Origin of the sequence: Nonomuraea salmonea (assembly GCF_042428605.1) — a bacterium.
Classification (GTDB): Bacteria; Actinomycetota; Actinomycetes; order Streptosporangiales; family Streptosporangiaceae; genus Nonomuraea; species Nonomuraea salmonea.
Genome location: NZ_JBHMCF010000042.1, coordinates 171,254 through 227,557 on the forward strand (window position 1 = coordinate 171,254; position 56,304 = coordinate 227,557).

A 56,304-nucleotide genomic window follows, 5' to 3' on the forward strand; every position below is an offset into this window, starting at 1 on the left:
CCGTGCATTCGGTATACAGTATGGAAAAACGAGGGTCAAGGAGTGTGCCTGTGACCGTTTTGTGGCATGGACCAGTGGTGGAAGCGATCTCATGGCCCGCCGCCCGGGCCCTCGCGGCGGGCGCGGCCTGCCCTTCGAAGCCTTCATCCGTGCCGCTGCGGGAGGCGCTCGGCTGCCGGCTGGCGGCGCCGCTGCGCGCGCTGGTGGCGGTGCCGGGCGTGGACGTCTCGGCGATGGACGGGTACGCCGTCGCGGGTTCCGGGCCCTGGCGGGTGGTGGCCCGGGTGCTGGCCGGGGGAGCGCCGTACGGGGGTGCGCTGCGGGCGGGCGAGGCCGTCGAGATCGCCACCGGCGCCCCGGTGCCGGCGGGCGCCGAGGCGGTCCTGCCGTACGAGCACGCGGACGGCGACGTGCCCAGGGGCGGCCCGGCCGGTGACCTGCACGCGGGCGGCGCGGGCGGCCCCCTCGGCGGGCCCGTGGGCGGGTCCGTGGGCGGGGTCGTGGGCGGGGTCGTCGGGGGCGTCGTCGTGCCCGGCAGGCACATCAGGCGCAGGGGCGAGGACATCGCCGAGGGCGCGGTCGTGCTGGGCGCGGGGACGGTGGTGACGCCGGTGACGCTCGGCCTGGCCGCCGCGCTCGGCCACGACGTGCTGGAGGTGCGTCCACGGCCGCGCGTCGCGGTGCTGGTGACCGGCGACGAGGTCGTGGACGCCGGCCTGCCCGCCCCAGGGCGGGTTCGCGACGCGATCGGCCCGTTCCTGCCCGGCCTCGTGGAGTGGGCGGGCGGCCGCGTCGCCACCACCACCCGCCTCCCCGACGGCCCTGCCGCGTTGCGCGCCGCCCTGGCCGGGTGGGCCGAGCATGGGGCCGGCGGGGGATGGCCGGCGGGCGCGGACGCGCCGAGCGGGTGGCCGGAGTGCCGCGAGGACGTGGTCGTGGTGTGCGGGGCGTCGTCGAAGGGGCCGGCCGATCATCTGCGGGCGGTGCTGGCGGAGCTGGGCGCCGACGTGCTGGTGGACGGGGTCGCCGTACGTCCAGGGCACCCCCAGGCGCTGGCCCGCCTGACGGACGGCAGGCTCGTGGTGGGCCTGCCGGGGAACCCGTTCGCGGCTCTGGCCGCCGCGCTGACGCTGCTCGCCCCGATCCTGCGCGAGCTGTCCGGCGTGCCCGCCGCGCGGGAGACGAGCGCGCTGTCGGGCGAGGTGCGCCCGCACCCGCGCGACACCCGCCTGGTGCCGGTCCGGCGGTCGGGTCGCGGCGCGGTCCCCGTGGGTCATGACCGGCCGGGATCGTTGTGGGGCGCGGCCCTGGCGGACGCGCTGGCAGTGGTGCCGCCGGGGTGGTCCGGTGAGCAGGTCGAGCTGATCGAATTGCCCTAGGGCCTGGACACGCCCTTCCGGAGAGAGTAACCATTGCGTTCATACGGTATGCAGTATGCGGAAGACAGCGAGCTCGTTCGCCAGGAAGGGTGCATGATGTCGGAAACGATCTCCGGTGGTCATCTCGTAGCCAAGGCACTCAAAGCCGAAGGCGTGGACGTGATCTACACGCTCTGCGGCGGCCACATCATCGATATCTACGACGGCTGCGTCGATGAGGGCATCGAGGTCATCGACGTACGCCACGAGCAGGTGGCCGCGCACGCCGCCGACGGTTACGCCCGCATCACCGGCAAGCCGGGCTGCGCGGTCGTCACCGCGGGGCCGGGCACGACCGACGCGGTGACCGGCGTGGCCAACGCCTTCCGCGCGGAGAGCCCGATGTTGCTCATCGGCGGCCAGGGTGCGCTGAGCCAGCACAAGATGGGCTCCTTGCAGGACCTCCCGCACGTCGACATGATGACCCCGATCACCAAGTTCGCGGCCACGGTGCCGAGCACCGAGCGGGTGGCCGACATCGTCTCCATGGCCTTCCGCGAGTGCTACCACGGCGCTCCGGGGCCGTCGTTCCTGGAGATCCCGCGCGACGTGCTCGACGCGAAGGTGCCGGTCGAGAAGGCGCGCATCCCCAAGGCCGGCCACTACCGCGCCTCCACCCGTCAGCAGGGCGACCCCGAGGCCATCGAGCAGCTGGCCGACCTGCTCGCCCACGCCGAGAAGCCGTGCATCCTGCTCGGCAGCCAGGTCTGGACCTGCCGGGCGACCGACGCGGCCATCGACTTCGTACGGACGCTGAACGTCCCCGCGTACATGAACGGCTCGGGCCGCGGCACGCTGCCGCCCGGCGACCCGCACCACTTCCAGCTCAGCCGCCGCTACGCCTTCACCGAGGCCGACCTGATCATCATCGTCGGCACCCCGTTCGACTTCCGCATGGGCTACGGCAAGCGCCTGTCGCCGACGGCCAAGGTCGTGCAGATCGACCTCGACTACCGCACGGTCGGCAAGAACCGCGACATCGACCTCGGCATCGTCGGCGACGCCGGGCTCGTCCTGTCCGCGGTGGCGCAGGCCGCGAGCGGCCGGGTGGACAACAGCGCGGCCCGCCGCAAGGAGTGGCTGGACGAGCTGCGCAACGTCGAGACCCAGGCGTACGAGAAGCGGCTGCCCCGCCAGCTGTCCGGCGCCCAGCCGATCGACCCCTACCGCCTGGTCCACGAGATCAACGAGTTCCTCACCGAGGACTCGATCTACATCGGCGACGGCGGCGACATCGTCACCTTCTCCGGCCAGGTCGTGCAGCCCAAGTCGCCGGGCCACTGGATGGACCCGGGCCCGCTCGGCACGCTCGGCGTCGGCATGGCCTTCGCGATGGCCGCCAAGCAGGCCCGCCGCGACAAGGAGGTGCTGTGCCTGTTCGGCGACGGCGCCTTCAGCCTCACCGGCTGGGACTTCGAGACCATGGTCCGCTTCGACCTGCCCTTCATCGGCGTCATCGGCAACAACTCCTCGATGAACCAGATCAGGTACGGCCAGGCCGCCAAGTACGGCCAGGACCGCGCCCGCGTCGGCAACACCCTCGGCGACATCCGCTACGGCGAGTTCGCCAAGCTGCTCGGCGGCTACGGCGAGGAGGTCCGCGACCCCGCCGAGATCCGGCCGGCGCTGGAGCGGGCCCGCGAGTCCGGCAAGCCCTCGCTGATCAACGTCTGGGTCGACCCAGAGGTGTACGCCCCAGGAACCATGAACCAGACCATGTACAAGTAGGGGAATCACGGTGCAGATGAAGGCTCTCGAAGGTGTCCGCGTCCTCGACATGACCCATGTCCAGTCCGGCCCGTCGGCCACCCAGCTGCTCGCGTGGCTGGGCGCCGACGTGGTCAAGCTGGAGGCCCCGGCCGGCGACATCACCCGGCAGCAGCTCCGCGACGTCCCCGGCGTCGACAGCCTGTACTTCACGATGCTCAACTGCAACAAGCGCAGCATCACCCTCAACATGAAGAGCGAGCGCGGCAAGGAGATCTTCACCGAGCTGGTGAAGAGCGCCGACATCCTGGTGGAGAACTTCGGTCCAGGAGCGGTGGACCGCATGGGCTTCTCCTGGGAGCGCCTGCAGGAGCTCAACCCCCGCCTCATCTACGCCTCGATCAAGGGCTTCGGCCAGGGCAGGTACGCCAAGTTCAAGGCGTACGAGGTGATCGCGCAGGCGATGGGCGGCTCGATGAGCACGACGGGCTTCGAGGAGGGCCCGCCGCTGGCCACCGGCGCCCAGATCGGCGACTCGGGCACCGGCATCCACGCGGTGGCCGGCATCCTGGCCGCCCTCTACCAGCGCACCCAGACCGGACGCGGCCAGCGCGTACAGGTGGCCATGCAGCACGCCGTGCTGAATCTGTGCCGCGTGAAGCTGCGTGACCAGCAGCGCCTGGCGCACGGGCCGCTGCGCGAGTACCCGAACAAGACGTTCGGCGACGAGGTGCCGCGCTCGGGCAACGCCAGCGGCGGCGGCCAGCCCGGCTGGGCGGTGCGCTGCGCGCCCGGCGGGCCGAACGACTACATCTACGTCATCGTCCAGCCGGTCGGCTGGAAGCCGATCACCGGCATCATCGGCCGTCCCGAGCTGGCCGACGACCCCGAGTGGGCGACGCCCGAGGCGCGGCTGCCGAAGCTGGACAAGATGTTCCAGCTCATCGAGGAGTGGACGATCCGCCACGACAAGTGGACGGTGCTCGACCGGCTCAACGCCGAGAACATCCCGTGCGGGCCGATCCTGTCCACCAAGGAGCTGGTGGAGGACGAGAGCCTGCGCGAGGAGGGCATCGTCGTCACCGTCGACCATCCGGAGCGCGGCGAGTTCGTGACGGTGGGCAGCCCGCTGCAGCTGTCCGACTCGCCGGTGGACGTCCGCACGCCGCCGCTGCTCGGCGAGCACAACCAGGAGATCTACCGCCAGATCGGCGTGAGCGCCGAGGAGCTGGCCGAACTCAAGACGAACGGAGTCATCTAGTGCCTGCCAGGGACGTCATCGACAAGGCGCTGGCCGAGGGGCGTACGGCCCTGACGGCTCCTGAGGGCCGTGAGCTGTGCCAGGCGTACGGCATCGCCACCCCCGGCGAGGGCCTCGCGAGCTCGGCCGACGAGGCCGCCCGGCTGGCCGGGGAGATCGGGTTCCCGGTCGTGCTGAAGATCGTCTCGCCCGACATCCTGCACAAGACGGACGCCGGCGGCGTGCTGGTCGGCCTGAAGAACGCCGACGAGGTACGCGAGGGCTACGCCACGATCCTGGCCAACGCCCGCGCCTACAACCCGGACGCCACGATCGACGGCATCCAGGTGCAGCAGCTCGTGGGCGGCGGCCACGAGGTCATCGTCGGCGCGGTCACCGACCCCACCTTCGGCAAGGTCGTGGCCTTCGGCCTCGGCGGCGTGCTCGTCGAAGTACTCAAGGACGTGACCTTCCGGCTTGCCCCGGTTTCGGGTGATGATGCGCTGAAGATGCTGGACGACATCAGAGCGGCGGATGTGCTCAAGGGCGCCCGCGGCGCGGAACCCGCCGACCGCCAGGCGCTGGCGTCGCTCATCGAACGCGTCGGCCGGCTGGTCACCGACCTCCCCGAGATCGTCGAGGTGGACCTCAACCCCGTCTTCGCCGACGCGAACGGCGCCGTGGCCGCCGACGTGCGGATCATCATCGGCCAGCCGGCCCCCGAGGTCGAGCGGCTGCCGCGCGAGGAGATCCTGCGGCAGATGAACCGCATCTTCAAGCCGCGCTCGGTCGCCGTCATCGGCGCCTCCGCCGAGACCGGCAAGATCGGCAACTCGGTCATGCGCAACCTCATCAACGGCGGCTACCAGGGGCAGATCTACCCGATCAACCCCAAGACCGACGAGATCATGGGGCTCAAGGCGTACAAGAGCGTCGGCGACGTGCCGGGCGAGGTGGACGTGGCCGTCTTCGCCATCCCGGCCAAGTTCGTGGCGCCGGCGCTGGAGGAGGTCGGCGCGAAGGGCGTGGCAGGCGCGGTGATGATCCCCTCGGGGTTCGCCGAGACCGGCAACGTCGAGGGCCAGAAGGAGATCGTCGAGATCGCCCGCAGGCACGGCGTGCGCATGCTCGGCCCCAACATCTACGGCTACTACTACACGCCCGAGAACCTCTGCGCGACCTTCTGCACACCGTACGACGTGCGCGGCAGCGTGGCGCTGACCTCGCAGAGCGGCGGCATCGGCATGGCCATCCTGGGCTTCAGCCGCACCACCAAGATGGGCGTGTCCGCCATCGTCGGCGTCGGCAACAAGGCCGACGTGGACGAGGACGACCTGCTGACCTTCTTCGAGCAGGACGACAACACCAAGGCCGTCGCCATGCACCTCGAAGACCTCAAGGACGGGCGCGGCTTCGTCGACGCCGCCCGCCGCGTGGTCAAGGAGAAGCCGGTCATCGTGCTCAAGGCCGGGCGCACCGCCATGGGCGCGCGGGCCGCCGGCTCCCACACCGGCGCGCTGGCCGGCGACGACAAGGTCTACGACGACATCCTGCGCCAGGCCGGCGTGGTGCGCGCCCCCGGGCTGAACGACATGCTGGAGTACGCCCGCGCGCTGCCGATCCTGCCCGCCCCCAAGGGCGAGAACGTCGTCATCATCACCGGCGCGGGCGGCTCCGGCGTGCTGCTGTCCGACGCCATCGTGGACGCCGGGCTGACCCTCATGGACATCCCCGACGACCTGGACGCGGCGTTCCGCGCCTACATCCCGCCGTTCGGAGCGGCGGGCAACCCCATCGACATCACCGGCGGCGAACCACCCTCGACCTACGAGAACACGGTCCGCCTCGGCCTGAGCGACGAGCGCATCCACGCGCTGGTCCTCGGCTACTGGCACACGATCGTGACGCCGCCGATGGTCTTCGCCGAGCTCATCGCCCGTGTGGTGGCCGAGGAGCGGGCGAAGGGCAACACCAAGCCGGTCGTGGCGTCACTGGCCGGCGACACCGAGGTTGAGGAGGCCAGCGAGTACCTGTTCGAGCACGGCGTGGTCGCGTACCCGTACACGACGGAAAAGCCCGTGGCGGTCCTCGGTGCGAAGTACCGCTGGGCCAGGGCAGCCGGGCTGCTGGGCTAAGAGCCGAGCCACAGCAGCACCAGGCGAGGGGGCAATTCGGGGCGCAGAGGAAGGCAACAACCCCCCAGGAGGTCCGTAGGTGGACACATCGAACACACCACCGGCGACGGCCACGCCGCCGGTCGAGGACGAACGAGTATGGAAAGCGGGCCGGCTCGAGCCGATGCCCATCAGGAAGCTCCCCGACGCGCCTCCCTCGGTGCACCTCATCGGGCCGACGGTGTTCCTCGTCGCGCTCGGCGTGGGCATGGGCGAGTCGTACATGTGGCCCCGGCTGGTGCTGCTGTTCGGGCCCGAGATCAGGTGGCTGTTCCTGATCGGCGTCACCCTGCAGGCCGTGGTGATGCTGGAGATGGCCCGCTACGCCATGGCCACGGGGGAGAGCATCTTCTCCGGCGCGGCCAGGGTCTTCAAGCCGCTGATGTGGTTCTTCTTCGTGGTGGCGATCGCCGTCTACATCTGGCCCGGCCACCTGTCCGCGGGCGCGGCGGCGTTCGAGGAGATCACCGGAATACCCTGGATGGTGACCGCGATCGCCGGGTTGATCCTCGTCGGCGTGGTCTTCACCCTGGCCAAGGTGATCTACAACCTGCTGGAGAACGTGCTCTCCCTGCTCATCGGGGCGCTCGTGCTCGGCACCGCCGTGGTCGCCGCCATGGTCGGCTCCTGGGGTGACGTGGTCACCACCATCAGCGGCATGTTCTCCTTCGGCTACCTGCCGGCGGAGGCCCTGTCGGCCGCCTGGTTCCCCGTCATCGTCGGCGCCTGCGCCTTCGCCGGTCCGTCGGGCATGCAGCAGATGTGGTACACGCTGCACCTGCGTGACTCCGGCGCCGGCATGGGCGTGCACCAGCCGAAGGTGGTCGGGCTGCGGCACGCCTCCTCCGAGGAGGAGCGGCCGACCCGCGGGTACATGTTCGACACCTCCGACCCGGCCGAGATGGCCAAGTGGAAGGGCTGGCGGCGCTGGGTCACCTTCGACGCGCTGCTGCTCTTCTGGGGCATCACCATGCTGGTCACCATCTCCTTCACGGTGATCGCCCAGTCCGCGGTGCGGATCGACCCCGCCGTGCGTACGGCGATTCAGGGCGACGACCGGGAGGTGGCGCTGACCGCGATGTCGAACGCCGTCTCCTCGGCGGGCAGTTCGGTGCTCGGGGTCGTGTTCCTCGGGTTCATCGCCCTGATCGGCCTCAACGCGACGCTGGGCCTGTTCGACTCGTTCTCGCGCGGCCAGGCCGACATGACCTACAACTTCATCCCCGGCGCGAAGAAGGTGGGCATGTCCCGCCTGTACGGCATCTTCCTCTGGGGCGTGATCCTCTTCGGCATCCTGATCCTGCTGTTCGGCCCGGCCGACGGTCCCAGCGGGATCCTGGACACGCTGGCGTTCCTGTCCACGTTCGCCATGGGCGCGTACTGCGTGACCCTGCTCCTGGTGAACAACCGCATGCTGCCCAAACCGATCAGGCCCAAGTGGTGGTCGAACGCCATCATCGGCTTCGGCGCGGTGTTCTACCTGGGCATGCTCTTCTACAGCCTGCTCGCCTACGGCGTGGTCGTGGGCTGATGATCGGACGGCACAGTTTCGAACTCGCCCTGCCAGGGGCGTCGATCGGAGCCGTCGCCGGTGCCATGGCCGGTGGGCTGACCCTGCTCGCGGGGCAGCCCACCGGGATGGCCGCGCTGTCGGCCCTGGCGCTCGCCGCACCGCTCGCCCTCTTCGGCGGCATGTACGGCGTGCTCCTCGGCCACGGCGTGTTCCGGCCGGGCACGTTCGGGCCCGTCGGCCTCTACTGGATGGCGGCCTTCCCCCTCTCGCGGCTGCTCCAGGAGAGCGTGGCCGGGATCGGCATGGCCGACGGGGTGCCGCTGTTCCTGGCGTACCAGGCGATGATCAGCCTCGGCTTCGCGATCGGGTTCCTGTGGATGCACGAGCGGCTCATGCCGCACTGGCTGGTGCGGGTGGCCGGCGGCAATCCCGTCGCCAGTGAGCTGTTGGAGCAGTACGTCCGCTATGCCCAGATGATGCAGACGAGGAAGGGAGCACGTAGGTGAATCTGCCCATGTGGATCTGGTTGGCCACGATAGGCGGCTTCTGTGTCGTGCTCGCTGTCGACTTCTACCTCGTCGCCCGCAACCCCCACGAACCTTCGTTCAAGGAGTGCGTGGGCTGGGTGAGCCTCTACGTCTGCCTGGCGATGGCCTTCGGGGTGGGCCTGCTCGTGCTGTCGGGCCCGGCGCACGGCGGGGAGTTCTTCGCCGGGTGGATCACCGAGTACTCGCTCAGCGTGGACAACCTCTTCGTCTTCCTGCTGATCATGAGCAGATTCCGGGTGCCGCGGGAGTACCGCCAGAAGGTGCTGCTCATCGGCATCGTGCTGGCGCTGCTCCTGCGGGGCGGCTTCATCGCGGCCGGCGCGGAGGCGGTGGCGCGCTTCGACTGGCTCTTCTACGTCTTCGGCGCCTTCCTCGTCTACACCGCGTGGAAGCTGATCGGGCACGAGGAGGACGACGCGGAGTTCTCCGAGAACATCGCGCTGCGCACGGTACGCCGGGTGCTCCCGACCACGGACACCTACCACGGCGCTCGCCTGACCGTGCATCACGGCCGCAGGATGGTCACCCCGATGCTGATCGTGATGGTCGCCATCGGGACCACCGATCTGCTGTTCGCGCTGGACTCCATCCCGGCCATCTTCGGGCTGACGAAGGAGCCCTACCTGGTCTTCACCGCCAACGCCTTCGCCCTCATGGGGCTGCGCCAGCTGTTCTTCCTGATCGGCGGGCTGCTGGACCGGCTGGTCTATCTCAGCAAGGGCCTGTCGGTGGTGCTGGCCTTCATCGGCGTCAAGCTGATCCTCGAGGCGCTGCACCACGACGGCGTGTCGTGGGCGCCGGAGATCCCGATCCTGGTGTCTCTCGGGGTCATCGTCGGCACGCTGGCCGTGACGACGGTGCTCAGCCTGATCAAGTCGGCACGCGACGCCAAGGCGGAGAAAGCCTCTGAGAAAGGCACCGAGAAGGCCACCGAGAAGGCCACTGAGAAGGCCACTGAGAAGGCCGCTGAGCAGGAGGGGGAGCCGGAGCCGGCGGCGGAGCGCTGAACGCGCGGGGGGAGGCTGCTGTTCGAGGGTGGCCGCCCCCCTGTCGCGGGTCTGGCTGCTGTGCGTCCTGCTCTACGGGCGGGGACTCTTGCGGACGTCGATGTCCTTGCTCCACTCGCGCAGGTGGCGGTCGGCGTCGTCCGCGGAGTAGTGCTTCTTCAGCGCCGCGCTCAGGCCGACGCCGATGGCTCGTCCGTCCGCCGCCTGGCCCAGCGGATCACCAAGGAGAAAGCGGAAGAACGCTTTCATGGTCGTGCACCTCCGTCCGGTGTGGCTCCATCCTCTACCCGAGGTGTTTCGGAGCATGTGGGCTTGTGTGAACGTCACGTCAACCCTGACTGTTCGCGCAGGCAGGAGGGCGTGACGGCATGACGCGGCCGCCCGGCCGACCCTGGAGGGGGATCGGCCGGCGTGCCGGTGAGGGGGGTCGGTCAGCCGGCCTGGCGGGTACGGCGGCGGCGTACCGGCTTGGGCGCGGGCTCGGCCGGCTCGTTCTCGCGCTGCTCCATGTAGGAGGCGCGGGTGTGCTCGGTGTGCTCGCGCATGATCTTGGCCGCGCGCCGCTCGTCGCCGGCCTCGATGGCGTCGATGAGGGCGGCGTGCTCGTCCCACGAGGCCATGCCGCGCTGGCGGGCGACCGGCGTGTGGTACCACCGCACCCGCCTGGCCACCTGGGCGGCCAGCTCGGCGAGCACCTTGTTGCCCGACAGGTCGGTCACCAGCGCGTGCAGCTCGGAGTTGGTGGCCACGGCGCCGTCGACGTCGTCGGACTGCACCGCGGCGATGCCGCGGGCGCACAGGGCGCGCAGCCGCTTGACGCCCTCCTCGCCGGCCTGCTTGGCGGCCAGGCGCGCGGACTCGGTCTCCAGCAGGGTGCGCACGGCGAGCAGCTGGTCGGCCTCCTCCACGGTCGGGACGTGCACGAACGCGCCCTGACCGGGAAAAAGATCGACCCAGCCCTCACCGCTGAGCTGCTGCAACGCCTCGCGGACCGGCTGCCTGGAGACGCCGAGCAGCTCGGCCAGCTCGCTCTCGACGAGGTGCTGGCCCGGCTTGAGCTGCCCGGAGACGATGAGCTCTTGGATAGCCTCGATGACGCTCTCGCGGAGCGTCGCGGGACGGGGGATCTTGGGGGCCGCCGTCTGACCGGCCTGATCCGACAGCAACATGGTCACGTCTCCAGGGCTGATTTTCGGTTTTTGGTCGACTGCCTACAGCATACCGTCCTGGGGTTCCGCTCGTCCGTGAGTCTCATCACAGTGCGTCACAGTGGGACGGTCACAGGGGGATGGTGGCGGGCAGCCCGGGGATGCGCAGGCGGGGGGTCGCCAGCGCGGGCAGCGCCGCCAGGGCGGCGGCGGCCAGCAGCGCGGCGCCAGGGGCGCTCAGCGCGACGAACGCCAGCCCGGCCGCCACCGCGCCGGCCACGGCCTTGGCGCTGTAGACCACCGCGTGGATCTCGGTGGCCCGCTCGGCGCCGAACAGCTCGCGGACGAGGCTGGCCAGCAGCGGGTAGAACGCGCCGCCGCCGAGCCCCGCCGCGACCGCGCCGAGCCACAGCAGCAGCGTGCCGCCGGGCCGCTCGTGGGCGTTCTGGACGGCGACCGCGAGCAGCACCTGGCCGAGCGCGAGCGCGCCGAACACGGCGGCCAGCACCCGCCGGCGGCCGTGCAGCTCCGACGCGCGCATGGCGACCGACCTGCCCGCGCCGTTCAGCGCGACGAGCAGGGCCACCGCGCCCCACGCGCCGGTGCCCGCGACCACGATCACGTCGAGCACCGACACCGCGCCCGCGCAGACCAGCATCAGCGCGAGCGCCGGCAGCGTGCGGGTGCGCAGCGCCTGCGCGATGCCGAACTGCTTGACCGCCTCCGGAGCCGTGCGCAGGCGGGAGGCGTCGAGCGCGTGGCTGCGCGGGTCCACGTCCAGCGGCCACCACAGCGCCGGGGACAGCCGCAGGTGCCGGGCGGCGGTGGCCAGCACGGCCGTCGCGACCGCGGCCATGATGAGGAACGCCGGTCCTGTCATGGCGGGGAACACGCCGGCCCACAGCAGCAGGGGGACGGCGCCGTAGCCGAAGGCGCCGGTGATGAGGCCGACGCGGGCGGCGGGGCGCTCGGGGTACCAGGAGGAGACGACCTCGCCGCAGACGCCGTACACCAGGCCCGCGCCGAGGCCGCCGAGCACGGCGTACCCGGCGAGCGCGGCGGGGGACAGCCCCGAGGTGAGTCCCGAGGTGAGCCCCGCGGTGGCCAGGCCGAGACCTGTGAGCGCGGCTCCGGCCGCCAGGCAGGTCCGCACGCCGAGGCGCCGGCGGCGTACGAGGTGGAGCGCGGGCAGCGCGCCCGCGGCCTGGCAGGCGATCCAGACGGCGAGCAGCGTCAGGCCGCCGGCCTGACCCGTGTGCAGGGCGGCGTAGCCGTACTGGAGCGGGCTGATCACCGCCATCGAGGCCAGGGCCAGCCGGAACATGCGGACGCGGTCTGCTGGGACGGGCCCGGGGAGGTACGAACGCCCCCGCCAGTCCTTTATTGCATTCTCCATACTGTATGGAATATCCAGAAGACAGGTGCCTGTCGAGACCCTAGACGAGGAATACTCCATACGGTATACCGTCTACAAAGGAGGCTCGAATGGACCTGTACGAGTACCAGGCGAAGGAGCTCTTCGGGCGTCACGGGATCCCGGTCCCCGCGGGCCGGGTCGCGGCCACCCCGGCCGAGGCCCGCGCGATCGCGGCCGAGCTGGACACGCCCGTTGTCATCAAGGCCCAGGTGAAGACCGGTGGACGCGGCAAGGCGGGCGGCATCAGACCGGCGGCGGGGCCGGCCGCGGCCCAGGCGGAGGCCGAGCGCGTGATCGGCATGGACATCAAGGGACACACGGCGCACCGGGTGCTGGTGGAGGCCGCGACCGTGCCGTTCGAGGAGTATTACGCGGCCTTCCTGGTGGACCGTGCCGAAGGGGCGTTCCTGGCCATGGTGTCGGCGCAGGGCGGCATGGAGATCGAGGAACTGGCGGCCCGCGACCCCGACGCCATCGTGAAACTGCCGATCGACCCGGCGACAGGGGTGGACGCCGACACCGCGCGGCAACTGGCGGCCAAGGCGGGCCTGCCCGAAGCGACCGCCGAGGTGCTGGAGCAGCTGTGGCACGTGCTGGTCGCGGAGGACGCCCTGCTCGTCGAGGTGAACCCGCTGATCTGCACCACCGACCAGCGCATCATGGCGCTCGACGGCAAGGTCACGCTCGACGACAACGCCGCCTTCCGGCACGACAGGGAGCGGTACGCCGAGCAGTCCGACAGCCTGGAGGCCCGCGCCAGGGCCAAGGGGCTCAACTACGTGAAGCTGGACGGCACGGTCGGCGTGATCGGCAACGGCGCGGGGCTCGTCATGAGCACCCTCGACGTGGTGGCGGGCGCCGGCGCGGACCCGGCCAACTTCCTCGACATCGGCGGCGGCGCCTCCGCCCAGGTCATGGCCGACGGACTGGAGATCATCCTGGCCGACCCCGACGTACGGTCGGTGCTGGTCAACGTCTTCGGCGGCATCACGGCCTGCGACGCGGTGGCCAACGGCATCGTCACCGCACTCGAACTCCTCGGCGAGCGCGGCCAGGGCAGGCCCATCGTCGTACGGCTGGACGGCAACAACGCCGAGGTGGGCCGGCGCATCCTCAGCGACGCCCGGCACCCGGCGGTCCGCCAGGTCTCCACCATGGACGGCGCCGCCGAGATGGCGGCCAGACTCGCGGCAGGTGCGTAAATGGCGATCTTTCTCACCAAGGACAGCCGGGTGCTCGTGCAGGGCATGACGGGCGCGGAGGGCCGCAGGCACACGGCCCGCATGCTCGCCGCGGGGACCGACGTGGTGGCCGGCGTGACCCCCGGCAAGGGCGGCAGCGCGGTGGACTTCGGCGAGCGGACGGTGCCGGTGTTCGGCTCGGTGGCCGAGGCCGTCGCCGAGACCGGGGCGGACGTGTCGGTCGTCTTCGTGCCGCCGCGCTTCACGGCCGGCGCCGTGGAGGAGGCGGTCGAGGCGGGCGTGCCGCTCTGCGTGGTCATCACCGAGGGCGTGCCGGTGCACGACGCGGTCCGGTTCCGTGCGCTGGCGCGCGGGCGTACCAGGATCATCGGGCCCAACTGCCCCGGGCTCATCAGCCCCGGGCAGTCGTCGGCCGGGATCATCCCCGCCGACATCACCTCCTCCGGCCGCATCGGGCTGGTCTCCAAGTCGGGCACGCTGACGTACCAGCTCATGTACGAGCTGCGCGACCTCGGCTTCTCCACCGCCGTCGGCATCGGCGGCGACCCGGTCGTCGGCACCACGCACATCGACTGCCTCCAGGCGTTCCAGGACGACCCCGGCACCGACGCCATCGTCATGATCGGCGAGATCGGCGGCGACGCCGAGGAGCGGGCCGCCGCCTACATCGCCGCCAACGTCACCAAGCCCGTCGTCGCGTACGTGGCCGGGTTCACCGCGCCCGAGGGCAAGACGATGGGGCACGCGGGCGCGATCGTGTCCGGGTCGTCGGGGACGGCGCAGGCCAAGAAGGAGGCGCTGGAGGCGGTCGGCGTACGGGTGGGGAAGACGCCGTCGGAGACGGCCCGCCTGCTGCGCTCGGCCCTGTCCAGGGCGGCCGCCTCGTGACCCGCGTTCCCGAAGGGCTGACCTTCGACGTCAACCTGTCGATCCTGTTCACCGGCCTGCCGCTGCTGGAGCGCCCGGCCGCGGCGGCCAAGGCCGGGTTCGACGCGGTCGAGCTGTGGTGGCCGTTCGGCGGGCCCGACCCCAGCGGGGCCGAGCTGGCCGCCCTGCGCCAAGCCGTCGAGGACGCGGGCGTGCGCCTGGTGGGACTCAACTTCGACGCCGGCGACATGGCGGCGGGCGAGCGCGGCCTGCTGGCCAGGCCGGACGGCTCGGCCCGCTTCCAGGTGAACATCGACGCCGCCGTCCGCCTGGCCGGCGAGCTGGGCTGCACGGTGCTCAACGCCTTGTACGGCAACGGCCCCGGCACCGACAGGGACCTGGCCGTGGTCAACCTGCGCAGGGCGGCCGACGCGGCGGCCGGGATCGGCGCGACCGTCGTCGTCGAAGCCCTCAACAGTCACGAGAACCCGCGCTACCCGATCACCTCGTCACAGGCCGCCTTCGAGCTCATCGAGCAGGTGGACCGGGCGAACGTGGCCTTCCTCGCCGACCTCTACCACCTGCACAGGATGGGCGAGGACGTGCTCGCGCTCATCGACCGGCACGCGGACCGGTTCGGGCACGTGCAGATCGCCGACGACCCCGGCAGGGGAGCGCCGGGCAGCGGGCGGATGCCGTACGGGGAGATCTTCGCGCGGCTGGCGGCGGCGGCGGGCTACCGCGGGCACGTCGGCCTGGAGTACCGGCACGAGGGGCCGGGCGCGTTCGACTGGAGGCGAGCATGAACATCGGCTTCATCGGCTTGGGGATCATGGGCAGCCCGATGGCGGCCAACCTCCTCAAGGCCGGATTCGCGGTGACCGGCTACGACGTCAGCGCCGAGCGCGTGCGGCGGCTGGCCGAGCTGGGCGGCAAGGGCGCGTCGGGCGTGGTGGACGCGGTGGCGGGCGCCGACGTCGTGGTCACCATGCTGCCCGACTCGCCGCAGGTGGAGGAGGTCGCGCCGCTCGTCGTCGAGTACGGCAAACCGAACCTGCTCTACGTCGACATGAGCACGATCAAGCCGGAGACCTCCCGCGAGGTGGCGAGGAAGGCGGCGGCCGTCGGCGTACGGGCGGTGGACGCCCCCGTCAGCGGCGGCGAGCGCGGCGCCGTGGACGGCACCCTGTCCATCATGGTCGGCGGCGCCCCCGAGGACGTGGAGGCGGCCAGACCGGTCCTGGAGCGCCTCGGCACGACCATCGTGCACGTGGGCCCGGCGGGGGCGGGACAGACCGTCAAGGCGGCCAACCAGCTCGTCGTGGGCGGCATCTACGGCCTCGTGTCCGAGGCGATCGTGCTGCTGGAGGCGTCGGGCGTCGATCCCGCGGCCGGGCTCGACGTGCTCGCGGGCGGCCTGGCCGGCTCGCGGATCCTCGACCTCAAGCGGCACACCATGGTCAAGCGGGAGTTCGCCCCCGGCTTCCGCATCGACCTGCACCACAAGGACATGGGCATCGCCCTCGCCGCGGCCCGCGCCGCCGGGGTCAGCCTGCCGCTCACCGGGCAGGTCGCCCAGCTCGTCGCGGCGGCCAGGGCCCAGGGGCACGGCTCGCTCGACCACTCCGCCCTGCTCAAGGTGATCGAAAGGCTGAACGCTGCTTGACATCTTCCCCTCGTGCACGAGGGGAATTCCCACGGTCGCCCGTGAGGCTTCCTGCTTCACCGCCGGTCGCCCCGTCCGAGAGGACTCTCGTTGAGGTCTTACACCAGCTCCACAGGCGTTTCAGCGCTCCGCGAGCCCGGCGGCGAGCACGCTTCACGATCTGCGCCACGCCTCACATGCTACCGAACGATCACCCAAAGGTCGCGCGTGTGTTCGATACGCCGTTTCACCTGACGGCGCATCGGCTGCCCCTGTCCTGCTCCGCAGGGGTCCGATTCTTCCCCGTCTGAAGGCGGGGGTTTCCACGGAGGTATCTGATGAAGCGAATGCCCTGCATGGAGGCCGTGGTCGCGGTGCTGGAGTCGGAGGGCGTGGACACGGTCTTCGGCATTCCCGGCGCGGCCATCCTGCCGCTGTACGCCGCGCTCCAGCACAGCTCGATCCGGCACGTCACCGTACGGCACGAGGAGGGCGGCACCCACGCGGCCGACGGCTGGGCGCGGGTGACCGGCAACGTCGGCGTCTGCATCGGCACGTCCGGCCCGGCCGGCACCAACATGATCACCGGGCTCTACACGGCGCTGGCCGACTCGATCCCGCTGATCTGCGTCACCGGCCAGGCGGTCAGCTCCAAGCTGCACCAGGAGGCGTTCCAGGCGGTCGACATCGTGGAGATCGCCAAGCCGGTGACCAAGTGGGCGGTGCAGCTCAAGGAGCCGGCGCAGGCGCCGTGGGTGTTCAGGGAGGCGTTCAGGATCGCCCGCTCGGGACGGCCCGGGCCCGTGCTCATCGACCTGCCGATCGACGTGCAGCGCGGCACCTGCCTGTACGACCGCGAGCTGGACGCGCCGCTGCCCGTCCCCGTGCCCGAGCCGCTGCCGCAGTCCGTGCGCGCGGCCATGGACCTCGTCGAGGGGGCCAGGCGGCCGATCATCCTGGCCGGCGGCGGCGTGATCATCGCCGAGGCGTGCGACGAGCTGCGCGCGCTGGCCGAGCACCTTCAGGTGCCGGTGCAGGTGACGCTCATGGGCAAGGGCGCATTCCCCGAGGACCACCCGCTGTTCGCCGGGATGGCCGGCATCCAGACACAGACGCGGTGGGGCAACGCCGCGTTCCTGGAGAGCGACCTGGTGCTGGCCGTCGGCGCCCGCTTCGGCGACCGGCACACCGGCGACCTCGACGTCTACCGGCGCGGGCGGAAGTTCGTGCACGTGGACATCGACCCGCTGCAGATCGGCCGGGTCTTCGAGCCCGATCTCGGCGTCGTCGGGCACGCCAGGCCGGTGCTCGCCGCGTTACGCGACGAGGCGCGCCGCCGCGGAGCGCCGCGCGAGCCGTCCGCGTGGGTGCGCAGGGTCGGCGAGCTGCGCGGCACCCTGACCCGCAGGGACGACTTCGACGAGGTGCCGATCAAGCCGCCCAGGGTGTTCAGGGAGATCAACGAGTACTTCCCGCGCGACACCACGTTCGTCACCGCGATCGGGCTCTACCAGATCTGGTCGGGCCAGTTCCAGACGACGTACCTGCCGCGCCGCTACCTGGTCTGCGGGCAGGCGGGGCCGCTCGGCTGGGAGGTGCCCGCCGCGATGGGCGTCAAGCTCGCCCATCCCGAGCGGCAGGTCGTGGCCGTGGTCGGCGACTACTCCTTCCAGTTCCTCATGGAGGAGGTGGCGGTGGCGGCGCAGTATCGGGTGCCGTTCGTCATCGTCATGATCAACAACGAGTACCTCGGGCTCATCAGGCAGGCGGAGCTGCCGTACGGGATGAACTACGCCGTCGATCTGCACTACGGGGAGGGCGGCATCGACCATGTCAAGGCGATGGAGGCGTTCGGCTGCCCGGCGCGCCGCGTGGAGCTGCCCGGCGACATCCGCGACGCACTGGCCTGGGCGAGCGCCGAGGCGGCGCGCGAGCGGCTGCCGGTGCTGGTGGAGGTGATGGTGGAACGCGAGGCGAACGCCGCCATGGGGCCCTCACTCGAAGCCATCAAGGAGTTCGAGCCGCTGCCCGAGCTCATCACCGCCGACTGGTCGGACTAGGGAGGGATGGACATGCGGCTCAAGCCGGGCACGTCGTGGCGGGAGGCGTACGAGCGGTGCTGCTCCGTCGCACCCGAGGCCTTCCACGACGACCGCGTGCTGAATCACTGGGGCGGCATCTGGCACCGCGACGGGCGGCCGGTGCCCGGCTTCTCGCCCCTCGACGGCACCGCCATCGCGGGGCTGCCCAGACTCGACAGGGCGGGCGCCGGCCGGGCGGTGGCGGGCGCGGTGGAGGAGCACCGGCGCTGGCGGCACACGCCGCTCGCCGAGCGCAAGGCCATGGTGTCGGCGGCCGTCGAGTCGATGGCCGCCCACCGCGACCTGCTCGCCCTGCTGCTGGTCTGGGAGATCGGCAAGCCGTGGAAGACGGCCTGCGCCGACGTGGACCGCTGCCTGGACGGCGTGCGCTGGTACGTCGAGGAGATCGACCGCATGGTGGACGGGCGCACCCCGCTGCCGGGCCCGGTCAGCAACATCGCGAGCTGGAACTACCCGATGAGCGTGCTCATGCACGCCATGCTCGTGCAGGCGCTGGCCGGCAACGCGGTGATCGCCAAGACGCCCACCGACGGCGGCCTGTGCTGCCTCACCCTGGCCTGCGCGCTGGCCGTGCGGGAGGGGCTGCCGTTCACGCTGGTCAGCGGAGGAGGGGCGGAGCTGTCGCCGGTGCTCGTCGGCTCCACGTCGCTGGGGTGCGTGTCGTTCGTCGGAGGCAGGGACGCCGGGGCGAAGGTGGCGACCTCGCTGGCCGGGCTCAGGGGTCTCGGCCGGCGGCACGTGCTGGAGCAGGAGGGGCTCAACTGCTGGGGCGTCTGGGAGTACGGCGACTGGGACCTGCTCACGAGGCAGATCCGCGCCTCCTTCGATTACGGCAAGCAGCGCTGCACCGCCTACCCGCGCTTCGTCGTGCAGCGCTCGCTCTTCCACGAGTTCCTGGCCGCCTACCTGGAGGCCGTGGGGTCGCTGCGCTTCGGCCATCCGCTGGCCGTGGCCGATGCCGACGACCCGCTGCCCGAGCTGGACTTCGGGCCGCTGATCAACGCCTCTAAGGCCAAGGAACTGGCCGACCAGGTGGACGAGGCGGTGGCCAGGGGAGGGGTGCCGGTGTATCGGGCGTCGCTCGACGACGGACATTTCCTGCCGGGGCAGGATATTTCGGCGTATTTCGCGCCGACGGCGCTGCTCAACCCGCCGCCCTCCTCACCGCTGCACCACGCCGAGCCGTTCGGCCCCGTGGACACGATGGTGCTGGTCGACACCGAGGCCGAGCTGCTGGCCGCGATGAACGCCAGCAACGGCGCCCTGGTCGCCACCCTGTCGTGCGAGGAGGAGGCGACGTTCCGGCGGCTGGCCCCCGAGGTGCGGGCCTTCAAGGTCGGTCACAACCGGCCGCGCTCGCGCGGGGACCGCGACGAGCTGTTCGGCGGGCTCGGCGCGTCGTGGCGCGGCGCGTTCGTCGGCGGCGAGCTGCTCGTCCGCGCCGCCACGAGCGGCCAGGACGGCGAGCGCCTGCCCGGCAACTTCCCCGGCTACACGCTGCTGCCAGGGGAGGGCTAGAAGGCGCCGAAGCGGGTCGCCGCCAGCAGGACGAGGAACGTCAGCATGGCGACCCGCAACAGCTTCCCGCTGGCGCCCAGCGACGGCCACGACAGGTAGGCCAGCCAGCCGATGAACGCGATCACCGGCAGCACCGCCAGGCCGCCCAGCGGGTTGGTCACCGCGAAGCCGGCCAGCAGCAGGAGCACCATCAGCGCCGGCGCCACCCACCGGGGCAGCTGGGTGAACATCCAGGCCATCGGCACCGCGCTGCGCCGCTCCACCGCCTCGCGCAGGCCGGTCGCACCCGGCGTGAAGAACTGCTCGCCCGGCGGGAGCGGGCGCTTGCCGCCGGTGACGTCGTCGCGCTTGTCCGCGCGCCTCTTCTCAGGGGCCACGCCGCGAAGCCTACGGGAGTTCGCGCGACTCGTGGGGCCCGCGCCTCTAGGCTGGTCGGGTGCTCGCCGTGATCCGATACACCGTTCCAGAGTCCCAGTCGCAGGACTTCGTCAAGCAGGGCCACACCATTCTCGACACCTTCGCACAGCAGCCGGGCTACCAGCGCGGCCGGCTGGCCCGCTCGGTCGACGAGCCCAACCTGTGGGCGCTGGTCACGGAATGGGAGGGCGCCGGCTTCTACCGCAGGGCGCTGTCGGCCGCCAAAATGGTGATGTATCCGCTGATGATCCTCATGCTCAACGAACCCAGCGCGTTCGAGGACGTCTACACCCAGGACGCCCATGACGCCCATGAGGCCCGTGACACCCCGGACGGGACGTAGCGATCAGACGCGCGCGAGGGCGGCCGACCGTGCCCTAAGCTGGGAGCTCATCGAAATTTCTTTCGCCGACCTCCAGCCGGAAAGAGAACCAACCAAAATGGCACGACGCACCGACGTCATGGACACCATCGTCAGCCTCGCCAAGCGCCGCGGGCTCGTCTACCCGTCGAGCGAGATCTACGGCGGACTGCGCGCGTCGTGGGACTACGGTCCACTGGGCGTCGAGCTGAAGAACAACGTCAAGCGGCAGTGGTGGCTGTCGATGGTCCAGTCCCGCGACGACGTGGTGGGCCTCGACTCCTCGGTCATCCTGGCGCCCGAGGTGTGGCGCGCGAGCGGCCACGTCGACACCTTCACCGACCCGCTGACCGAATGCCTGTCCTGCCACAAGCGCTTCCGCGCCGACCACCTCCTCGAGGCCTACGAGGAGAAGAACGGCAAGGAGCCCGAGGGCGGCCTGGCCGACATCACCTGCCCCAACTGCGGCAACAAGGGCACCTTCACCGAGCCCCGGCAGTTCAGCGGCCTGCTCAAGACCTTCCTCGGCCCGGTCGAGGACGAGTCGGGCCTGGCCTGGCTGCGGCCCGAGACCGCGCAGGGCATCTTCATCAACTACCTCAACGTGCAGCAGTCGGCGCGCAAGAAGATCCCGTTCGGCATCGGCCAGATCGGCAAGTCGTTCCGCAACGAGATCACGCCGGGCAACTTCATCTTCCGCACCCGCGAGTTCGAGCAGATGGAGATGGAGTTCTTCGTCAAGCCCGGCACCGACGAGGAGTGGCACCAATACTGGATCGACGAGCGCTTCCGCTGGTACTCCGATCTGGGCATCAACAAGGACAACCTGCGCCTCTACGAGCACCCGCAGGAGAAGCTGTCCCACTACTCCAAGCGCACGGTCGACGTCGAATACCGCTTCAACTTCACCGGCTCGGAGTGGGGTGAGCTGGAGGGCATCGCCAACCGCACCGACTTCGACCTGTCGGCCCACGCCAAGGCCTCCGGCGTCGACCTCAGCTTCTTCGAGCAGGACAGCGGCGAGCGCTACGTCCCCTACGTCATCGAGCCGGCGGCGGGTGTCGACCGCGCCACGCTGACGTTCCTGCTCGACGCCTACAGCGAGGACGAGGCGCCCAACGCCAAGGGTGTCATGGAGAAGCGCACGGTCATGCGGCTCGACCACCGGCTCGCGCCGGTCAAGGCCGCGGTGCTGCCGCTGTCGCGCAACGCCGACCTGTCGCCGAAGGCCCGCGACCTCGCCGCGCAGCTGCGCCGCCGCTGGAACGTCGAGTTCGACGACGCGGGCGCGATCGGCCGCCGCTACCGCCGCCAGGACGAGATCGGCACGCCGTTCTGCATCACGGTCGACTTCGACACCCTTGAGGACAACGCGGTGACGATCCGCGAGCGCGACTCGATGCGCCAGGAGCGCATCTCCATCGACGGGGTCGAGTCCTACCTGCGCCAGCACCTCAACGACTGATCCACGAGGTCTCGGAAGGGCCGCTCACCGTTCGGCGGGCGGCCCTTCGCGCTGTCCATGGGACTGCTGACCTGGGGTTTTCCACCGAAAAATCGTATAAAGGCGACGGTTACGCTGGTTTTCGCGGTGACTTGATGACATTCGTCCTAAGCCGATCACGGCCGATCCGAGGGACGAGGAATTCATGCGTACACCACGTTTCGCTCTTGTCTTGCTCGCCGCCGCCGCGCTGATGATGACGGGCGGCGCCGCGTTCGCCGACCCCGAACCGTCCGCCCTGGAACTGCGCGTCGTCGTGGACGACTGCCAGCGCGGAAGCGTGCAGCCATGACCGACCCCACACTCCTCGAACGCGCCCTGTTCGAGATCAAGCGCGTCATCGTCGGCCAGGACCACATGGTCGAGCGGCTGCTCGTCGCCGTCCTCGCCAAGGGACACTGCCTGCTCGAAGGTGTGCCGGGCATCGCCAAAACGCTGGCCGCCGAGACCACCGCCACGGTCGTCGGAGGCACGTTCGCGCGCATCCAGTTCACCCCCGACCTGGTGCCCGCCGACATCGTCGGCACCAGGATCTACCGGCCCTCCAGCGAGACCTTCGACGTCGAGCTCGGGCCCGTCATGGTCAACCTGCTGCTCGCCGACGAGATCAACCGGGCGCCCGCCAAGGTGCAGTCGGCGCTGCTGGAGATCATGGCCGAGCACCAGGTCAGCATCGGCGGCACCACGTACGAGGTGCCCCGGCCCTTCCTGGTGCTGGCCACCCAGAACCCCATCGAGTCCGAGGGCGTCTACCACCTGCCCGAGGCGCAGCGCGACCGCTTCCTCATGAAGATCGACGTGGACTATCCCAGCGAATCGGAGGAGCTGGCGATCGTCTACCGCATGAGCGTGGACCCGCCCGCGCCCCAGAGCGTCCTCGGCCCTGAGGAGGTCGTCGCGCTGCAGCGCAGGGCCCAGGAGGTCTTCGTGCACCACGCGGTCGCCGAGTACGCCGTCCGCCTCGTCTACGCCACCCGCGACCCCGACCGGTACGGCATCCCCGACGTGGGCCGGCACCTCGCCTTCGGCGCCAGCCCCAGGGCCACGCTCGGCCTGCTGGCCGCCGGCCGCGGGCTCGCCCTGCTGCGCGGGCGCGACTACGTGCTGCCCGAGGACGTACGCGACCTCGCGCACGACGTCATGGCCCACCGGCTCGTGCTCTCCTTCGACGCGCTGGCCGACGGGGTCATGCCCCGCCAGGTCGTGGACCGGGTGCTGGCCGCCGTGCCGCTGCCGGTCATCGCGCCCCAGCAGCGGACGGACGCCGCATGAAGCCGTACCTGATGGCCGAGCCCGCCCTGCGCAGACTCGAGCTGACGATCACGAGGAGACTCGATGGGCTGCTCCAAGGCGAGCATCTGGGACTGGTGCCCGGTCCTGGCAGCGAGCCGGCGGAGTCGCGGGCGTACCGGCCGGGCGACGACGTGCGGCGCATGGACTGGAACGTCACCGCGCGTACGAACGAGCCCCACGTCCGTGACCTGGTCGCGGACCGCGAGCTGGAGATCTGGGCGCTGCTCGACGCCACCGCCAGCATGGACTTCGGCACCGTCGCCATGGAGAAGCGCGAGCTCGCACTGTCGGCCCTGGCGGCGATCGGCTTCCTCACCCAGCGCACCGGCAACCGCATCGGCGTGCACCTTCTGCATGGCGGCGGGGTCAGGACGCTGCCCGCCAGGACGGGCAGGCCGCACCTGATGGCGCTGCTGCAGGCGGCGTTCGCGCTGCCGCGCACCCCGCCGGGCGTGGCCGAGCCGCTGCTCGGCGTCGCGGCCGAGCAACTCGGGCGGGTCACCAGGCGGCGCGGGCTGGTCGTCGTCGTGTCGGACTTCCTCGACACGCCGGCGACCTGGGAGCCGCCGCTGCGCCGCCTCACCGCCCGCCACCAGGTGCTGGCCGTGGAGGTGATCGACCCGCGCGAGCTGACCCTGCCGGACGTCGGCATCCTCACGCTGATCGACCCCGAGTCCGGGCGGCGGCGCGAGGTCGCCACCGGCAGCGCCCGGCTGCGCCGCAGGTACGCCGAGGCCGCGCTCGCGCAGCGGGACGCCGTCTCCGGTGCGCTGCGCCGGGCTGGGGCCGCGCATCTGCGGCTGCGTACCGACCGGGACTGGGTGCGCGACCTCGTCCAGCACGTCATGCGGCAGCGCAAGATGGCCTCGCTCGCCGCCGGCCACACCCGGCACACCGGGGCACCCATGGGAGGAGGCGGGGTAGCGTGAGCCTCATCGCGCCCCTCTGGCTGCTGCTGCTCGTCCCGGTGGCGCTGCTCGCGGTCACGTACGCCGTCATGGCGCTGCGCAGCCGCACCTCCTACGCCGTCCGCTTCGCCAACTACGACCTGCTCGACAAGGTCGCGCCGCGCCGGCCCGGCTGGCGCAGGCACGTCCCTGCGGCGGCGCTGCTGCTCATGTTCGCGCTGCTCGTCATCGGCTTCGCCCGGCCGACAGCCGAGGTGCGGGTGCCCAGGGAACGGGCGACGATCATGGTGGCGTTCGACGTGTCCGCGTCCATGGGGGCCACCGACGTCGCGCCCAACCGGTTCGAGGCGGCCAAGGCGGCGGCCACCCAGTTCGTTCAGGGGTTGCCCGAACGCTTCAACCTCGGGCTGGTGTCGTTCTCCGGCTCGGCCTCCGTCGCCGTGCCGCCCACCACCGACCGGCAGGCCGTCCTGTACGCGCTGGAGCGCCTCGGCACCGACTCGGGCACCGCCATCGGCGAGGCCGTCTTCACCTCGCTTGAGGCCATCGCCGCGCTCGACACCGAGGAGGAGGCGCCGCCCGCGCACATCGTGCTGCTGTCGGACGGCTCCAGCACCACCGGCCGCACGGTCAGTGACGCCGCCACCGAGGCGTCCTCCCGTGGCGTCCCCGTCACCACCATCGCGTACGGCACCGCGGACGGCGTCATCAGCCTGTCCGGCCGCGACGTGCCGGTCCCCGTGGACGGGCCCGCCCTGCGGAGCCTCGCCGAGTCCGCGGGCGGCGGCTTCTACGAGGCCGCGAGCGGGGACGAGTTGCAGGCCGTCTACGAGGACATCGGCACCTCGGTCGGCTACCGCACCGAACGTCAGGAGGTCTGGCAGTGGTTCGTGGCAGCGGGCCTGATCTTCGGCCTGATGGCGGCGGTGACGTCGCTGCTCTGGTTCTCGAGGCTCCCATGAAAGGTCTCGGCACCCCCAACGGCCCCTCCTTCACCACCCCACCCCCTCCCAAGCGGCCCACCGCCCCCGCATCCCCCTCCCCAAGACGCCCCCGCAACCCCTTCCGCCGCCCCACCACCGGCACAGATGCCGGTGGGACGGGCGACACCGCCCCACGACCCGCTCACGCACCGGGCCTGAAGAGCGGAGCGGACACAGAGCCCGGCTCAGCCGCCCTGAGACCCCGCGCGGAAGCGGGGCCCGCCGCCGGCCCTGGGCTGGGTGCGGGGGCCGGTGTGCGGGCGGGGCTGGGTGCTGGGCTGGGTGCGGGGCACCTCCTCAGCTCCGCGCCGCCCCCGTCCAGACACCGCGCCTCGGGGGGAGGTACGTCGCCGACCGGTTTCGCATTCAGCGGCACGGCTTCCTGGGGCGCGCTTCCGGAGGGAGGCTCCTCCTCCGGAGCGGCGCCCGTAGGTGGGCCCTCAGCGGGCTCTACGTCCATGGGCAGGGCTTCCCACGGCGCGGCCCTGGAGGACTCTTCGTCCATGGGCAGGGCTTCCCACGGCGCGGCCCTGGAGGACTCTTCGTCCATGGGCAGGGCTTCCCACGGCGCGGCCCTGGGGGGCTCCTCGCTCATGGGCAGGGCTTCCCCTGGCTCGCTGCCCGCCGGGGGCTCGCCTGTGGCGGCGGGTGGGTCGTCTGGAGGCGGCCTCTCTCGGGGGCGGGTGCTGGCGGCGGCGGCGTTGGTCGCTGTCGTCGCCGGGGCCGTGGCCGGGATGGCGGGTGGGGTGGCGGGGGGTCTCGCGGGGGCGCGGATGGGTGAGCAACCCGCTGCGCCGGCGGCGTTGCCCCGGGTGGCCCCTGCCCCCTCCGCGCCGCTCACGGGGCTCAGCGCGACGGCGGCGCGGGTGCTGCCGAGCGTGGTGTCCATCGAGACGGGGACCTCAGGAGGGTCCGGGTTCGTGGTGGACGGCCAGGGGCACATCCTCACCAACGCGCACGTGGTCGCGGGCAGTACGCAGGTGACGGTGGTGCTCGCCGACGGGACCCGGCTCACCGCGCGGGTGGCCGGGGCGGACCGGGGCGAGGACCTGGCCGTCCTGGAAGTGGATCATCCCGGCGAGTTGACGCCCGCCACGCTGGGCCGGTCGTCCGAGCTGGCGGTGGGCGACCAGGTGCTGGCGATCGGGTCGCCGCTGGGCCTGTCGGGTACGGTCACGTCCGGCATCGTCAGCGCGCTCGACCGCGAGGTACGCCTGGGCGACTCCCGCCGTACGGCGGTGCAGACCGACGCCTCGATCAACCCCGGCAACTCGGGCGGCCCCCTGGTGAACGCCCAGGGCGAGGTCGTCGGCGTGAACACGGCGATCGCCGCGAGCCGGGGCGGCGGCAACATCGGCATCGGCTTCGCCATCCCGATCGACAGGGCGGCGCCCATCGCCGAACGCATCATCCGAAATTAGGGTGCAAGACATGCGACTGCTGGTGGTGGAGGACGAAGAGGACCTGGTCGACGCCATGCGCGTCGGCCTGGTCCGGGCCGGGTACGCGGTGGACGTCGCCTTCGACGCCCCGGCCGCGCACGAGAAGCTGCAGGTCAACACCTACGACCTGGTGCTGCTCGACCTCAACCTGCCCGGCGGCGACGGTTTCCAGCTGTGCCGGTCGGTACGCGCGGCGGGCCAGGGCGTGCGGATCATCATGGTGACCGCCCGCGACCGCCTGGACGACCGGGTGCGGGGCCTGGACGAGGGGGCCGACGACTACCTGGTCAAGCCGTTCGCGTTCCCCGAGTTGCTGGCCAGGGTGCGCGCGCTGCTGCGCAGGGACGCGACGGGCGGCACGGCGGTGCTGGAGGTGGGCGGCCTGCGCATCGACACGGCCAGGCTGGAGGTGTCGCTGGACGGCCGCGCGCTGGCGCTCACACCGAAGGAGTACGGCGTGCTGCACTACCTGATGACCCGCCCGGGCCACGTCGTCTCCACGGAGGAGCTGCTCGAACACGTCTGGGACGAGCACGCCGACCCGTTCACCAACACCGTGCGGGTCACGGTCGGCAACCTGCGCCGCAAGCTCCAGGAGGACGGCCTGATCGAGACCGTGATCAGCCGGGGCTACCGGCTCAAGGAGCCGGCGTCATGATCCACACCATCCGCTTCAGGCTCACGGTGCTCTACTCGGGCCTGCTGTTCGTGCTGGCCACGCTGGTGCTCGGCGGCATCTACTTCGCCGTGTCGAAGACGACGGAGCAGCGCCCCGTCTCGACGGAGTTCGCGAAGACCTACAGCGGCAACCAGTACCTCGGCAGGCGCGAGGTGGTGTTCGTGGAGGAGGTCGAGAACGCGGTCAACGTCGAGACGATGGCGGCGCTGCGCAAGTATTCGCTGCTCACCCTGGCCGGCCTGTACGTCGCCAGCCTCGGCATCGGCTGGGTGCTGTCGGGCCGGGTGCTGCGGCCGGTGCGGTCGATCACGCGTACGACGGAGGAGATCCAGGCCACCGACCTGAAGCGGCGCATCAAGCTGGACGGCCCGCGCGACGAGCTGAAGGACCTGGCCGACACCATCGACACGATGCTCGACCGGCTGGAGGAGGCGTTCAGCGCGCAGCGGCAGCTCATCGACGACGCCTCGCACGAGCTGCGCAACCCGCTGACCATCATCAGGGCGAACGTGGACGCCGTCCTTGCCGCCCCCGACGCCAGCGAGGAGGAGCGGGCGCGGGCGGTCGCCATCGTGGACCGCGCGACGACCCGGATGACGACGCTGGTGGAGGACCTGCTGGCGACGGCGCGGCGGCAGGGCACGGCGTTCGCGGACACGGAGGTCGACCTGGCCTGGGTGGCGGGGGAGGCGTGCGAGGAGTACGCGGCTCCGGCCGCCGCGCGCGACGTGACGATCGTCAGGGAGCTCGGGACGGGCCTGGAGATGATCGGCGACGCCGACGCGCTGCGCCGCTCGGTGGCGAACCTGCTGTCGAACGCCGTCCGCCTCTCGCCCCCGGGCGGCACGATCAAAGTGGCGGCCGGGCGTGCGGGCGGCTGGTTGTGGGCGGCGGTCCGCGACGACGGCCCCGGGCTGCGCGAGGCGGACCAGGCGCGGGTGTTCGACCGGTTCTGGCGCGGCGAGGCCAGCCGCCGCGACCGCCACACGGGCCTGGGCCTGGCCATCGTGCGGCAGATCGTGGAGTCGCACGGGGGCAGGGTGGCGGTCTTCTCCAGGCTCGGCCAGGGCGCCACGTTCGTGCTCTGGCTGCCGCCCCGAGAAGGCGCCGGCGACGCGCCCCCGGAGATCAACCCCCTGAGCACCGCCCGCACAGCGCGCGGGTGACAAGGAAGGCCAGTACAGGCAGCACGAACACGACGATGCGCGGCCCGTTGACGACCAGCTCGCAGGCGTCCTGCGGCACCGTCAGCCAGCGCGGGCGGCGCGCCCTGCGGGTAGGCCCCGTGCTCCCACACCCGGGTTGACCGCTACGAACGTGGCGACGGTCACCGCTCATCCAGGAAGATCGCCGAGCCGCCGGCCCGCCGGGCGAGCTCGGCGGGCCGGGCCTTGCCCTTTTCCCGGCCTGGCGGGAGTGCCATGGGGCCTCCTGGTGGAGGTGTGACGTGATTCTGCATCGGCTGTCCGCCTTTCTCAAGAATTGGTGTAAACCACTGGTCTAATCCAATTTTACGACCACGGTTCTTAAAATTGGATTAGACCTGTCGCACCGTGTTCACCAGCACAAACATCGACTTAACGGAGGGGTGCAGTTTCATCATCAATTTCACCGGTAGAGTCCGGTTCAGAGGCGTTCGATTGGAGCTGTGGTGGCCAAATACGTTTACGATTTCACCGAGGGCAACAGGAATCTCAAAGATCTGCTCGGCGGTAAGGGCGCGAACCTCGCCGAGATGACGAACCTCGGGCTGCCGGTTCCCCCTGGATTCACGATCACCGCCGACGCGTGCCGCCACTACCTGGCGGAAGGCTCCCTGCCGGACGGGCTGGAGCAGGAGGTCGCGGGGCACCTCGCGGCGCTGGAGTCGACGATGGGCAGGAAGCTCGGCCAGGCCGACGACCCGCTGCTGGTGAGCGTACGTTCAGGGGCGAAGTTCTCCATGCCCGGGATGATGGAGACGGTGCTCAACATCGGGCTCAACGACGAGTCGGTGCACGGCCTCGCCAAGCAGGCGGGCGGCAACGACCGCTTCGCCTGGGACTCCTACCGCAGGCTCATCCAGATGTTCGGCAAGACCGTGCTCGACATCGACGGTGACCTGTTCGAGGGCGCGCTCGACCGGCTGAAGGGGCGGCGCCAGGACACCGACCTGGACGCGGGCGAGCTGCAGCAGCTGGTGGAGACGTACAAGGGGATCGTGCGCGAGCAGACCGGCGCGGACTTCCCCGCCGACCCGCGCGAGCAGATGCGCCTGGCCGTCATGGCCGTCTTCGACTCGTGGAACGCGCCGCGCGCCATCCTCTACCGCCGCCAGGAACGCATCCCCGCCGACCTCGGCACCGCCGTCAACATCATGGCCATGGTCTTCGGCAACTACGGCGACGACTCCGGCACCGGCGTCGCCTTCACCCGCGACCCCGGCTCGGGCCAGCAGGGCATCTACGGCGACTACCTGCAGAACGCCCAGGGCGAGGACGTCGTCGCCGGCATCCGCAACACCATCCCGCTGCAGGACCTCGAACGCATCGACCCGAGCTCCTACCGCGAGCTGCTCGCCATCATGGAGACGCTGGAGAACCACTACCGCGACCTCTGTGACATCGAGTTCACCATCGAGCGCGGCAAGCTGTGGATGCTCCAGACGCGGGTCGGCAAGCGCACCGCCGCGGCGGCGTTCCGCATCGCCACGCAGCTCGTCGACCAGGGCCTGATCACCATGGACGAGGCCGTCACCCGGGTCACCGGCGACCAGCTCGCGCAGCTCATGTTCCCCCGCTTCGACGGCGGCGCCGAGAAGAAGAAGATCGCCAAGGGCATGAACGCCTCCCCGGGCGCCGCCGTCGGCAAGGCCGTCTTCTCCTCCGAGCGCGCGGTCGAGCTGGCCGAGCAGGGCGAGGACGTCATCCTCGTCCGCCGCGAGACCAACCCCGACGACCTGGCCGGCATGATCGCCGCCAGGGGCATCCTGACCAGCCGCGGCGGCAAGACCTCGCACGCCGCCGTCGTCGCCCGCGGCATGGGCAAGACCTGCGTGTGCGGGGCCGAGGAGCTGGAGGTGCTCCCCGCCGAGCGGCGCTTCGTCGCGCCCGGCGGCGTCGAGGTCTCCGAGGGCGAGGTCATCTCCATCGACGGCCGCACCGGCGAGGTCTTCCTGGGCGAGGTGCCGGTCGTGCCGTCGGCCGTGGTCGAGTACTTCGAAGGCGCCGCCGAGCCCGCCGACGACCTGGTCAAGGCCGTGGACCGGATCATGCGGCACGCCGACGGCGTACGCCGGCTCGGGGTGCGCGCCAACGCCGACACCCCCGACGACGCCGCCCGCGCCCGCCGCTTCGGCGCGCAGGGCATCGGGCTCTGCCGTACGGAGCACATGTTCCTCGGGGAGCGGCGGCAGCTCGTGGAGGACCTGGTGCTCGCCACCACCGACGAGGAGCGTCAGGCCGCGCTGGACGCCCTGGAGCCGCTGCAGAAGTCCGACTTCATCGGCATCTTCCAGGCGATGGACGGCGTGCCCGTGACGATCCGGCTCATCGACCCGCCGCTGCACGAGTTCCTGCCCGACCTGGTGGAGCTGTCGATCAAGGCCGCCACCCAGGAGGCCACCGGCAAGGACCGGCGGCTGCTGAGCGCCGTCAAGCGCCTGCACGAGCAGAACCCGATGCTGGGGCTGCGCGGCGTGCGGCTCGGCCTGGTCATCCCAGGGCTGTTCGCGATGCAGGTCAAGGCCATCGCCCAGGCCGCCGCCGAGGTGCCCGGCGCGCGTCCCGAGATCATGATCCCGCTGGTGGCGGCGGTGCAGGAGCTGGAGTCCGTACGCGAGGAGGCCGTCAAGATCCTCGCGGAGGCCGGCGTGGAGGCGCTGATCGGCACCATGATCGAGGTGCCGAGGGCGGCGCTCACCGCGGGCCAGATCGCCGAGGCCGCCGAGTTCTTCTCCTTCGGCACCAACGACCTGACCCAGATGGCGTGGGGCTTCTCCCGCGACGACGTGGAGTCCTCGTTCTTCCACCGCTACCTCGACCTCGGCATCTTCGGCGTCTCGCCGTTCGAGAGCATCGACAGGGAGGGCGTCGGCCGCCTCATCGAGATCGCGGTGGCCGAGGGCCGCGCCGCGCGCCCCGACCTCCACCTCGGCATCTGCGGCGAACACGGCGGCGACCCGGACTCGGTCCACTTCTGCCACGATGTGGGCTTGGACTACGTCTCCTGCTCCCCGTTCCGCATCCCGGTGGCCAGATTGGAAGCCGGCCGCGCCGCCCTCGCAGACAACGAATCCGACACCCGCTGAACCCACCGGCACCGGCGCCCGCCCTCCCCGTCCGACGACCGGGAAAGGGCAGGCGCCGGCTCACGTCGTGTAAGGGCCCCCTACTCCCTCCCCACCCAAGATGCCGCACCTCGCACCGGGCGAGCGCGCACCTCAGGGGGCCGGGGGAGGGCCGGCCGGGCCGTCGTAGCGAGCCGTGTGAGGGCTCTCACCATCCCCTTCCGCCGAAGGAGCTGTACCGTCGCGCCTGGTGAGCGGGTGCCTCACAGGGAGGTGAGGAAGTCCTCCAAGAGCTTGTTGTAGGTGTCCGGGCGTTCCATGTTCGGGTAGTGGGCGGCGCCGTCGATGGTCACCGAGCGGCCGTTGACGACCGTGGTGGCGAGGCGTTCGGCCATTGCCACGTGGTCGGGGGAGTCGGCGGCGCCGTGGATGGCCAGCACTGGGACCTTGATCTCCCTTATGCGGTGCCAGGTGTCCTTCAGCAGGATGACGTGGTTGGGTTCGTCTGCCGTGTGCTTGCTCATCGTGGCTCGCGCCATCGCTCGCAGGCGTCGCGGTATTTCCGGGTCGAGCTCCGTGAGGTCGCGGTACGGGCCCAAGCCGACCGTCAGGAAGCCCTCGATCGAGCCTTCCAGGTCGCCGGCGGCCATCGCGGCGTGCCAGGCGGTCATGGCCTGCCGGGTCCACGGGTCCTCGAAGTACGGCTCGCTCGTTCCCGCCCCCGTTGCCACCAGGGCGCTGACCAGCTCAGGGTGCTCCAAGGCCGTGTCCACCGCGAGTCCCGCGCCCATGGAGACTCCCACCAGCACGGCAGGCCCGGTGCCGAGGTGCCGCAGCAGGGCGGCGAGGTCGTCGGTGAGCCGGTACGGCCCCGTGGCGTTGGCGGAGCGGCCGTGGCCGCGGGCGTCGTACGCGATGACCCGGTAGCGGTCGGAGAGCGCCGAGATCTGGTCGTTCCACATCGTGTGGTCGAGGAAGCCGCCGTGCAGCAGGACGACGGGCTTGCCGGTGCCGTTCTCGGTCCAGAACAGATCCTTCATGACAACCAAGGTGTCATGTTGGCGCGAGAATGACAACTCAGGTGTCATGATGGAGGAGTGAGCGAGACACGAGGAACGCCACCGACCGACCGTCTCACCGAGGTCTTCGACCTCGTGGGCCCCCTCTACCGGCGCGCCCAGCGCAAGGTGGAGCAGGACGCGCCCATCGAGGGCCTGTCGGTCGGGGTGCGGGCGGTGCTCAACATGCTGCGCGAGCACGGCCCCATGACCGTGCCGCAGATGGGCAGGGAGCAGGCGCTGAGCCGCCAGTTCGTCCAGCGCATGACGAACGACGCCGCCGCGCGGGGCCTGGTCGAGACCGCGCCCAACCCGGCGCACAAGCGTTCGTCGCTGATCCGGCTGACGGAGGAGGGGCGGGCCGCCATCGAGGCGGTGATGGAGCGCGAGCGTACGGTGCTCCGCCAGGCGGGCGGCGACCTCACGGAAGCCGAGATCGAGACCTGCCTGCACGTCCTGTCACGGCTGCTCAGGCTGCTCGACGACATCGACATGGACTGAAACGCCCACCGCCCGGAGGCCCGCGCGGGCCTCCGGGCGGAGCCGGAAGCAGGTCGGCCGGCTCGTCGTCGTCCCAGACAGGCGGGTCAGCGGCGTACGGGCTCGTCGTCCCAGACGAGCGGGGTCACCGTGCCGGAGACCCAGTCGCGGCGCAGGATCGCGTAGGCGATCGAGTCGTGGGCCGACCCGTCGGGCGCCGGCCACGCCTCGCGGTAGTGGGCCTCCTTGACGTAGCCGCACGCGCGGAAGACGGCCCGCATCGTCACGTTGTCGCCCCGCGTCTGCCCCTCGACCCGCTGGATCTGCGGGAAGGCGTCGAACAGGTAGGCCGTGAGCCAGCGCACCGCGTCCTTGCCCAGCCCGCGCCCCCGGAAGCGGGGCAGGATCCGCAGGTCGAACATGGGCGTCGCGTCGCTGAGGTCGGTCAGCCTGACCAGCCCGGCCCGCTCCCCGTCGGCGATCTGCCAGAACGTCCGGTTGTCAGCGTCGTCGTAGACCCCGTCGGCGACCCGCTTCCTGATCGCCTCGGGATCCTGCACCCCGGCGTGGAACGGCCAGGGGTCGGCCATCAGGAAGGCGACCAGCGCCTCGGTGTCGTCCGGGGAGAGCCGCACGTACTCGATCTGCATCCGGTCATCGTCCTGACCTCTGGGACGGCCGGTCAACCGAATAAGCGCGCCGCCCTCCCCGTCGCAGGAGGGCCTCAGCGCACGGTGACGGTGTGCAGCAGCCTGTTCAGGCCGGTCGTGGCCTCCCAGGTGCCGTCGTTGGCCAGCCGGATCGCGTACTCGGCCCGCGAGGGCTGCAAGGGATCGGGCAGGCCGAGCAGCAGCGCGTAGCTGCCGGCCGGCAAGGACGTGGGCAGCGTGACCGTCTGCGCGACAGTCGTCGTGCCACCCGCCTGCCACTTACGCGGGTCGGCGGACAGCGGGATGCGGGTGACGGCGGAGGTGGCGGTGTCGCGCAGCACCAGCTCCAGGCCGCGCGGGTTGACGGGGGCGGCGTACCCGTCGTTCCTGACCGTGATGCGGACGGGGAGCCGCCCGCCGCGGGTGGCCGTGCCCGGGTAGGTGCCGGAGACGAGCGAGAGGCGGTAGCCGAGGCTGCGGCTGACCGCGGCCCGGCAGCCTCCGGTGCTCCAGCTCTCGAGCACGCCGGTGTGGTAGTCGGCGTTCAGGTACGACCAGTGGAAGCGCGCCAGCTCGTCCTGGGCGGTGGGGCAGTCGGAGCGGGGCGGGTTGGGGTTGCAGGTCTCGCCGCCCATCGCGACGTGGGCGGTGTCGGAGGAGAGGTACGGGTACTCGACGGCGGCGTCCTCATAGGTGCCGTAGTCGTCGGGGCCGGCGAGGAAGCAGTCGTTGTGATGCCCGATCCGCGCCACGGCGGAGCCCCCGTGCGCCTGCCCGGGGGTGACCGGCGTGGTGGAGTAGAGGGTGCGCTTGAACTTGGGGGTGCGCAGCTGCACCATCCGCGTCGAGGGCAGGACGCTCAGCAGCTTGTCGACGACGGCCTTGCGGTTGGCCCAGTCGGCGGCGGTGACGTTCCCGGCGTTGCCGAAGTTCTGGGTGTAGTACCACTCGCCCCAGGCGCCGATGAAGCCGGCCTGCATGACGGAGATGACGTCCTGGTTGGCCCGCAGGTAGGGGGCGAGCTGGTCGAGGTGGGCCAGCACGCGGTCCTTGGGCGCGTCGGCGCCGTCCTCCGAGGTGGTGTAGGCGAAGCGCAGGATCATCTTCAGCCCGGCCTGCCGTACGGTGTCGAACTGCTGCTGGAGCTGGGCCAGCGCGGCCTGGCTGAGCGGGCGGCCGGTGAACTCGGCGAGGTAGAAGACGCACATGACGAGCGAGATGTTCTCGTTCGTGCGGTAGCTCCGCAGGGTGTCGGCGTCGAAGTCGTTCTTGTCGCAGTCGCCGGTGTGGTGGTAGAAGCCGCGCTCGGGGTTGGCGACGTCGGCGCCGCTCTGTGCGTAGGTCACCGTGGCCGCCTTGCCGGCGGCCAGGGCCGGGGGCGCGGTGAGTAAGGACGCGCAGAGGAGGAGCGGGAGGGCGAGGGTGCGTGCGAGCTTGGGCATGGGGCTCCCTAGGCATGCCGGGGGTCTCGGGCTTGCGCAACTAATCATGGAGTCCATGAGAATTAAGTCAAGACCTCGCCAACAGGAACCCAGGAAAAAGCCATGCCCTCCCATGCTTAACAGTGGAGTCCCCGGTAAGTGTCAGTCGTCCGAAGGGACCACCAGCCGCATCGCCGCCCGGTCGTTCCCCCCGACGATCACCGCGCCCGGCCGCGCCTGCGCCACCCACGTGTCGGGCATGACGGCCGGCGCGAGCACCCGGTCGTACGGCGCCCGCTCGGGGCACCCCCGCGCCGTGTCACCGACGATCAGGTGAGGACGCACCCCGGCCGCCACCAGGTTCCGCCACGCCTCCTCGGCCACGGTCGCGTCACCCTCCACCGACGTCACGCTGCCCGACTCGCCCGTCAGCCGGCACAGCAGCGCGGTGATCCATCCGCTGCCCGTGCCCACCTCCAGGATCCGCTGCCCGGGACGCGGGTCCAGCAACTCGAGCAGATCGACGACGCAGCTCGGCGCGAGCGCCACGCAGCGGTAGGAGCTCGGGTCGCGGCTGCTCGGCGTGGCGATCGGCCGCCCGGAGTAGACGGCGTCCCACCAGGCCGTGGGATCGTCGTCGCGGTCGATCGGCCGCGCGCCGTCATCTTCGAGCACGAGCCCGCGCGAGGGCACGAACCAGTGGCGCGGCACCTTGCGCAGCGCCTGCTCGATCGCGCCCGTCGCGCGCGGCCTGCGCTCGGCGATGGCCGCGAGCATCTCCTCCAGCCGCCAGGCGATGTGCGGAAGCATCGCCCTGGCCCCGCCGTCCTGCCTGCTCACATGGCCTCCTCCAGGCCGTCCGTATGCTAACGGTGACCGTAAGGCCACGGATCGCAACCTGGCAAGGGATCGCCGATGTTTTCGTCCGCGTTCTCCCTGCGCGCGAGCGTGCTCGTCAGTGCAGGGCGGCCGGGCTGGGCACGTCGAGCGGCACGTAGTCGTGGCGCATCCCGTGGTCGCCGAGCCACTGCCGCAGCCCCGCGACGGCCGCCGGGTTGGTCGCGACCTGGGCGGCGTACTCGGTCAGCGCCACCTCCTCGCCGTCGTCGAACAGCAGCCGCGCGGGCCCCGACCACGACAGCGTCCACTTGGCCTGGCCGAGCTGGATCAGCACCGCCTCCAGCGCCTGCCCGAGCACGCCCGACAGCAGCGTCGGCGACGGGTTCCAGCCCTGCTCCAGCAGCTTCGCCTCCAGCTCCGCCTGCCTGCCGCGCGCGATCGCCTCGAAGGCCGCGTCCAGGTACGGCCGCGAGGCCCCCATCACCTGCTGGCCCGCCACCGCCAGGTCGTGCAGGGCGTCGGCGTTGCGGCCGGCGTACATGCCGTGGGCGACCAGGTCCTCCCACGGCACGGGACGCAGTGTCGCCAGTGCCTCCTGGCTCCACATCGACTGCTCCACGGCCTGCACCGCCACGTTGGCGTCGATGAGCAGCGTCAGCGCCGAGCGCGGGTCGGGCACCTGCTGCGGCTCCGGCAGGTGCTCGATGGCCGCGAGGCGCTCGGACAGGCTCGGGTGGGAGTCGTAGGGCGAGACCTCGTCGGGCTGCTCGGCCAGCCTGGCGAGCTGCGACTGCCGCTCAGGGTCGCTCATCAGCGCGTGGAAGCCGCCGAACACGGTCGCGGGCCTGGCGCCGCCCGCGCCGGTCAGCACGAGGTAGCTGTTGACGTACAGGTCCCAGCCGGCCGCCGTCGAGTGGATCTTGCGCAGCGCGCCCGCCATGGCCTGCCGGCCGCCGATCGCCACCGCGAACTGGTCGGCCTCCAGCTCCTGCCGGCGCGAGACGGCCTGCGAGATGCGCAGGTAGAGCTTGGCGTACCAGGTGAACAGGCGCTGCACGAACGGGTGGTTGCGCAGCCCCTGGACGGTCGCGATGAGCGAGACCCGCCCGCGGTAGACCGGCGCGCCCAGCCGGGTGTGCGCGCCGCTGTAGTGGCCGAGCTCGTGGCCGAGCACCGCGCGCAACTCGTCGACCGTGAGCGTCTGCAGCAGCGGCAGGCCGATGAACATGCGCCGCCTGGTCGCCTTCATGCCGAGGAACTTGGTGTCCTCCGACACCGCCGCGTTCACCTCGGGCACCAGCCTGATCTCGTCGGGCGGCGCCGTACGGACGCGCTGGGCCAGCTCCTCCACCGTCTGCCACAACACCGGCTCGTGCTCGCGGCCGACCGCCACGCCCGGCTGCTCGCCGTCGCCGCGCCTGCTGACCATCACCAGCGCACGGACGAGCGCGCCCGCGGCCAGCGTGAACACGACCGCGAACTTGACCAGGTTGGCGTGGAAGTCCACCACGAGCAGCACGTCGAAGAAGACCGCGGCTGCCAGAATGAGGCCGACCAGCACGTAGAAGCCGGCGAGCAGGGTGAAGGCCAACACCGCTCGGAATGCTGTCGTCATGGGGGAGGGCTCCCGGGGAAGGGGTTCTCGCGAGGCTTGACACTAGCGGAGAGACGAAACTGGATAAAATCACCGCACAGATGCCGTACTACGACGAGCACGATCAGGAGCGTTGGGTTCCGGAACCACCCGGCAACCCCGAACGTTCCGCGTTCGAGCGTGACAGAGCACGCGTGCTGCACAGCGCCGCCCTGCGCAGGCTGGCCGCGAAGACGCAGGTCGTGGGCCCGGGGGAGACGCCGGGCGGCGGCCAGCACATTCCGCGTACCCGCCTGACCCACTCCCTCGAATGCGCCCAGGTGGGTCGCGAGATGGGCGCCACGCTGGGCGTCGATCCCGACCTGGTGGAGACCGCCTGCCTGGCGCACGACCTGGGGCACCCGCCGTTCGGGCACAACGGCGAGGTGGCGCTCAACGCGCTGTCGGCCTCCTGCGGCGGCTTCGAGGGCAACGCGCAGAGCCTGCGCCTGCTCACCAGGCTGGAGGCCAAGGTGCTCACCGAGGACGGCCGCAGCGCCGGGCTCAACCTCACCCGCGCCGCGCTCGACGCCTCCATCAAGTACCCGTGGACGTGCGACGTCTCGCCCAAGTTCGGCGTCTACGACGACGACCTGCCGGTGTTCGCGTGGATCAGGGAGGGCGCGCCCGAGGGCCGGGTGAGCTTCGAGGCGCAGATCATGGACTGGGCCGACGACGTCGCCTACTCCGTGCACGACCTGGAGGACGCCCTCGCCTCGGGCCACGTCACCCCCGAGGCCCTGCGGTCGCCGATCGAGCGCGCGGACGTCTGCGAGACCACCCGCACCTGGTACGCCCCCGGCGCCGGCCTCGGCGAACTGGAGGAGGTCTTCGCCCGGCTGATCGACGACCCGCTGTGGCCGCGCCACTTCGCGGCCACCCTCGCCGACCTGGCCGGGCTGAAGGCGCTCACCAGCGGCCTCATCGGCCGCTTCTGCCGCTCGGCGCAGGCTGCCACCAAGGAGGTGTACGGCTCCCGCCACCGCGCCGACCTCGTCGTCCCGCGCGCCACCCGGCTGGAGTGCGCGCTGCTCAAGGGCGTCACCGCGCACTACGTGATGACCACGGAGGACCACCACGCCAAGCAGGCCAGGCAGCGCGACCTCATCACCGAGCTGGCCTCCCTGATCACGCTGGGGGCGCCGGAGACGCTGGAGCCCGCCTTCCGTCCCGCGTACCTGGAGGCGGCCGACGACGCCGCCCGCGTCCGGGTGGTGATCGACCAGATCGCCTCGCTCACCGACACCTCCGCCGTCGCCTGGCACCGCCGCCTCTCCCGGTGAGCACACCTGGCGGGATCCGCTTTCGCGCGGACCCCGCCGGGCGGATACTGCGCCCATGGCCACATTTGTGATCGTCGGCGCCGGGCTCGCCGGGGCCAAGGCCGCGCAGACGCTGCGCGAGGAAGGCTTCGACGGCGAGATCGTGCTGATCGGCGCCGAGGCCGAACGCCCCTACGAACGACCGCCGCTGTCCAAGGACTACCTGCAGGGCAGGAGCGAGCGGGAGAGCATCTTCGTCCACGAGCCGGCCTGGTACGCCGACAACGACGTGGACCTGCGGCTCGGCCTGCGGGCCACCCGCATCGAGCCGGGCCACCACGTCGTACGCCTGGCCGACGGCTCCAGGCAGCCCTACGACAAGCTGCTGATCGCCACCGGAGCCGTCCCCAGGCGGCTGCCGGGCCCCGCCTACTACCTGCGTACGGCCGAGGACAGCGAGGCGCTCAGACGGCGCTTCGCCGAGGGCGCGTCCGTGCTGGTCGTCGGCGCCTCCTGGATCGGCCTGGAGACCGCCGCGGCGGCGCGGGCGGCCGGCTGCGAGGTCACCGTCGTCGAGCCCGAGCCGACGGCGCTCAACCGGGCGCTCGGCCACGAGCTGGGCGAGCTGTTCGCCCGCCTGCACGTCAGCAAGGGCGTCGACATGCGCTTCGGCACCGCCGCCGCGGAGGTCACCGAGACCGGCGTGCGGCTCAGCTCGGGCGAGCGGCTCACCGCCGACCTCGTCGTGGCGGGCATCGGCGCGGCCCCGGAGGTCTGGCTGGCCCGCGACGCCGGGCTCGACGTCGGGCAGGGCGTCCGTACGGACGCGGCGCTGCGCACCTCGCACCCCGACATCTACGCGGCCGGCGACGTCGCCGAGTCCTACCACCCGCTGTACGGCCGCCACATCCGCGTCGAGCACTGGGCCAACGCCCTGCACGGCGGCCCCGCGGCGGCCAGGTCGATGCTCGGCCAGGAGGTCGTCCACGACCGCGTCCCGTACTTCTACACCGACCAGTACGAGCTGGGCATGGAGTTCTCCGGCGACGTCTCGGGCCACGACGAGATCGTCTACCGGGGCGACCCCGACGGGCTGGAGTTCATCGCGTACTGGCTGCGCGAGGGCCGGGTGATCGCCGGCATGAACGTCAACGTCTGGGACGTCGTGGCCGACATCCAGGAGCTGATCAGGTCGGGGGTCACTGTGGACGCAAAGGAGCTATCGTCGGGTTGAGCGTGACGACGTCCTCCTCGCTGGTCGTCCTGCGCGGCTTGGGCTTCTTGGTCGGCTTCGGGGTGCTGCTGGTCGTCTGCGCCGGCGCCACCTTGCCGAGACACTGCACGGTGCAGCGCGGGGTCTCGCCCAGCTTGCCGCGCAGCTTCATGGTCTCCTCGCGCGGCGAGAGCGTGCGGTTGCCCTTGCGCCAGGCGTCGAGATAGTCCCACGGCTCGACCATGCCCCTGCGCACCCACCAGTAGGCGGGGCCGGTCTTCCACGAGATCGCGAAGTACAGGTTCGAGCCGGTGTCGCGGGCATTGCCCGACCTGCCCACCTTCCCCAGCACCTGGCCGCCCTTGACCTTCGTGCCGGGCTTGATCCCGCCGGCGACGGAGTCGAGGTGGCCGCCGAGGTAGCGCACGCCGTCGGCGCCGATGATCGTGACGAACCTGCCCTCGCGCGCCGCTCCCGCGTCCGTGGCCGGCGACCACGTGTCGGAGGTGTTCACCTCGTCCACGACGCCGTCCACGGGCGCCACGAACGAGCAGCCCTGCTTGGCCCAGATCGTCGTCTTGGGCAGCACCAGCAGCTTGCGCTGGTAGGTGGTCTTACAGCCCTTCACCGGGAAGGTGTAGGTGTACTTCGACAGCTTCGGCGGCGGCACCTTGACCGGGTCGTCGCCCTCGGGCTTCTCGGCCGCCTGGCTGGGCGAGGGCGAGGGCGACGGGGAGAGGGTCGGTGTCGGCTCGGCCGCGCCGCCGCCCGCGGGGCCCGACGCGGGCACAGTGGCGGGTGCGACCGGCCGGTTCGCGCCGACTCCCGCCAGGCCGGCCTGGCTGCAGGCACCGGTCAGCAGCACGGCGCCTGTGACGGCCGCCCATCGTCCGATATGCCCCGATCGCATGTTCTCCACCCGTGTCACCGTTTCCACCGACAACCTTTACCTTTGTAGCCGACCGGGAGCCCCCGCATTGCCGCTTTCCTCCTTTAGCAGCCGCGCGGATACCCTCCGCTACCTCCCCGTTCCCCATGCCGGAGACACCCGCGGTGAGCCGAACCGTCGGTGGGGCGGAATAGACTCACCGGCGTGGCTGGCCGGATCCGTGACGTCGACATCGCGCTCGTGCGCGAGCGTTCCCCCATCGCCGATGTGATCGGCGAGCACATCCAGTTGCGCAACGCCGGAGGCGGCAACCTCAAGGGGCTGTGCCCGTTCCACGACGAGAAGACGCCGTCGTTCAACGTCACCCCCGAGCGCGGCATGTTCTTCTGCTTCGGCTGCTCCGAGGGCGGCGACGTGATCACGTTCGTCGAGAAGATCGAGCACCTCTCCTTCAGCGAGGCGGTCGAGCGGCTCGCCCAGCGGGCCGGCATCCAGCTCCAATACGAGCAGGGCGGCTACGCCCCGCGCCGCGACCACGGCGAGCGGGCCAGGCTGATCGAGGCGCACAAGGCGGCCGCCGAGTTCTACGCCGACAAGCTCATGAGCCCCGACGCGGCCCCAGGGCGGCGCTTCCTGTCCGAGCGCGGGTTCGAGCGGGCCGACGCCGAGACGTTCGGGGTGGGCTACGCGCCGGCCGAGTGGGAGGCGCTGACCCGCCATCTCCTCGGGCGCGGCTTCACCGTCGACGAGCTGGTCAAGGGCGGCCTGTCCAGAGAGGGCAGGCGCGGCCCCATCGACCGGTTCAGGGGCCGGCTGATCTGGCCGATCAGGGATGCCACCGGCGATGTGATCGGATTCGGCGCGCGGAAGTTGCTTGATTCCGATGACGGGCCGAAATATCTGAATACGCCTGACTCGCCGCTTTACAAGAAGAGCCAGGTCCTTTATGGAATCGATCTTGCGAAGCGCGAGATCTCCAAGCGCGCGCAGGCCGTGATCGTCGAGGGCTACACCGACGTGATGGCCTGCCATCTCGCCGGTGTGCCCACCGCCGTGGCCACCTGCGGCACCTCGTTCGGCGAGGAGCACATCAAGATCCTGCGGCGTTTCCTGCTCGACCAGGCCGAGTTCCGCGGCGAGGTCATCTTCACCTTCGACGGCGACGCGGCGGGCCAGAAGGCGGCGCTGCGGGCGTTCGCCGACGAGCAGAAGTTCGTCACGCAGACCTACGTCGCCGTGCAGGGCGACGGGCTCGACCCGTGCGACCTGCGCGTCAAGCAGGGCGACGCGGCCGTGCGCGACCTGATCGCGAGCCGCGAGCCGCTGTTCCAGTTCGCGATCAGGAGCACGATCTCCCGCTACGACCTGCGCAGCAACGAAGGCAAGATCGCCGCGCTCGACGCCGCCGCGCCCATCGTGGCCGGCATCAAGGACCCGGGGCTGCGCAAGCGCTACGCCATCGACCTCGACCGCTGGCTCGGATTCATGGACGAGCGGTTCGTCATGCAGCGCATCTCCGAGGTCTCGGGCGCCCAGCAGGGCCGCCCCCGGCGCGCCCCGCAGGCGGCTCCGGTCGATCCGAGCATCCGGGTCGAGGGCGAGCTGCTCAAGCTCGCCGTGCAGCGGCCCGCGCTGCTCGGGCCGCGCTTCGACGCGCTTGACGCGCAGGCGTTCACCACGCCTGAGCACTCGGCACTGCACCAGGTCATCGTGGCCGCGGGCGGCGTCGTCTCGGCCGGTCACGGCGGGCGCGAGTGGGTCGACCGGCTGATGGAGCAGGCCCACGAGGAGAGCACGCGCGCGCTGGTGACCAGGTTCGCGGTCGAGCCCATCCACGCCGACGCCCACGCCGAGCAGCGCTACGCCAACGACATCATGGCCGCGGCCGAGGCGATGCCGGTCGATCGGGCGATCGCCCAGGTCAAGTCCCGCATCCAGCGGCTCAACCCGGTCGAGGAGCAGCAGGAGTACAACAAGCTGTTCGGCGAGCTGGTCGCGCTGGAGCAGCAGCGCCGGGTGCTGCGTGACCGCGTCGCGGGCGGCTGAGCCCGGCTCACTCAGGTAACAGTTCGGCTGCGATCAACGCGCCGAAACAGGGCGGTTGACCAGGGAATGTGGCGCGGTCCAATGCCGGACAAAGCAGATGGACAACGTGACGAAGGCAGCGAAAGAGATGCGCCCGGCCAGACGGCGGCGTCGGGCGCGTGATTCCAGACCGCGTAATTGACTTTACTTTCCTGATCAAACTCGGGCCAAACCTTAAAGCGATCTCAATTCGGCAAAGACGAGGGCCTTACCTTCGGTGACAAAAATGGGTCTGCCATTTGATGGAACCAATACTGCAGACTGTCCTTCGTGGGTGCATCGGTGCTGCCAAGTGGACCGCCATCCGTAGATCAGGTGGCGGACCTCGTCGCGAAGGGAAGGGAGCGCGGGAGCGTAACCGTCGATGACGTCGCAGCCGCGCTTGACCGATCCGAGTTGCCGTCCGACGCGCTGGAACGCGTCGTACGCATGCTCGCCGAGAACGGCGTGGAGGTCCTCGAGCCGCAGGGCGACGAGGAATCCACCCGCGCCGATGAGGAGGACGTAGGCAAGCGGGCGCCGACCAGCGATCTCGTCCGTATCTACCTGAGAGAGATCGGCCGGGTGCCCCTGCTGACCGCTGAGGAGGAGGTGGAGCTCGCCAAGTCGATCGAAGCCGGTCTGTTCGCCGAGGACAAACTGGCCAACGGGGTCTCGCGTCTGGCCTTCCCTGAGTTCAGGGAGCTCGTCTGGCAGGGCACGCGGGCCAAACAGCGGCTCATCGAAGCCAACCTCAGGCTCGTGGTGTCCATCGCCAAGCGGTACGTGGGCCGCGGCATGTTGTTCCTGGACCTGATCCAGGAGGGAAATCTCGGCCTCATCCGGGCGGTCGAGAAGTTCGACTACACCAAGGGTTACAAGTTCTCCACCTACGCCACCTGGTGGATCCGCCAGGCGATCACGCGGGCCATCGCCGACCAGGCGCGGACCATCCGCATCCCCGTGCACATGGTGGAGACCATCAACAAGCTCGTCAGGGTGCAGCGGCAGCTCCACCAGGATCTCGGCCGTGAGCCGATCCCCGAGGAGATCGCCAAGGAGATGGACCTCCCGGTCGACCGGGTGGTCGAGATCCAGCGCATCGCCCAGGAGCCCGTGTCGCTGCAGTCGCCGATCGGCGAGGAGGACTCCGACCTCGGTGACTTCATCGAGGACGCCGACGCGGTCGTGCCGATGGAGGCCGCGGCCTTCATCATGCTGCAGGACCAGCTCGACGACATCCTGGCCACGCTCTCCGACCGGGAGCAGCGCATCATCCAGCTCCGCTTCGGCCTGGCCGACGGCCATCCGCGCACGCTGGAGGAGGTGGGCAGGGAGTTCGGCGTCACGCGGGAGCGCATCCGGCAGATCGAGTCGAAGACGCTGGCCAAGCTCCGCCACCCGACGCGCGCGCAGATGCTGCGGGACTACCTGGATTGATCACAGGGCAAAGGGGACGGCCACGGCCGTCCCCTTTCCCCTGCTCAGGAGCAGCCCTCGAACTGCGGCACCGCGACCGTGCCCAGCTGGAGCCCGGACTTGCCGAACCACTTCTTCAGCAGTTCCGCGGCGGTCCCGTCCTGGTACATCGCGGTGATCGCCCGGTTGACCGCCTCGCAGCCCGCCACGTCGCCCTTCGGCAGGCCCACCCCGGTGCGCTGCTCGTTGAACTGCGCGTTGTTCAGCCGCAGCCCCGAGCCGTCCTGCTCGGCCAGCCCGGCGAGGATCACGTCGTTGGTGGTGACCGCGTCCACCTGGCCGCCCTTGAGCGCCGTCAGGCACTGCGCGTAGTCGCGTACCGGCACGACCCGCGCGGCCACGCCGCGCTCGGTCACGACCCGCTGGGCCGCGTTCGAGCCCTGCACCTCGCAGATGCGCCGGCCCTCGAGGTCGCGCACGTCCGCGATCCGCTCGTCCTTCCTGCTCAGGATGTCCTGGTACGAGATGTGGTACGGGCCGGCGAACAGCACCCGCTGCTTGCGGTCCTGGTCGATCGTGAACGTGGCCAGCACCATGTCGGCCCGACCGCTGCTCAGCACCTTCTCCCGGTCGGCGGCCAGCACGCCGACGAAGGAGAACTCCTTGCCCAGCTTGCCCGCGACGTAGCGGGCCACGTCCACGTCGAAGCCGTCGTATCCGCCTTCCGACGTCCTGAACCCGACCGACGGCAGGTCGGAGCGCACCCCGATGACCAGCTTGTCCTTGTCGAGGATCGACTCCTGCCCGTTCATCCCGCAGCCCGTGACCGCCACCGCGGCCAGGAGCAGCACCACCGCGAGCGCCCGCTTCACCGGTACTCCTTGAGTCGTGGCCACACCCCGGCGATCACCAGCAGCCCGATCGCGCCGATGGCGTAGGGGAGCAGCCGCCACAGGTTGTCCAGCGCGCCCTCGCCCGCCGCGATGGCCTGCCTGAACACCTTCTGATGGGTCTCGGTCAGGCCGACCAGCGCCTTGTCGTAGGCGTTGAACGCGGCCGTGACGGGCCCGATGCGGGCCTCGACGGCCTCGCTGGGCGTGGCGTGCCGGGCCAGCGTGCGGAACCTGTTGTCCTGCGCCTGGAAGGCCCGGTAGGCGTCGAAGACCGCCGCCCCCTGGGAGCCGACCAGCTCGGGCCCCAGCAGACCGAGGAAGTCCTTCGAGCCGGTGCGCATCTCGCCGTGGTAGCCGGTCAGGTTGCCCACGTCGTAGTAGAGGACGGTCAGCGACTTGTCCAGATACGTGTGCTCGTAGGTGTCGGCCCGCTCCTTGTCCAGCAGGAAGCGGCTCTGGTCGCCCTGCATGCTGTTGCTGATCGCGCGCGCCTTCGCGAGCGTCAGCACCGAGTCGAACCCGGCCGACTTGGCGGTCCGCAGCGCCTGCTCGTCCTGGCCCAGCACGTGCACCCCGAACCCCAGCGCCACCGCGGTCGTCACGGTCGCCACCACGAGCGCGGGACCGAACACCCGGCGGAAGCGCCGCGCCAGGAACACCTGCATCCAGATCAGGCAGCCCAGCGCGACCAGCCCGGCCACCACGACCGCGACGCGCAGCAGCGGCACCATGACGGCCTTGTCGTCGTAGGTGGCGCGCACGATCGTGCCGCTCTCCAAGGTCAGGTTGTACGCCTGCGGCAGCAGCACCTGCCGCATGAGGTCGGTGGCCTGCCGGTAAGTGCGAACCACGTTCTCGGGCGGCGCCCCCGGAGCGTGGCCGGCCTGCTGGTCGAGCAGCAGCGCCTGCCCGGCGAGCCGCTCGTAGCGGCCGAGCCCGTCCAGCACCGACTGCACGGTGGTGCGCTCGGCCGCGTTGTCGCCGGACAGCTCGAACGCCTTCAGCAGCGCCTGCCCCGCCTCGGCCCGCCGCGCGTCGTAGCGGGCCAGCGCCGCCCGGCGTTGCTCGGCATACTCCTTGCCCATCACCAGCACGTTCGCGACCTGCGCGTCCATGTCGCTCAGCGCCAGGTAGAGCCCGGCGGTGGCGACGACCTGCGGGCCGGCGTCGCGGCCGATCACCCGCAGGCCCTCGCGGGCGGTGGAGCTGCCGACGGCGAGCGCGACGAACAGCAGCGCCAGCGAGGCGACGGTGACGCCGGAGATGACGCGGATGCGGCCGGGCACGCTGCGCCGCCGTACGGGCTTCGACACGGTGACCGGCGCGAGCGCGCCCGGCGGGGTCTGCACCATCGTCATGGCGTGCCCTCCCTGATGGTGATCACCGTCCACGCGCCCAGATGGATCCGGTCGCCGGGACCGATCCTGGTCGGCACGTTGACCTGCAGCGTGCGGCCGTTGACCTGGGTGCCGTTGGACGAGCCCGGGTCCACCAGCAGCCACGAGCCGTCGGGCTGCGCCAGCAGCACCGCGTGCAGGTGGGAGACGCCGGGGTCCTCGGGCGGCCCGGTCAGGTCGATCTCGGGCACGAGGTTCCTGGCGCGGCTGCGCCGCCCGATGCGTACCTGGTCGCCGTGCAGCGGGAACGAGCGCTCGGGACAGTACGGCGGGAACGCCATCACCGCGGCGTCAGGCCCGCCCTCGGCGACCACTTTCTCGTAGTACGTACGGTCGGCGGCGGTCACGGCCTCCCACCTGACCCCCGTCACCGGCGCGGCCACGGGCGCGGCGCCGGTGAAGTCGTGGCCGCACACCTCGCAGAACTGCCCGGCACGCGGCGTCCGGCAGACCGGGCAGCCCTCAGCAGGCGGGGACGGGGGCTGGGACTGGGGCTGGGGCTGGGGTTGTGGCTGAGGGGCCGGTCGGGACGCCGGCCGGGCCGGTCCTGCCATCTGGATGCCGCAGACGTCGCAGTAGTCGTCGGCCCCCGACGGGTGCCCCTGCGGGCAGGTCGCCATCAGCTTCCTTCCTTGCGCAGCCGGCTCGTCCGCACCGACCCGGTGTCCAGCTCGATCTCGTCCGCCTTGTCCACGGCCCGCCGCAGCCGCGCGGTGCCGGTGGCCGGATCGACCTCCACCACCTTCTCCAGCAGCCGGGCGGTGTCCTCGCGGCCCGACTCGGCGGCCAGCCGGTGCGCCTTGGCCAGCCGCGCGGTGGCGGTGTCGGTGTCGCCCATCGCGCGGGCGCTCAGCCCGTCCTGGATCAGGTCGTGCAGCTCGGCCTGGCCGGTGTAGTGGGCGACCTTGCCGTTGATGCGGGTGGACTGCGCCAGGTCGTCCGTCCACTGCGCCAGCACGTTGCCGCTGGCCACGACCTCCTGCGTGTCGGGGCGTACCAGCTTGACCCAGCCCGCCCTGATCTCCTGCCCGATCTGGCCCTGCGGCACCTCGACGCAGATGTGGTACTCGCGCTCCTCCTGCCCCCACGAGCCGGTCGGGTAGTCGCCGGTCAGCGGGTTGACGTCGGTGCGCTTGCCGGTCAGGTCGAGCAGCGTGGGCGAGACCTGTTTGACGAACTTCAGCCGCGCCGCCTGCGGCACCCACACGCGCAGCGCCAGGTCGGGCACGGTCTTGCTCATCGAGGTCTGCGTGAGCCTGCGGAAGTACTCCGGCAGGTCCCCCTGGTTGCGTACGAAGTCGAAGGTGCCCAGCATCGCCTCGGCCACCTTGCGCAGCTCGGCCGGCACCCAGTCGTCGCCGACGCCCAGGCTGTCGACCACGAACTTGCCGCTCCACGCCGCCAGCACGTCGGCGAACGTGTCGTCGCTCTGGTTGTTCTGCCCGTCGGTCATCAGCAGCGCGTGCTTGATCGCCGAGGGGTGCGCGGTCAGCAGGTGACCGGCCAGCTTGATCCACTCGCCGATCGCGGTGCCGCCGTGGGCGCTCAGCCGGGCGATGGCCCGCTCCGCCTCGGCCCTGGTCGCCGGGCTCGCCATGGCCAGGTGGTCACCGGACGGGGGATAGACGACCTTGGCCCGGTTCGTCCCGGACACCACGGCGAAGTGCACCCCGTCGCGCAGCGTCTGCACCGCCGTCACCGCCGCCATCCGCGCTTCGCGGATCTTGCTGCCGCTCATCGAACCCGACGTGTCCACGATGATGACCTCGGCCGCCTCCGTCGCCGACGTCCGCACGGTCGCCGTGCCGGTCGCGCCGACGGTCAGGATGGCGTGCACCTCGCGGCCGTCAAGGGACAGGTACTTGTTCTGGTCGATGGTCAGCGTGAAGGCCGGCTGGTCACTCATGGGGGTCTCCTAGGGGGATCACGACAATGGTCACGTTGTCCTGGCCGCCGGAGTCGAGCGCGTGGCGCAGCATCTCGCGCGCCATCTCGGCCGGGGTGCCGGACGTGGGGAAGGCGTAGCCGTCCAGATAGCGCCACAGGCCGTCGCTGCACACCAGCAGCAGGCCGGGCCCCTGCGGGGTGCTCCGGGGGGTGAACGTGCGCATGTGCGGCGCCGCCGTGTCGGCGTCGGCTCCGAGCCAGGCGGTGATCTCGCCGGTCGGCACCACGTCGTCCTCGGTCAGCAGCTCGCCGCCGGGCAGCAGGTACGCCCGCGTGTCCCCGGCCCACGCCAGCCGCACCCTGCCGCCGGGCTCGGCCACGACCGAGACGTACGTACAGGCCGGGGCGTCGTCCAGGGAGGTCGCGAGCTTGGTCACCGCGCGCCCGGCCAGCGCGAACGCCTCCTCGTCCGGCAGCCCCCTGGCCAGGGCCGCCGCCGCGGTCTCGACGGCCACCGCGGACGCCTCGTCGGCCCTGGGCGAGCTGCCGACGCCGTCGCACACCACGCTCACGATCGAAGCGCCGGCTTCACGCAGCGCCATCGCGTCCTCGTTGCGGGCCCGCCGCAGCCCCCGGTCGGTCACCGCCGCCGCGCCGCCGGGCAGCACCAGCTCGGCGTGGTCGCGTCCGGTCGGCTGGCGCACCCCGCACCGCTCGCAGTAGCCGTCGGCGTCCACCGCCGCCGCCCCGCACGCCGCGCAGGCGGGCGCGCCCAGCGGATGCCCGCACGCCTCGCAGTACGTGTCGCCGGCCACCACGGGCCGCTCGCAGACCGGACACATCGCGCCCATCACCACCACGTCCTCGGCCGCACGGAGTTGGCCAGGTCGATGAAGGCGTGCCGCTCCTGCCGGGAGTCGGCCTGCACGGCCAGCCTGCGGTAGATCGACTCCAGCCGCCTGCGCAGCCCCTGCGCGGTGAACGGCGCCCCGCCGAGCCGCATGCCCTTCGGCGGTGCCGGTGGATCGGTCTCCAGCCAGGACAGCGCGCCGCCCAGCAACTCGGCGGTGAGCACGTCGCGGTGCCGCGCGTCCAGGCCCTTCTGGTTGCTCACCCGGTCGACCGCGGCCACCAGGTCGGAGGGCTGCAGCCCGGTCAGGTCCGGCCGTCGTACGACCGAGGCCGCCAGCGCCACCTGGGCCGCCACCCGGTAGACCGACGTCGCGGGCACCTCGTCCAGCACCTCCATCCGGCCCGACCTGGCCAGCCCGAAGGCCGCGCTGACGTAGGCGCGGTCGGTGCGCCAGACGACGTCGTACCAGGTGGCCGCCGGCCGGCCCGCGCACTCCAGCGCGAAGGCCAGCGCCAGCTTCGGCGCAAGCTCGCCGGGCAGCGCGGACAGGCACGCGTCGAAGCACGCCACCGCCAGGTCCGCCTGGCCGGCGGCCAGCGCCAGCGCCCCGCGGTACCAGGTGACCCGCCAGTCGCCGGGCAGCTCGCGCTCCAGCTCGTCCAGCACCGCGGGGGCCTCGGCGGACGCCTCCTCGGCCAGCAACCGCACCCGCATCAGCTTCGTTTCCGGCGTCTGCGGCATGCCGGCGAGCTGCGCGATCAGCTCAGGCCCCTCGCTGCCGAGCAGGCCGGCCAGCGCGCCCGCCGCCGGGTCGCCGGGGTCCGTCAGCGGCACCGGCAGCGCCGCCGCGGCCGTCATCGGGTCGAGCGGCCCGAACACCCGCTCATCCGACTCCGACAGCGCCGTGCCGACCGCCGTGCGCTCAGGCCCGAACAGCGTGGAAGGCGCCGGGTACGGCACCCCGTCCTCCAGCGCGCTGACCTCCCGCAGCACGCCGACGAGCTGCTCCTCCATCTCCCACGCGCTCTGGAACCTGGCGGCCGGATCCGCCGCCGTCGCCCGCCGCAGCAGCCGGGTGAACGACGGATGCCCGCAGTCCTCGGGCAGCGGGTTCGGCACGCCGCCCGACGCCGGGCTGAACCCGGAGATCGCCAGCACCGCCAGCGTCCGCGCCACCGTGTAGAGGTCGGAGGCCACCGACGACGGCCGCGACTCCAGCTCGGGCGCGTGGTAGCCGGGCGTCACCCACGACGAGCCCACCGGCGAGCCGAACGGCTGCACGGCGCCCAGGTCGATGAGCTTGAGCCGCTTGCCGACCCTGATCACGTTCGCCGGCTTGAGGTCGCAGTAGACCAATCCCTGCTCGTGCAGGTAGCCGAAGGCGTGCAGGAGCTCCCTGCCGTACATCAGGACCTCGCGCAGCGGCAGCGGGCCCTGGCGGCGCAGCTCGTGCAGGGACTGGCCGCCGACGTACTCCATGACGATGTAGCCGAGGCCGGCCGAGCGCTGGAAGTTGAAGATCTTGACGATGTTCGGGTGGTCGACCGTGGTGAGGAACTTCCGCTCGGCCTCCGCCGCCGCCAGCGCCTCCGCGTCCATGGTGTTGAGCAGGCCCTTGAGCACCACCCAGCGGCCGTCCAGGTTCTCGTCGGAGGCGAGGTAGATCCAGCCGAGCCCGCCGTGCGCCAGGCAGCCCAGCACGCGGTACTGGCCCGCCACCAGGTCGCCCTTGGCCAGCTTCGGGGTGAAGGAGAACTGCGTGCGGCAGTGCGGGCAGAACCCGTCCGTCAGCCCTGGACGTCCCTCGCGGGAGCGGCCCACCGGCTTGCCGCACGCCGGGTTCGCGCAATACCGCTTCTCCTCCGGCACCTGCGGGTCGGCCATCACCGCCGTCGCGGGGTCGCGGTAGGGGATCGACGGCAGGTCCGCGATCGTGGCCAGCACGCCCGCCCGCGACCTGCCGCTGCTCGACGGCGAGCTGACCGACCTGCTCACCGGCCTCGTCTGTAAGGGGACGGACGCGGGGCCGGTGGGAAGGGGAGCCGGGCTCTCCGCGGTGCCGCAGAGGTCGCAGTAGCCCTCCTCGATCGTTCCAGTGCAGCCGGGCTGCGCGCAGCGGCTCATCACTTACCTCCGTGGATCGCGCGCTGGTAGTCGTCGACGGCCGCGGCCGCCCTCGTGAGATCGCACGGGGCGCTCCAGAGCAGGGCGCGCGCCCGCTCGTACCGCTCTGCCGCCGCTGGGTCCTCGGCCAGCCCCTTCCGTACGGCCATCGCCTGGCACGCGCCGAGCCGCCCGCGCAGCTCGTCACGCCGGCCCACCAGGCCGTACAGGGCCTTGGCAGTGGTCCGCGCCCGCTCCTCGGCGGCACGGACGTCGCTCTCCAGGGCCGTCAGCCGCTTGGCCCGCAGCACCCAGGGGTCGGCCGAGACGTCCAGCGCGGCCAGCTCAGCCGCCAGCGCCTCGACCCTGCTGCGCGGCTGAGCCTGCGGCGGCAGGGCGATCTTCACGACGACCGCGCCGTGGGCCAGCCGCTCCTCGCTCTCCGCCGCGCGTACGTGGTCGAGCGCCGCCACCAGGTTCTCGCGGCGCACGGCGTACTCGGCCTTGACCACGATCGCCTGCTCGTGCTCCGCCCGGCCGGCGGCCAGCAGTCCCGCTATCCGGTCGAGCTCAGGACCGGCGGCGGAGCCCAGCGGGTCCTCGACGACCGCCGCCCGCAACCGCGCCAGCTCCGCCTCCTCGGCGGCGAACACCGTCTCGGGCTCCGCGCTCTCGCCCAGCTCGCGGGCCAGCTCCCTGACCCGGCGCAGGTCGGCGGCGGCCTCGTCGAGCCGGGGGAGTAACGCGTTCCACACCGCGTCGATGTCGTTGAGCGCGCCCGTGACCTCCTGGAAGGCGGTGTCCATCCGGCTCACGGTCGCGTCGAGCGTCAGCCGCTCGTCGGCCTCGGGACGCAGCGAGCGCCGCTCGACCGGCTTGGCCGCCGCGCGCAGCACCACCGACTCGCCCGCCAGCAGCTCGGTGAGCCGCGCGAGCTGGTCCGTTCCCAGCCGGCCGCGGCTCGCCCTGACCTGCTCCGCCTCGCGCAGCACGGCGCGGTAGGCGTCGTACAGGGACCACAGATCGGCCAGCGACTCCCGCGCAGCGGCCCAGCGCCGCTCGGTGGCGCCGCGTAACGACGCGTCCTTGAGCAGCCGGTAGGTGGTGTGGGATTCGAGGTCGAGCAGGTCGCCGGAGATGCGGTCGCGTTCGTCCGCGCGGGCCCGCAGGGCATGATCGGCGCCCTCGCGGCTCATTGGTGGTCCCAGGCTCATCACGCTCCCCGTGAGGAGGCCCCCCGATGCCCCGTTTATACCGCCACAGCGGCGGGTTCGACGGCTTTAGGTCGTTTAGCTAGGGGGACCCCTGACTTGTCCCTGATCTAACCCCATGTCGCCTGCAATTGACTTAACGATCTCTTAGCGTTTCAGGCATGGGACGTGTACTTCTGATCATCGCGGCCGTCGTCGCCGCGCTCCTGCTGCTCGGCCCCCTCGTGGGCTTCGTCTTCACCCTGCTCAAGTGGGCGCTCGTCATCGCCGCCGTCCTCTTCGGCGTCGCCTTCCTGTCGAAGGTGCTCAAGAGGACATAGCGTCAGCGGGTTTCCGCGGTCATAGTTGGATGATGGAGGCGCGGCCGGCAGTCGACGACGCCGCGCTCGGGCGCGAGGCCCTGGGCGTGCTCGAGGCGAACTGGACGGGCGCCGGCACCGTGCCCGCACCGGGGCTCTATCCCCACCAGTGGAGCTGGGACTCCGCGTTCATCGTGATCGGTCTGGCCAGGCACCGGCCGGACCGCGCCCGTGACGAGCTGCTCAGCCTGCTGCGCGGCCAGTGGGCGACCGGCATGGTGCCGCACATCGTGTTCCACACCCGCGAGGCGTACTTCCCCGGGCCCTCCGTCTGGCGCTCCCAGGAGCACGACGCCGCGCCGGGCGTGCTCACCTCGGGGCTCACCGCGCCGCCCCTGCACGGGCTGGCGCTGTGGTGGCTCTACCGGCACACCGGCGACGCCGCGTTCGTCCGGGCGACGTACCCGGCGATCGCCGCCCAGCACGACTACCTCGCCGCCACCCGCGACCTCGGCGGCGCGGGCCTGGCCGCGATCGTGCACCCGTGGGAGTCGGGCATGGACGACAGCCCGGCCTGGGACGAGCCGCTCGCCGCCGTGCCCGCCATCCGGTACGGCAACCGCCCCGTCGAGATGGAGGAGCGCCACCCCGGCAGCGACCACGACCGCTACGTCTGGCTCGCCCTGCACTACCGCGACGCCGGCTACAGCCCCGGCTACCTGCGCGACGAGCATCCGTTCGCGGTCGAGGACCCGATGTTCAACGGCATCTGGCTGGCCTCCTGCCAGGCCATGGCCGAGCTGGCGCCGCTCGCCGGCGCCGACCCCGCGCCCCAGCTCGAACGGGCGGAACGCATCAGGCACGCGCTGCTCGACCGGCTCTGGGACGGCTGCTTCTTCGCCAGGGACCTGCGCGCCGACCGGCTCATCAGGGTGTGCACGGTCGGCGCGTTCGGCCCGCTGCTCGATCCAGGGCTGTCCGCCGAGCACGTCCAGGCGGCCGTCGAGGTGCTCGAATCGGCCCGGTTCATGGGGGCCACCGGCTACCCCGTGCCGAGCTGCGAGATCCGCGCCGCCCAGTTCGACCGCACCCGCTACTGGCGCGGCCCCTCCTGGGTGAACACCAACTGGCTGCTGCGCAGGGCGGCCACCGTGCACTCGCTCGACCACCTCGGCCGCCAGCTCGCCCACGGCACCCTCCGCCTCGTCCGCCAGGCCGGGTTCCGCGAATGCTTCGACCCCTTCGACGGCAGCGGGCGCGGCTGCCGCGACTTCTCCTGGAGTGCGGCGCTCACCCTCGACCTGCTCGCGGATAACGTGGTGCAATGAGCCTTTTCCGCCGGTTGCCCGCCGACGTGCGCACCTCGCTGAAGACGGAGCGCGGCGAGCGGGTGCTGACCTTCGCCGCCTCCGCCGACGGCCACGTCGTCGCCACCAACCTCGCCCTCCACCTGTCCGACGGCACGCGGGTGCCGTACGAGGAGATCGACCGGGCGTCGTGGGACGAGACGGGCGTCAGCGTCCTCACCACCGGCGGCGAACGCCACGTCGAACACATCGCCGAGCCGCGGCTGCTGCCCGAGACCGTGCGCGAGCGGGTCAACTCCACGATCGTGGTCAACAAGCACGTCAGCCTGCCGGGCAGGGGAGGGGTGCGGCTGGTGGCCCGGCGTCCGCCCGGCGGTGAGGTGCTCGGCTGGACGCTCGTCTTCGACGACGGCCTCGACCCCACCGACCCCGGCTTGCGCGCCCAGGCCGAGCAGGCGCTGGAGGGCGTACGGCGGAGCATGGGCGTCTGACCCCTAGGGGTTCTCAGGGGTCCGCCGGTACGGGCATGGGCGAGCGGGGGTGTACGGCCTCACGCCCATGCCGTCCGTCTGGCTAGTACGGAATGCCGCTCTCCCGGGCCTTCTGCTCGACGCCCTCCTCGTCGGGCCAGCCGGTGCCCGAGTCGGGCTGATTGTCGTGCGAGCCGAGGAACGGGATCCGCTGCTGCAGCGTGTCACCCACCCTCGTCCTGGCCTTCCCGGCGACCTTCGACGCCTGCGCACCGACGATCCCGGCCACTTCCTGCACCCGGGGGTTGTCGGCGACGCGCTGCGCCGTCTGCTTGATCTGCTCGTAGCGCTCGCGGCCGGCCCGGCTGCCCAACACATAGCCGACCGCCAGACCAACAGCGAATGTCATCCGATAACGCATATTGCACCTCCGCTGTCACGGGCCTACCCCGCTCACGATGCGACACGCACTCCAGGAGTGCGCTAATCTATTCATGCGCACCGCGACGGGGCCCGAAAAGCCCCGACGAAGTGGGCAAACGGTTCGATCCCGCGTAGCTCAACGGCAGAGCAGCCGGCTGTTAACCGGCAGGTTATTGGTTCGAGTCCAATCGCGGGAGCCACAGTGCGGGCCCTCTCACCAGTAGGTGAGGGGGCCTTCGTCGTGTCTGGTGTCCGCTTGTGGTGGGCGGGTGCGCCTGAAGATCGGTTCTGGTGTCTTCAGCGGGGCTTCAGGTGTGGTGGGCGAGCCTCGGAGCGTCACAACGCCTCGGGGAGGGAGACCCCATGTTGACGCGACGTCTCGCGATCGTCGTCACCGCCGCCGCGCTCGGGCTCGGGGGGATGGCCACGTCGGCGCTGGCCGATGACGGGCCGGTCCGGGTGATCGGTGAGCGGGTCATGGACGGTGACCGCATCCTGCGCGGCGGGAAGCTGACGTGCTGGACGCGTGACGGCAGGAAGGTGCGGTTCTCTGACCGTGCCGTGGATGAGCTGGTCGAGGTCGGTGACGTCGGTCCCGTCCGGGTCGTCGAGCCGGTGCCGGCGGGTGGCGACGGCGAGGTGGTGGTCGTGCCGGAGGAGCGGCTGTCCATCGCCGTTCCGGCGCGAAAGCTGCCGAGGAAGGTCGTGGGGAAGCGGTGGCGGCAAACGAGGCTGATCCATCTCACCTGCGTGTGGGAGGGAATGCCGCGCCGGTGACGGCCCCTGGTCTGCGGAAGCTGCGTCTTATTTCACCTTATGTAGTGAGATGGTGACGGGATTTCGGGAAACGCGGGACAAGGTGTCCGGTGGGGCGGCAGGATGGCGGGGCCGGTCGGTACGGCCGGAGCCGCGGGCAGGAGTCGCGGAGGCGGGGAGAGGGCGCCTCCAGCAGGACGTGCCGCCGACCCGGAATCGGTGGGGCGATCCGATGACCGAGAAGTGCTGGTTGCCGCGTGTCTACCTGGATCAGGTCCCTTCGTCCCTTCGACGCGCCCGCCGTACGGACGGTGAACGGGTGCACCATCGACCTCCGCGAGGCGGAGCGCTTCATCAGGCTCTACCACGCCGAGCATCCCTCGGCCGGCGGTCTGCAGGCCAGGCTCCGTGACGTG

The 56,304-nt window shown here is 71.3% G+C and carries 52 protein-coding genes and 1 tRNA gene (1 of these 53 running past the window's edge); 35 read left to right on the plus strand and 18 right to left on the minus strand.

The genetic code is table 11. From position 1 onward, the window contains the following. The first annotated feature begins 74 nt into the window (after positions 1-74). The 7 genes from ACFFR3_RS38925 (at position 75) to ACFFR3_RS38955 (ending at position 9,607) form a co-directional block, all read left to right on the plus strand. Positions 75-1,379 (plus strand): molybdopterin molybdotransferase MoeA, encoded by a 1,305-nt coding sequence (locus tag ACFFR3_RS38925; protein WP_364377604.1) that lies wholly within the window; start codon positions 75-77, stop codon positions 1,377-1,379. 93 nt (positions 1,380-1,472) lie between these two features. Continuing rightward, positions 1,473-3,146 (plus strand): thiamine pyrophosphate-binding protein, encoded by a 1,674-nt coding sequence (locus ACFFR3_RS38930; protein ID WP_345399318.1) that lies wholly within the window; start codon positions 1,473-1,475, stop codon positions 3,144-3,146. 16 nt (positions 3,147-3,162) lie between these two features. Further along, complete coding sequence (gene frc / locus ACFFR3_RS38935; protein ID WP_345399321.1) at positions 3,163-4,386, plus strand: formyl-CoA transferase; 1,224 nt, start codon at positions 3,163-3,165, stop codon at positions 4,384-4,386. Next, positions 4,386-6,500: an acetate--CoA ligase family protein gene (locus tag ACFFR3_RS38940; RefSeq protein WP_345399325.1), complete on the plus strand. Its 2,115-nt coding sequence runs from the start codon at positions 4,386-4,388 to the stop codon at positions 6,498-6,500. The genes frc and ACFFR3_RS38940 overlap by 1 nt, the downstream gene beginning before the upstream one ends. A gap of 79 nt (positions 6,501-6,579) precedes the next feature. Next, on the plus strand, positions 6,580-8,070 hold the full coding sequence (locus ACFFR3_RS38945; RefSeq protein WP_345399328.1) for an Nramp family divalent metal transporter: 1,491 nt from the start codon (positions 6,580-6,582) through the stop codon (positions 8,068-8,070). Then, entirely contained in the window at positions 8,070-8,558 is a 489-nt protein-coding gene (locus ACFFR3_RS38950; RefSeq protein ID WP_364377599.1) for a hypothetical protein, read from the plus strand. The genes ACFFR3_RS38945 and ACFFR3_RS38950 overlap by 1 nt, the downstream gene beginning before the upstream one ends. Further along, a complete protein-coding gene (locus ACFFR3_RS38955; protein ID WP_379484756.1) occupies positions 8,555-9,607 on the plus strand; it encodes a TerC family protein in 1,053 nt (350 codons plus the stop codon). The genes ACFFR3_RS38950 and ACFFR3_RS38955 overlap by 4 nt, the downstream gene beginning before the upstream one ends. A gap of 72 nt (positions 9,608-9,679) precedes the next feature. Here the strand turns inward: ACFFR3_RS38955 and ACFFR3_RS38960 are convergent, their stop codons facing one another. The 3 genes from ACFFR3_RS38960 to ACFFR3_RS38970 form a co-directional block, all read right to left on the minus strand. Further along, positions 9,680-9,856 carry a hypothetical protein gene (locus ACFFR3_RS38960; RefSeq protein WP_345399337.1) on the minus strand — a complete coding sequence of 59 codons (177 nt, stop codon included), beginning with the start codon at positions 9,854-9,856 and terminating at the stop codon, positions 9,680-9,682. 182 nt (positions 9,857-10,038) lie between these two features. Then, complete coding sequence (locus tag ACFFR3_RS38965) at positions 10,039-10,776, minus strand: GntR family transcriptional regulator (RefSeq protein ID WP_345409626.1); 738 nt, start codon at positions 10,774-10,776, stop codon at positions 10,039-10,041. A gap of 109 nt (positions 10,777-10,885) precedes the next feature. Further along, a complete protein-coding gene (locus ACFFR3_RS38970; RefSeq protein WP_379484757.1) occupies positions 10,886-12,079 on the minus strand; it encodes an MFS transporter in 1,194 nt (397 codons plus the stop codon). 161 nt (positions 12,080-12,240) lie between these two features. On the opposite strand from ACFFR3_RS38970, the gene sucC reads away from it, so the two are divergent. The 6 genes from sucC (at position 12,241) to ACFFR3_RS39000 (ending at position 19,506) form a co-directional block, all read left to right on the plus strand. Continuing rightward, the gene (sucC, locus tag ACFFR3_RS38975; protein WP_379484758.1) at positions 12,241-13,374 is read left to right on the plus strand and encodes an ADP-forming succinate--CoA ligase subunit beta; all 1,134 of its coding nucleotides are present in this window, start codon (positions 12,241-12,243) and stop codon (positions 13,372-13,374) included. Next, positions 13,375-14,262, plus strand: coding sequence for a succinate--CoA ligase subunit alpha (gene sucD / locus ACFFR3_RS38980; RefSeq protein ID WP_364377589.1), 888 nt, complete (start codon positions 13,375-13,377; stop codon positions 14,260-14,262). Beyond that, complete coding sequence (locus tag ACFFR3_RS38985; RefSeq protein ID WP_345399346.1) at positions 14,259-15,047, plus strand: hydroxypyruvate isomerase family protein; 789 nt, start codon at positions 14,259-14,261, stop codon at positions 15,045-15,047. Before sucD ends, ACFFR3_RS38985 begins: the two co-directional genes overlap by 4 nt. Further along, positions 15,044-15,907 carry a 2-hydroxy-3-oxopropionate reductase gene (locus ACFFR3_RS38990; protein ID WP_345399349.1) on the plus strand — a complete coding sequence of 288 codons (864 nt, stop codon included), beginning with the start codon at positions 15,044-15,046 and terminating at the stop codon, positions 15,905-15,907. Before ACFFR3_RS38985 ends, ACFFR3_RS38990 begins: the two co-directional genes overlap by 4 nt. Before the next feature lie 317 nt (positions 15,908-16,224). Beyond that, complete coding sequence (gcl, locus tag ACFFR3_RS38995; protein WP_345399352.1) at positions 16,225-17,946, plus strand: glyoxylate carboligase; 1,722 nt, start codon at positions 16,225-16,227, stop codon at positions 17,944-17,946. A 6-nt stretch (positions 17,947-17,952) separates the two neighbouring features. Then, positions 17,953-19,506: an aldehyde dehydrogenase family protein gene (locus ACFFR3_RS39000; protein WP_345399355.1), complete on the plus strand. Its 1,554-nt coding sequence runs from the start codon at positions 17,953-17,955 to the stop codon at positions 19,504-19,506. Here the strand turns inward: ACFFR3_RS39000 and ACFFR3_RS39005 are convergent. Continuing rightward, positions 19,503-19,883, minus strand: coding sequence for a DUF6703 family protein (locus ACFFR3_RS39005; RefSeq protein ID WP_345399358.1), 381 nt, complete (start codon positions 19,881-19,883; stop codon positions 19,503-19,505). The genes ACFFR3_RS39000 and ACFFR3_RS39005 overlap by 4 nt on opposite strands. Positions 19,884-19,942: 59 nt before the next feature. On the opposite strand from ACFFR3_RS39005, the gene ACFFR3_RS39010 reads away from it, so the two are divergent. From ACFFR3_RS39010 to ppdK, 10 genes are all read left to right on the plus strand, one after another. Next, positions 19,943-20,266, plus strand: coding sequence for an antibiotic biosynthesis monooxygenase family protein (locus tag ACFFR3_RS39010; protein WP_364558258.1), 324 nt, complete (start codon positions 19,943-19,945; stop codon positions 20,264-20,266). Between the two features lie 97 nt (positions 20,267-20,363). Then, positions 20,364-21,749, plus strand: a complete 1,386-nt coding sequence (locus ACFFR3_RS39015) for a glycine--tRNA ligase (protein ID WP_345399364.1) — start codon at positions 20,364-20,366, stop codon at positions 21,747-21,749. Positions 21,750-21,933: 184 nt separating this feature from the next. Next, positions 21,934-22,080: a hypothetical protein gene (locus tag ACFFR3_RS39020; protein WP_345399367.1), complete on the plus strand. Its 147-nt coding sequence runs from the start codon at positions 21,934-21,936 to the stop codon at positions 22,078-22,080. Continuing rightward, complete coding sequence (locus ACFFR3_RS39025) at positions 22,077-23,060, plus strand: AAA family ATPase (RefSeq protein WP_364377574.1); 984 nt, start codon at positions 22,077-22,079, stop codon at positions 23,058-23,060. The genes ACFFR3_RS39020 and ACFFR3_RS39025 overlap by 4 nt, the downstream gene beginning before the upstream one ends. Then, entirely contained in the window at positions 23,057-24,010 is a 954-nt protein-coding gene (locus tag ACFFR3_RS39030; RefSeq protein WP_345399370.1) for a DUF58 domain-containing protein, read from the plus strand. Before ACFFR3_RS39025 ends, ACFFR3_RS39030 begins: the two co-directional genes overlap by 4 nt. Continuing rightward, complete coding sequence (locus tag ACFFR3_RS39035; RefSeq protein WP_364377570.1) at positions 24,007-24,951, plus strand: VWA domain-containing protein; 945 nt, start codon at positions 24,007-24,009, stop codon at positions 24,949-24,951. The genes ACFFR3_RS39030 and ACFFR3_RS39035 overlap by 4 nt, the downstream gene beginning before the upstream one ends. A gap of 569 nt (positions 24,952-25,520) precedes the next feature. Next, the gene (locus tag ACFFR3_RS39040; protein WP_379484759.1) at positions 25,521-26,393 is read left to right on the plus strand and encodes a S1C family serine protease; all 873 of its coding nucleotides are present in this window, start codon (positions 25,521-25,523) and stop codon (positions 26,391-26,393) included. Between the two features lie 10 nt (positions 26,394-26,403). Then, the gene (locus ACFFR3_RS39045; protein WP_364377568.1) at positions 26,404-27,072 is read left to right on the plus strand and encodes a response regulator transcription factor; all 669 of its coding nucleotides are present in this window, start codon (positions 26,404-26,406) and stop codon (positions 27,070-27,072) included. Beyond that, complete coding sequence (locus ACFFR3_RS39050; protein ID WP_364377566.1) at positions 27,069-28,259, plus strand: sensor histidine kinase; 1,191 nt, start codon at positions 27,069-27,071, stop codon at positions 28,257-28,259. The genes ACFFR3_RS39045 and ACFFR3_RS39050 overlap by 4 nt, the downstream gene beginning before the upstream one ends. Before the next feature lie 485 nt (positions 28,260-28,744). Next, the gene (ppdK, locus tag ACFFR3_RS39055; protein WP_345399385.1) at positions 28,745-31,381 is read left to right on the plus strand and encodes a pyruvate, phosphate dikinase; all 2,637 of its coding nucleotides are present in this window, start codon (positions 28,745-28,747) and stop codon (positions 31,379-31,381) included. 242 nt (positions 31,382-31,623) lie between these two features. Here the strand turns inward: ppdK and ACFFR3_RS39060 are convergent, their stop codons facing one another. Continuing rightward, the gene (locus tag ACFFR3_RS39060) at positions 31,624-32,400 is read right to left on the minus strand and encodes an alpha/beta fold hydrolase (RefSeq protein ID WP_379484760.1); all 777 of its coding nucleotides are present in this window, start codon (positions 32,398-32,400) and stop codon (positions 31,624-31,626) included. 57 nt (positions 32,401-32,457) lie between these two features. On the opposite strand from ACFFR3_RS39060, the gene ACFFR3_RS39065 reads away from it, so the two are divergent. Then, entirely contained in the window at positions 32,458-32,919 is a 462-nt protein-coding gene (locus ACFFR3_RS39065; RefSeq protein WP_345399388.1) for a MarR family winged helix-turn-helix transcriptional regulator, read from the plus strand. A gap of 86 nt (positions 32,920-33,005) precedes the next feature. Here the strand turns inward: ACFFR3_RS39065 and ACFFR3_RS39070 are convergent, their stop codons facing one another. The 4 genes from ACFFR3_RS39070 to ACFFR3_RS39085 form a co-directional block, all read right to left on the minus strand. After that, complete coding sequence (locus ACFFR3_RS39070) at positions 33,006-33,548, minus strand: GNAT family N-acetyltransferase (RefSeq protein WP_345399392.1); 543 nt, start codon at positions 33,546-33,548, stop codon at positions 33,006-33,008. Positions 33,549-33,622: 74 nt separating this feature from the next. Further along, positions 33,623-34,990: a DUF4832 domain-containing protein gene (locus ACFFR3_RS39075; protein WP_379484761.1), complete on the minus strand. Its 1,368-nt coding sequence runs from the start codon at positions 34,988-34,990 to the stop codon at positions 33,623-33,625. A gap of 141 nt (positions 34,991-35,131) precedes the next feature. Beyond that, entirely contained in the window at positions 35,132-35,809 is a 678-nt protein-coding gene (locus ACFFR3_RS39080) for a protein-L-isoaspartate O-methyltransferase family protein (RefSeq protein WP_345399398.1), read from the minus strand. A gap of 115 nt (positions 35,810-35,924) precedes the next feature. Beyond that, a complete protein-coding gene (locus ACFFR3_RS39085; RefSeq protein ID WP_364377557.1) occupies positions 35,925-37,424 on the minus strand; it encodes a M48 family metallopeptidase in 1,500 nt (499 codons plus the stop codon). 80 nt (positions 37,425-37,504) lie between these two features. Between ACFFR3_RS39085 and ACFFR3_RS39090 the strand changes: the two genes are divergently transcribed. Both ACFFR3_RS39090 and ACFFR3_RS39095 read left to right on the plus strand, forming a co-directional pair. After that, on the plus strand, positions 37,505-38,725 hold the full coding sequence (locus tag ACFFR3_RS39090) for a deoxyguanosinetriphosphate triphosphohydrolase (protein WP_364377555.1): 1,221 nt from the start codon (positions 37,505-37,507) through the stop codon (positions 38,723-38,725). A 55-nt stretch (positions 38,726-38,780) separates the two neighbouring features. Continuing rightward, a complete protein-coding gene (locus ACFFR3_RS39095) occupies positions 38,781-39,938 on the plus strand; it encodes an NAD(P)/FAD-dependent oxidoreductase (protein WP_364377553.1) in 1,158 nt (385 codons plus the stop codon). Here the strand turns inward: ACFFR3_RS39095 and ACFFR3_RS39100 are convergent. Next, complete coding sequence (locus ACFFR3_RS39100) at positions 39,904-40,827, minus strand: M23 family metallopeptidase (RefSeq protein WP_345399404.1); 924 nt, start codon at positions 40,825-40,827, stop codon at positions 39,904-39,906. The two genes, ACFFR3_RS39095 and ACFFR3_RS39100, sit on opposite strands and share 35 nt — an antisense overlap. Positions 40,828-41,010: 183 nt before the next feature. Between ACFFR3_RS39100 and dnaG the strand changes: the two genes are divergently transcribed. Beyond that, positions 41,011-42,852: a DNA primase gene (dnaG, locus tag ACFFR3_RS39105; protein ID WP_345399407.1), complete on the plus strand. Its 1,842-nt coding sequence runs from the start codon at positions 41,011-41,013 to the stop codon at positions 42,850-42,852. Positions 42,853-43,206: 354 nt separating this feature from the next. Further along, entirely contained in the window at positions 43,207-44,310 is a 1,104-nt protein-coding gene (gene rpoD, locus ACFFR3_RS39110) for an RNA polymerase sigma factor RpoD (protein ID WP_241563834.1), read from the plus strand. 44 nt (positions 44,311-44,354) lie between these two features. Here the strand turns inward: rpoD and ACFFR3_RS39115 are convergent, their stop codons facing one another. The 6 genes from ACFFR3_RS39115 to ACFFR3_RS39140 are packed head-to-tail and all read right to left on the minus strand — an operon-like array spanning position 44,355 to position 51,263. Beyond that, complete coding sequence (locus ACFFR3_RS39115) at positions 44,355-45,161, minus strand: transporter substrate-binding domain-containing protein (RefSeq protein ID WP_345399413.1); 807 nt, start codon at positions 45,159-45,161, stop codon at positions 44,355-44,357. Continuing rightward, positions 45,158-46,540 carry a GlnX family signal transduction membrane protein gene (locus ACFFR3_RS39120; RefSeq protein ID WP_345399416.1) on the minus strand — a complete coding sequence of 461 codons (1,383 nt, stop codon included), beginning with the start codon at positions 46,538-46,540 and terminating at the stop codon, positions 45,158-45,160. The genes ACFFR3_RS39115 and ACFFR3_RS39120 overlap by 4 nt, the downstream gene beginning before the upstream one ends. Next, a complete protein-coding gene (locus ACFFR3_RS39125) occupies positions 46,537-47,199 on the minus strand; it encodes an FHA domain-containing protein (RefSeq protein WP_379484762.1) in 663 nt (220 codons plus the stop codon). The genes ACFFR3_RS39120 and ACFFR3_RS39125 overlap by 4 nt, the downstream gene beginning before the upstream one ends. Continuing rightward, positions 47,199-48,485, minus strand: a complete 1,287-nt coding sequence (locus ACFFR3_RS39130) for a vWA domain-containing protein (RefSeq protein ID WP_364377544.1) — start codon at positions 48,483-48,485, stop codon at positions 47,199-47,201. The genes ACFFR3_RS39125 and ACFFR3_RS39130 overlap by 1 nt, the downstream gene beginning before the upstream one ends. Next, positions 48,478-49,317 carry a PP2C family protein-serine/threonine phosphatase gene (locus ACFFR3_RS39135; protein ID WP_364377542.1) on the minus strand — a complete coding sequence of 280 codons (840 nt, stop codon included), beginning with the start codon at positions 49,315-49,317 and terminating at the stop codon, positions 48,478-48,480. Before ACFFR3_RS39135 ends, ACFFR3_RS39130 begins: the two co-directional genes overlap by 8 nt. Continuing rightward, positions 49,317-51,263 (minus strand): serine/threonine-protein kinase, encoded by a 1,947-nt coding sequence (locus ACFFR3_RS39140; RefSeq protein ID WP_345399431.1) that lies wholly within the window; start codon positions 51,261-51,263, stop codon positions 49,317-49,319. The genes ACFFR3_RS39135 and ACFFR3_RS39140 overlap by 1 nt, the downstream gene beginning before the upstream one ends. Here ACFFR3_RS39140 and ACFFR3_RS39145 point away from each other — a divergent pair. Next, a complete protein-coding gene (locus ACFFR3_RS39145; protein ID WP_345399434.1) occupies positions 51,253-51,396 on the plus strand; it encodes a hypothetical protein in 144 nt (47 codons plus the stop codon). The two genes, ACFFR3_RS39140 and ACFFR3_RS39145, sit on opposite strands and share 11 nt — an antisense overlap. A 46-nt stretch (positions 51,397-51,442) precedes the next feature. On the opposite strand, the gene ACFFR3_RS39150 is transcribed toward ACFFR3_RS39145, so the two are convergent. Next, positions 51,443-52,618, minus strand: a complete 1,176-nt coding sequence (locus tag ACFFR3_RS39150; protein ID WP_364377538.1) for a hypothetical protein — start codon at positions 52,616-52,618, stop codon at positions 51,443-51,445. Positions 52,619-52,794: 176 nt separating this feature from the next. Between ACFFR3_RS39150 and ACFFR3_RS39155 the strand changes: the two genes are divergently transcribed. The 3 genes from ACFFR3_RS39155 to ACFFR3_RS39165 are packed head-to-tail and all read left to right on the plus strand — an operon-like array spanning position 52,795 to position 54,730. Then, on the plus strand, positions 52,795-52,953 hold the full coding sequence (locus ACFFR3_RS39155; RefSeq protein ID WP_345399440.1) for a hypothetical protein: 159 nt from the start codon (positions 52,795-52,797) through the stop codon (positions 52,951-52,953). Between the two features lie 29 nt (positions 52,954-52,982). Next, entirely contained in the window at positions 52,983-54,260 is a 1,278-nt protein-coding gene (locus ACFFR3_RS39160; RefSeq protein WP_364377536.1) for an amylo-alpha-1,6-glucosidase, read from the plus strand. Beyond that, entirely contained in the window at positions 54,257-54,730 is a 474-nt protein-coding gene (locus tag ACFFR3_RS39165) for a hypothetical protein (RefSeq protein WP_355420417.1), read from the plus strand. Before ACFFR3_RS39160 ends, ACFFR3_RS39165 begins: the two co-directional genes overlap by 4 nt. 82 nt (positions 54,731-54,812) lie before the next feature. Here the strand turns inward: ACFFR3_RS39165 and ACFFR3_RS39170 are convergent, their stop codons facing one another. Continuing rightward, the gene (locus tag ACFFR3_RS39170; protein WP_345399452.1) at positions 54,813-55,130 is read right to left on the minus strand and encodes a YtxH domain-containing protein; all 318 of its coding nucleotides are present in this window, start codon (positions 55,128-55,130) and stop codon (positions 54,813-54,815) included. 127 nt (positions 55,131-55,257) lie between these two features. Between ACFFR3_RS39170 and ACFFR3_RS39175 the strand changes: the two genes are divergently transcribed. The 3 genes from ACFFR3_RS39175 to ACFFR3_RS39185 all read left to right on the plus strand — a co-directional run. Beyond that, positions 55,258-55,332 (plus strand) — tRNA-Asn (locus ACFFR3_RS39175). 163 nt (positions 55,333-55,495) lie between these two features. Then, a complete protein-coding gene (locus tag ACFFR3_RS39180) occupies positions 55,496-55,909 on the plus strand; it encodes a hypothetical protein (protein ID WP_379484763.1) in 414 nt (137 codons plus the stop codon). 236 nt (positions 55,910-56,145) lie between these two features. After that, positions 56,146-56,304: the start of a nitric oxide synthase oxygenase gene (locus ACFFR3_RS39185; RefSeq protein ID WP_364368965.1), read on the plus strand. The gene runs 996 nt beyond the window's last position; the window shows 159 of its 1,155 coding nt (coding positions 1-159); the start codon lies at positions 56,146-56,148; the stop codon falls past the right edge of the window.

What these genes read in the sequence shown, in the direction of transcription:
- ACFFR3_RS38930 (WP_345399318.1), top strand. Translation starts at nt 1,473, where the DNA reads ATGATGTCGGAAACGATCTCCGGTGGTCATCTCGTAGCCAAGGCACTC.
- frc (WP_345399321.1), top strand. Translation starts at nt 3,163, where the DNA reads ATGAAGGCTCTCGAAGGTGTCCGCGTCCTCGACATGACCCATGTCCAG.
- ACFFR3_RS38950 (WP_364377599.1), top strand. Translation starts at nt 8,070, where the DNA reads ATGATCGGACGGCACAGTTTCGAACTCGCCCTGCCAGGGGCGTCGATC.
- ACFFR3_RS38960 (WP_345399337.1), bottom strand. Translation starts at nt 9,856, where the DNA reads ATGAAAGCGTTCTTCCGCTTTCTCCTTGGTGATCCGCTGGGCCAGGCG.
- ACFFR3_RS38965 (WP_345409626.1), bottom strand. Translation starts at nt 10,776, where the DNA reads ATGTTGCTGTCGGATCAGGCCGGTCAGACGGCGGCCCCCAAGATCCCC.
- ACFFR3_RS38970 (WP_379484757.1), bottom strand. Translation starts at nt 12,079, where the DNA reads ATGTTCCGGCTGGCCCTGGCCTCGATGGCGGTGATCAGCCCGCTCCAG.
- sucC (WP_379484758.1), top strand. Translation starts at nt 12,241, where the DNA reads ATGGACCTGTACGAGTACCAGGCGAAGGAGCTCTTCGGGCGTCACGGG.
- sucD (WP_364377589.1), top strand. Translation starts at nt 13,375, where the DNA reads ATGGCGATCTTTCTCACCAAGGACAGCCGGGTGCTCGTGCAGGGCATG.
- ACFFR3_RS38990 (WP_345399349.1), top strand. Translation starts at nt 15,044, where the DNA reads ATGAACATCGGCTTCATCGGCTTGGGGATCATGGGCAGCCCGATGGCG.
- gcl (WP_345399352.1), top strand. Translation starts at nt 16,225, where the DNA reads ATGAAGCGAATGCCCTGCATGGAGGCCGTGGTCGCGGTGCTGGAGTCG.
- ACFFR3_RS39000 (WP_345399355.1), top strand. Translation starts at nt 17,953, where the DNA reads ATGGACATGCGGCTCAAGCCGGGCACGTCGTGGCGGGAGGCGTACGAG.
- ACFFR3_RS39015 (WP_345399364.1), top strand. Translation starts at nt 20,364, where the DNA reads ATGGCACGACGCACCGACGTCATGGACACCATCGTCAGCCTCGCCAAG.
- ACFFR3_RS39020 (WP_345399367.1), top strand. Translation starts at nt 21,934, where the DNA reads ATGCGTACACCACGTTTCGCTCTTGTCTTGCTCGCCGCCGCCGCGCTG.
- ACFFR3_RS39025 (WP_364377574.1), top strand. Translation starts at nt 22,077, where the DNA reads ATGACCGACCCCACACTCCTCGAACGCGCCCTGTTCGAGATCAAGCGC.
- ACFFR3_RS39030 (WP_345399370.1), top strand. Translation starts at nt 23,057, where the DNA reads ATGAAGCCGTACCTGATGGCCGAGCCCGCCCTGCGCAGACTCGAGCTG.
- ACFFR3_RS39040 (WP_379484759.1), top strand. Translation starts at nt 25,521, where the DNA reads ATGGGCAGGGCTTCCCACGGCGCGGCCCTGGGGGGCTCCTCGCTCATG.
- ACFFR3_RS39045 (WP_364377568.1), top strand. Translation starts at nt 26,404, where the DNA reads ATGCGACTGCTGGTGGTGGAGGACGAAGAGGACCTGGTCGACGCCATG.
- ACFFR3_RS39050 (WP_364377566.1), top strand. Translation starts at nt 27,069, where the DNA reads ATGATCCACACCATCCGCTTCAGGCTCACGGTGCTCTACTCGGGCCTG.
- ACFFR3_RS39060 (WP_379484760.1), bottom strand. Translation starts at nt 32,400, where the DNA reads ATGAAGGATCTGTTCTGGACCGAGAACGGCACCGGCAAGCCCGTCGTC.
- ACFFR3_RS39070 (WP_345399392.1), bottom strand. Translation starts at nt 33,548, where the DNA reads ATGCAGATCGAGTACGTGCGGCTCTCCCCGGACGACACCGAGGCGCTG.
- ACFFR3_RS39075 (WP_379484761.1), bottom strand. Translation starts at nt 34,990, where the DNA reads ATGCCCAAGCTCGCACGCACCCTCGCCCTCCCGCTCCTCCTCTGCGCG.
- ACFFR3_RS39085 (WP_364377557.1), bottom strand. Translation starts at nt 37,424, where the DNA reads ATGACGACAGCATTCCGAGCGGTGTTGGCCTTCACCCTGCTCGCCGGC.
- ACFFR3_RS39090 (WP_364377555.1), top strand. Translation starts at nt 37,505, where the DNA reads ATGCCGTACTACGACGAGCACGATCAGGAGCGTTGGGTTCCGGAACCA.
- ACFFR3_RS39095 (WP_364377553.1), top strand. Translation starts at nt 38,781, where the DNA reads ATGGCCACATTTGTGATCGTCGGCGCCGGGCTCGCCGGGGCCAAGGCC.
- ACFFR3_RS39100 (WP_345399404.1), bottom strand. Translation starts at nt 40,827, where the DNA reads ATGCGATCGGGGCATATCGGACGATGGGCGGCCGTCACAGGCGCCGTG.
- ACFFR3_RS39120 (WP_345399416.1), bottom strand. Translation starts at nt 46,540, where the DNA reads ATGACGATGGTGCAGACCCCGCCGGGCGCGCTCGCGCCGGTCACCGTG.
- ACFFR3_RS39125 (WP_379484762.1), bottom strand. Translation starts at nt 47,199, where the DNA reads ATGGCGACCTGCCCGCAGGGGCACCCGTCGGGGGCCGACGACTACTGC.
- ACFFR3_RS39130 (WP_364377544.1), bottom strand. Translation starts at nt 48,485, where the DNA reads ATGAGTGACCAGCCGGCCTTCACGCTGACCATCGACCAGAACAAGTAC.
- ACFFR3_RS39135 (WP_364377542.1), bottom strand. Translation starts at nt 49,317, where the DNA reads ATGGGCGCGATGTGTCCGGTCTGCGAGCGGCCCGTGGTGGCCGGCGAC.
- ACFFR3_RS39150 (WP_364377538.1), bottom strand. Translation starts at nt 52,618, where the DNA reads ATGAGCCGCGAGGGCGCCGATCATGCCCTGCGGGCCCGCGCGGACGAA.
- ACFFR3_RS39155 (WP_345399440.1), top strand. Translation starts at nt 52,795, where the DNA reads ATGGGACGTGTACTTCTGATCATCGCGGCCGTCGTCGCCGCGCTCCTG.
- ACFFR3_RS39160 (WP_364377536.1), top strand. Translation starts at nt 52,983, where the DNA reads ATGATGGAGGCGCGGCCGGCAGTCGACGACGCCGCGCTCGGGCGCGAG.
- ACFFR3_RS39165 (WP_355420417.1), top strand. Translation starts at nt 54,257, where the DNA reads ATGAGCCTTTTCCGCCGGTTGCCCGCCGACGTGCGCACCTCGCTGAAG.
- ACFFR3_RS39170 (WP_345399452.1), bottom strand. Translation starts at nt 55,130, where the DNA reads ATGCGTTATCGGATGACATTCGCTGTTGGTCTGGCGGTCGGCTATGTG.
- ACFFR3_RS39180 (WP_379484763.1), top strand. Translation starts at nt 55,496, where the DNA reads ATGTTGACGCGACGTCTCGCGATCGTCGTCACCGCCGCCGCGCTCGGG.